Raw genomic sequence first — 55,719 nt, 5'->3', positions numbered from 1 at the left:
GGTACCGGCACCGGTCGCAGGCCATCGGCGACATGCGACCAACAGCCCATCCTGCACAAATGCGGCCTTCATGCCAACTGGCATAAGATGACTGGGTGATCTCGCGCCTGCTCATCGCCCTGCTGCGCTTCTACAAGCGCTTCATCAGCCCCCTGCTGGGGCCGCGCTGCCGTTTCGTGCCCAGTTGTTCTGAATACGCAATGGAGGCCATCGGCCGCCACGGCGCGCTGCGCGGCAGCTGGCTGGCCGCACGCCGCCTGGGCCGCTGCCACCCGTTCCATCCCGGCGGCTTCGATCCAGTGCCCGAGTCTTCCCACGCCCCCTCTTGCCGCTGCACAGGAAAACACTGACATGTCCTCCACCCTCATCACCAATGCCCGCATGGTCAACGAAGGCCGCACCTTCGACGGCGACCTGCGCATCGAGAACGGCCGCATCGCGCAGATCGGCAGTGGGCTGGCCCCGCGCGACGGCGAACAGGTGGTGGACGCGGCCGGTCGCTGGCTGCTGCCGGGCATGATCGATGACCAGGTGCATTTCCGCGAGCCGGGCCTGACCCACAAGGGCGACATCGCCAGCGAATCGGCGGCGGCCGTGGCCGGCGGCCTGACCAGCTTCATGGACATGCCCAACACCAATCCGCCCACGCTGGATTCGACCATCCTGGAAGCCAAGTACGAACTGGCCCGCGGCCGCGCCTGGGCCAATTATGGTTTCTACCACGGCGCCAGCAATGACAACCTGGAAGCGATCCGCGCCCTGGACCCGAAGAAGGCGCCGGGCGTGAAGGTGTTCATGGGCGCGTCCACCGGCAACATGCTGGTGGACGACCCGGACACGCTGGATGCGATCTTCCGCGAGTGCCCCACCCCGATCATCACGCACTGCGAAGACACGCCGATGATCGATGCCAACCTGAAGGCCTTCCAGGAAAAGTACGGCGACGCGCTGACCCCGGACATGCACCCGGACATCCGTTCGCGCGAGGCCTGCATCAAGTCCACCCGCCTGGCCATGTCGCTGGCACGCAAGCACGGCACCCGCCTGCACGTGCTGCACATTTCCACCGCCGACGAACTGGCGCTGTTCGAGAAGGGTCCGCTGATCCGCGCCGACGGCAGCCGCAAGCAGATCACCGCCGAAACCTGCGTGCACTTCCTGCACTTCGCGCGCCCGGATTACGCGACCAAGGGCAACCTGATCAAGTGCAACCCGGCCATCAAGGAAGTGTCCGACCGCGAGGCGATCACCGCCGCGCTGGCTGACGATGTGCTGGACGTGCTGGCCACCGACCATGCCCCGCATACCTGGGAAGAGAAGCAGAAGCCCTATGCGCAGGCGCCGTCGGGCCTGCCGCTGGTGCAGTACGCACTGGTGGCCGCACTGGAGCGCGTGCACGAAGGCAAGCTGACCCGCGAGCAGGTGGTGCAGAAGTTCGCCCACGCCCCGGCGCAGCTGTTCGACGTGGAAGAACGCGGCTTCCTGCGCGAAGGCTACTTTGCCGATCTGGTGCTGGTCGAGGACGTGCCGTTCACCGTCAAGCGCGAGGACGTGCTGTCCAAGTGCGGCTGGTCGCCGTTCGAAGGCACCACGTTCCGCTCGCGCGTGGCCTCGACCTGGGTCAACGGGCAGCTGGTGTGGGACGGCAGCAACCTGGTGGGCGAACCGGCCGGCCAGCGCATGACCTACGACCGCTGATGCGTTCGGCACTTCTGTTGGGGGCGCTGCTGCTGGCCGCGCCCCTGTTCCACGCGCCACCGGCACAGGCGCAGGATGGCATCGGCAGCCTGATCGACAGCCGCGTGGTGTTCCCGGCCAGCGCCTCGCAGGGCGCCATGGTGATCGGCAAGGTGCCGGCCGGCAGCCGCGTACGTTATGCCGGACGCGACCTGCGCGTGAGCAACTATGGCAGCGTGGTGTTCGGCATCGGGCGCGATGAAAAGGGGCCGCTGCAGGTGCAGGTGCAGCGCCCGGATGGCGGCAGCGAGACCGCCACGATCACCGTCACCCCGCGCGACTGGCCCACCGAACGGGTGAACGGCGTACCGCCGAAGACGGTCAATCCACCGCCGGCGATTGCCGAGCGCATCAAGCGCGAACAGGCACAGGTAACGGCAGCGCGCGCCCGCGATGACAACCGCACCGACTTCACCCAGACCTTCATCTGGCCGGTGCAGGGCCGCATCAGCGGCCGCTTCGGCAATGCCCGCGTGTACAACGGCCAACCGGGTGCGGGCCATTCCGGCATGGATATCGCGGTGCCCACCGGCACCCCGGTCAAAGCGCCGGCGGCCGGCGTGGTCACCTTCGCCGGCCCGGACCTGTACCTGACCGGCGGCACGCTGCTGATCGACCATGGCTACGGCATCAGTTCGAACTTCCTGCACCTGTCACGCATCGACGTAAAGGTGGGCGATCGTGTCGAGCAGGGCCAGGTGATTGCCGCTGTGGGTGCTACCGGCCGCGCTACCGGCCCGCACCTGCACTGGGGCATGAACTGGTTCGACACCCGCATCGACCCGTTGCTGGTGCTGGAACGGAAGTAACGCGCGCAATGCGCGTGAGCGGCGCCGACCTTGGTAGGTGCCGACCTTGGTCGGCACCATTCCGCAGCGCGTGCGGACCCGACATTCATCCACGCATGGCGTGGATCTACTGCAATGCGATTTGGTAGGTGCCGACCTTGGTCGGCACAATCCCGCAGCGCGTGCGGACCTGGCATTCATCCACGCATGGCGTGGATCTACTGCAATGCGATTGGGTAGGTGCCGACCTTGGTCGGCACAATCCCGCAGAGCGTGCGGACCAAGGTCCGCACCTACCAGAAGCGATCAGCCGCGCGCGGCCCACCACACGCGCAGCAGCGTGCGTACCGGGGTCGCTTCGATCGGCTTGCCTGCCGCCTGTGCGGCGACTCGGGCGCGGGCCAGGCTGGACCAGATCCGGCGCGGGCGCGGGCCGGGTACGCGGGTTCCCCACCCCTTCAGCAGATGCTGCGCCCAGCGCTGGCTGGCGTTGCTGGCGTCCTCGTCCAGCAGGCTGCGGGGCACACCGGCCACGCCGGCGTCCTGCAGGCGCTGGGCCAGGGTCTGCAGCTGCACGGCACGGCCCGCCCCCTTGCGCAGGGTGTCGTTGAACAGCACTGCTTCCACCGCAGCCACGGCGTCAGCGTAGTTGGCCAGCGCGCGCTCGGCGCCGGCAGCATCCAGGGCGACCGTGCGCGCCTCGACCAGATCCGGCAGCGCCTCGGCCAGCTGGGCCCACGGCGCGCGCACCGGCTCCAGCAGGCGCCCCAGCGGGTGGCGCGAGCGTTGCCCGGCCCAACTGCGCAGCTCCTCGCCCCACCACGCCAGCTTGGCGTCGGCCGGCAGCGGGTCGCCGCTGGTGTTGAGCATGTCGTCGAATTCCTGCAGCAGCGCAAACCACGCCACCGCAAGATCGCGGTGCGGTTCGGCCACGAACGGCGCGGCCACCGACCATTCCGGCCAGCGGCTGCGCCACTTGTCGAGGAAGCTTTCCAACGCGGTACTGCTCACTACATCGTTCCTTACGGCTGGGCCGGGTCTGCCGGCCGGGTCGGCCACAGGCTGGCCAGTTGCAGAAGTTCGGCGTTCTCCACCAGCACGTCGGCCTGCCAGGCCAGCGGATCGTCGCTGTGCAGGCGGTAGCCCCACAGCGCCGCCACCGATGGCATGCCGGCCGCACGCGCCGCGATGATGTCACGCTCGTCGTCGCCCACGTACACGCAGTCTGCGGCGGCCACCCCGATCGCCTGCGCGGCGTGCAGCAGCGGCAACGGGTGCGGTTTCCGTTCGGCCAGCGTATCGCCGCCCACCAGCACCGCGCAGCGCTGTTGCCAGCCGTGCTGCGGCAGGACCAGGCGGGCCAGGTATTCGGGCTTGTTGGTAACGATGCCCCACACGGCGCCAGCTGTATCCAGCGCCGCCAGCATGCCGGCCACGCCGTCGAACAGCACCGCGTGCTGGCCGATCAAGGCCTCGTAGCGCTGCAGGAACTCGGGAATCAGCGCATCACGCGCCGCATCATCCAGATCCGGGAAGGCGGCGCCCACCATCGCCCGCGACCCCTTGGATACCACCGGGCGCAGCTGCGCCGGATCGACCGGCGCGCGGCCACGTTCGGCCAGCATCGCATCGCAGGTGGCGACGAAGTCCGGCGCACTGTCCAGCAGGGTGCCGTCCAGGTCGAACAGCACCGCGCGCGGGAACGAGGCGCCGCTCATTCCGGCTTGACCGCGTAGGCCAGGTAGTTGATGTCGGTGCGGCTGCTCAGGCGGGCATGATTGCGCCACGGCTCGTAGGCCATGCCGCTGACATCGACCAGCTGCACGTCGGCCTCGCGCAGCCAGCGTGCCAGCTCGGCCGGCTTGATGAATTCCTGGTAGTGATGGGTGCCCTTGGGCAGCAGCCGCGCCACGTACTCGGCGCCGACAATGGCCACCGCGAAGGCAGCAGCGGTGCGATTGATGGTGGACAGGAACAGGTGGCCGCCCGGCTTCAGCAGGCGCTTGCAGGCCTCGATGATCGCGCCCGGGTCGGGCACGTGCTCGAGCATTTCCATGCAGGTGACCACATCGAAGCTGCCCGGCTGTTCGGCGGCCAGATCTTCGGCGGCCTGCACCCGGTAGTCCACCTTGGCACCGCTTTCCAGCGCGTGCAGGCGGGCCACCTTCACCAGCTCGGGGGCCAGGTCGATCGCGGTCACGTCAGCGCCGGCCTGGGCCAGCGCCTCGCTCAGCAGGCCGCCACCGCAGCCGATATCCAGCACGCGCGCGCCGCGCAGCGGCACGCGGTCGGCCACGTACTGCAGGCGCACCGGGTTCAGTGCATGCAGCGGCTTCTGCGGACCATCGGCGTCCCACCAGCGGTTGGCGAGCGCGGCGAACTTGTCCAGCTCGGCCTGATCGAAATTGGAGGATGCGTGGGGGGCGGTCATGGGGAAGTCCTTGCGGCGCCGTCGGTCAGGCGCGGATATGGCGGATGCGCTCGCGCCACTGGCGCGCATTGGCGATGATGCCCGGCAGGTCCATGCCGACCAGCTCGCGCTGCACCAGCTTCGGCTTGCCGGCGATCCAGACGTCGCTGACCTGCTGGCGGCCGGTGGCGTACACCAGCTGCGACAGCACGTTGTGCAGCGGCTGGGTTTCCAGCGCGGACAGGTCGACGCAGACCAGGTCGGCCTGCTTGCCTACTTCGATCGAACCGATGCGCTCGCCGAAGCCCAGCGCGCGCGCGCCACCCAGGGTGGAGGCGCGCAGCGTGGTGGCCGCGTCCAGCGCGGTGGCATCGTCGGCCACGGCCTTGGCCAGGATCGCCGCGGTGCGGTTCTCGCTGAACATGTCCAGGTCGTTATTGCTGGCGCAGCCGTCGGTGCCGATCGCCAGGTTCACCCCGGCGCGCTGCAGGGCGCAGGCCGGGCAGAAGCCCGACGCCAGCTTCAGGTTCGATTCCGGGCAGTGCACCACGCTGACGCCACGCTCGGCGCACAGGTGGATTTCGGCATCGGTCAGCTGGGTCATGTGCACCGCGATCAGGCGGTCGTTGACCAGGCCCAACCGATCCAGCCGCGCCAGCGGGCGCTGGCCGTACAGCTTGATCGAATCGGTGATTTCCTGCGCGGTTTCATGGGTGTGCAGGTGCACCTGCATGTCCAACTGATCGGACAGCATGCGCACGCGCTCGAAATTGGCGTCGTTCACGGTGTACGGCGCATGCGGCGCGAACGCCGTGCCGATCAGCGGATCGCTGCGCCACTGGTCATGCAGTTCGCCGGCCTTGGCGAAGTACTCGTCATCGGTCTTGGCCCAGGCGGTGGGGAAATCGATGATGACCGCGCCCACCAGCGCGCGGAAACCGTGTTTCTTGTAGACCGCAGCCTGCACGTCACCGAAGAAGTAGTTTTCGTTGGCACAGGTGGTGCCACCGCGCAGCATTTCGGCAATGGCCAGGGTGGTGCCGTCGGCCACGAACTCGGGGCCGATCACCGCCGCTTCCACCGGCCAGATGTGCTGCTGCAGCCAGGTCATCAACGGCAGATCGTCGGCCACGCCGCGCAGCAGGGTCATCGGGTTATGCGTGTGCGCGTTCACCAGCCCCGGCATCAGCGCCGCGTCGGGACGGCTGACCACCTGCGCGGCACGGAAGCGCGCGCGCGCCTCGGCACGCGGCAGGATGGCGACGATTTCGCTGCCACGCACGGCCACAGCGTGGTCTTCCAGCACCACCGCATGCGGCTCGATCGGAACGACATAACCGGCTTCGATGAGCAGGTCGCAGGCTTCGGGGAGATGCGGGCTATCGCTCATGCGGGCTCACTGGCTATTGGAGAAGGGCCTGGCGGGAGGCGGTAGCGCCGGGCCATGCCCGGCGGCTGTCCGTTGCGGCGCCATGGGCGCCGGCAACGGGTTCCGGGCGGTGCCCGGAAAGCCGAGCATGGCTCGGCTCTACAGGTAATCCGGCTACGCCGGATTACTTAACGCGCGAGGAGTATTCACCCGAGCGGGTATCAACCTTGATGATTTCATCTTGGTTGACGAACAGCGGCACGCGCACCACGGCACCGGTTTCCAGGGTGGCCGGCTTGCCGCCGCCGCCCGAGGTGTCACCACGCACGCCCGGATCGGTTTCGGTGATCTTCAGTTCAACGAAGTTCGGCGGCTGCACGAAGATCGGCGCGCCGTTGAACAGGGTCACGATGCAGGCTTCTTCGCCCTTCAGCCACTTTTCGGCGCCGCCCATGCCGGCCTTGTCGGCCTGCACCTGCTCGAAGGTTTCCGGGTCCATGAAGTGCCAGTACTCGCCATCGCTGTACATGTAGTTCATGTCGGTGTCGACAACGTCGGCCACTTCCAGATCGTCGGTCGCCTTCATGGTCAGTTCCACCACGCGGCCCGAACGGATGAAGCGGTACTTCACGCGGGTGAAGGCCTGGCCCTTGCCCGGCTTCACATATTCGGTATCCGTGATGACCGCCGGTTCGTTGTTGACCAGGATCTTCATCCCGTTCTTGACGTCATTCATGCCCACAGTGGCCATGCTCAAGCTCCTCAAATGGCAAAACCGCCGCGGGTGCGGCGAGCCGGATAGAATGGAAAGCCCACCGGAACCCCGGTGGGCAACTGATTTATGCCCCCATGATAACCGCAGGCCCCCTCTCCATGCAGCTTTCCGCCTTCCCCCGCACCCAGTCAGCGGGCGCGCCCGCGCGCTGGCAGCAGCTCTGGCGGCAGGCACTGCGTGACCCGCAGCAACTGCTGGCCCAGCTGGGTCTGGACCCGGCCGCACTGGGGGTGTCCGAGGCCGCCATGGCGCAGTTCGCGCTGCGCGTGCCGCAGGGGTTCGTCGCCCGCATGCGCCACGGCGATGCCCATGACCCCCTGTTGCGCCAGGTCCTGCCGATCGACGCGGAAATGCAGGTGGTCCCTGGGTTCAGCTTTGATGCGGTGGGCGATGGAGCAGCCAAAAAGGCCACCGGGGTCATCCAGAAGTACCGTGGCCGTGCCCTGCTGGTGGCCACCGGCAGCTGCGCGATCAACTGCCGCTACTGCTTCCGCCGGCACTTCGACTACGGCGCGGAAAACGCGGCCAAGGGCGGCTGGCAGGAGGCGGTGCAGGCCATCGCCGACGATGCGGACATCGACGAGGTGATCCTGTCCGGCGGCGACCCGCTGTCACTGGCCACCCACAAGCTGGTGGAACTGACCGATGCGCTGCGGCAGATTCCGCACGTGCGCCGCCTGCGCATCCATACCCGCCTGCCCATCGTGCTGCCCGAACGGGTGGACGATGAACTGCTGGCCTGGCTGGGCAGCCTGCCCTGGCCGCTGGCCATCGTGGTCCACGCCAACCATGCCAACGAATTCGACGCCAACGTCGATGCCGCCATGGCGCGCCTGCGCGGCACCGGTGCGCAACTGCTGAACCAGGCCGTGCTGCTGCGCGGGGTGAACGACAGCGTGCAGGCCCTGCAGGACCTGAGCGAGCGCAGCTTCGCCGCCGGCGTGCTGCCGTATTACCTGCACCAGTTGGACCGGGTGGAAGGCGTGGCCCACTTCGAGGTGGACGATGTCCAGGCCAAGGCCCTGGTGGGCGGCCTGACCGCGCGGCTGTCCGGTTACCTGGTCCCCAAGCTGGTGCGCGAACTGCCCGGCGACCCCAGCAAGCGCCCGGTGTAAGGCCTGGGCTGGGGTCAGAGCCCTTTTCGTGCGAGAGGGATCTGACCCCAGGACATCGGGTTGTCAAAGCCCCGATTCGATCATCCGCACCACTTCGGTGGCGGTTACCGGGTGGCTCAACCGGTAGCCCTGGCCCAGGTCGCAACCGCGCTGGGCCAGCAGCTCGAACTGCGCTTCCTGCTCGATGCCCTCGGCCACCACGGTGATGCCCAGCGCATGGGCCATGGCGATGATGGCCGTGGTCAGGGCCAGATCATCCGGGTCGCGCTGCATGTCGGCCACGAAGCTCTTGTCGATCTTGACCCCGTCCACCGGCACCTGGCGCAGGTGGCTAAGGCCGGAGAAGCCGGTACCGAAGTCATCCAGCCACACCTTCACACCGGTCCGGTGCAGCTTGTCCAGCAGCTGGGCCGCAACCATTTCATCGCCGATCACCGCCGTTTCGGTCAGTTCCAGGTGCAGGCGTGACGCGGGCAGACCAGACTCGTGCAGGCACTGCGCCACCAGCGCGGGCAGCTCACCGCCGCGCAACTGCCGCGGCGACACGTTCACCGACACGAACAGTTCATCGCCAGCCATGCCGCGCGGCCATTGCGAGGCCTCCATGCAGGCGGCGCGCAGCACCTTCGGCCCGATGACCTCGATCAGCCCACTCTGCTCGGCCACTTCAATGAACACCGACGGCGGAATGGTGCCCAGCGTGGGGTGCTGCCAGCGCAGCAGCACTTCCACGCCCACCAGGCGGCGGTCACGCATGCGGAAGATCGGCTGGTAAGCCAGGCGCAGTTCGCCGCGCTCCCAGGCCCCGCGCAGCTCCTGTTCCATGTGCACGCGGCGCTCGACCGCGTGGTCCATGGCCCGGCTGTAATAGCGGAAGCAGTTCTTGCCGGCCATCTTCGCCTGGTACATGGCGATGTCGCCGTTCTTCAGCAGCGTGGTCGCATCGGCCGCATCGTCGGGGAACAGGGTCACGCCGATCGAGGTGCCCAGGAACAGCTCACGGCCCTGCACCACCAGCGGCTTGCCCAGCTCGCGCACCAGCACTTCGGCCAGCAGGCGCGCGTTGGCCGCCACGTCACCATCGCCGACCAGGATCACGAATTCATCGCCGCCGAACCGCGCCAGCAGCGCCTCATCGCCACCGGCTTCGGCCACCGCGCGGGTGATGCGCTGGGCGAACTGCAGCAGTGCTTCGTCACCGGCCTCGTGGCCCAGCGTGTCGTTGACCCGCTTGAAATCATCGATGTCGGCGAACAGCAGCCCCAGCCGGTGCCCGGAGGCGCGCGCGGCCATCAGGCGATGGTCCAGCGCCTCGCGGAACGCCAACCGGTTGGTCAGCCCGGTGAGCGCATCGGTGTAGGCCATGTGCCGCACTTCGCGGTCATGGCGCGCAATGGCATCGCGCATGCGGGCGAAGCCGCGCACCAGCTCACCCACTTCATCGTCGCGGGTGTTTTCGGCCAGCGGCGCCTGGTAATCACCTGCCTCGATGCGGCGTGCCGCGGCGGCCAGTTCACGGATGGGCGTCACCAGCGTGCGCTGCACGTACATGATGACCACCACGCCGATCACCACCAGCAGGCCCAGCATCAGCAGCAGCCAGCCCAGGTGGCGGCTGCCGACCTGCTGCAGGCGCTGCCCCAGCGTCGCGTTGGCCGCCACTTCGCGCTCATGCACCTCGTCCAGGGCCATGCCCACGCGCACACCGCCGATACGCTGCTTGCCCACGGTGATCGGCATGGCGTTGTCCAGCACCGTCGGCGACTGCTGCACGACCAGGCCCTGCGCCGCCACGGCGCCACGCGCCAGGGGATCGTCCATCGCCCGGCCGAAGCCGGCAACGTCGACCGAGCCGTCGTGGACCAGGCGCCCATGCTCATCGAACACCAGCACGTAGCGCACTACCGGCTGCCGCGCCGTGCCGCGCACCAGCGCGCCGACCTGGTCCAGGTCGTTGTAGTACAGCGGGTTGGCCAGCGAATCGGACAGCTCACGCGCCAACGCCTCGCCGCGGCTGCGCACGCTGCGGTCGAACAGTTCATGGATCACGCCGCCGCTGAGGGTCTTCACCTCGCTCTGCATCGACGCCTGGCGCCCCAGCAGCACGGCCAGGATCGCAATCACCACCAGCATCGCCCCGCCCATGGCGAGCAGGAATCGGGCCTGCATCCCGGAGCCGAGCCACTTCATTCAACGTCCATCCGCACGCGCATCAACCCTTGTTTCAGTTCGTCCAACCGCTGCTGCGCATGCGCATCGACGCGGTGGAACCCGGAAGTCCCAAAAAACCGTTGCAACGCCACCTGCGCGCGTGGGTCGGCCGCCGCCTGCAGCAGCACCTGCTGCAGCCGTTCGCGCACCCGCGGGTCGAGGTCGGCCCGTACCACCTCCAACGCGCGCGGATACGGCTCGGTGCGCAGCAGGACGCGGAAGTCGCGGCGGAACGCCGCCGGCACCCGCCGTTCATCGTCCCAGTCCACACTGCTGACCGCACCGCCATCGGCCAGCCCCTTGTGCACGAAGGTGGCCACGTTCAGCTCGCTGCGGGCGAACACGTAGCCCACCGCATCGGGCCCCGGCAGGTCCCAGCTGCCGGCCAGGATCTGCGGGCTCAAGCCATGGTCCAGCAGGGTCATCACCGGCACCAGATAGGCGCTGGTGGAGGCCGTGTTCTGCAGGGCCAGGCGATGCCCGCGCAGGTCTTCCACACGCTGCAGTGCACTGTCGCGGCGCACGAAGAACACCGTGTGGTATTCGCGTACGCCGCTGCGCTCGGTCAGCAGCAACGGACGGGCGCCACTGCGCAGGCCCAGCGCAACGGCCGTGCCGGCCGTTTCCGTGACCCAGTCGACCCGCCCGCGGCGCAGGTAGCTGGCCATCTGCTGCGGGTCGCGGGCCATCAGGATCCGGCCTTCGCGGATGCCGACGTCGTGCATGCGCGCGACCACATAATCCAACAGCGGCTGTAGTTGTTCGTAGTGCACCTTGGGATCATCACTGATCCGCCCCAGCACCAGGACCGGGTCGGGCGCCGGCGCAGCATGCGCCATCCCGGCCAGCAGGCCCCAGGCCAGGCTCAGCAGTCCCCCCTGCATTGCCTTTCGCAGACCCGACAACACGTTTCATCCCCCAGGTAATCGCGACAGACTACCTGAAAAAATGAGAACTTCGTCAGCCCTGGCCGTCCTTGGGCTGCGCCAGCCGCGCCATGCGCTGGGCATCGGCCAGGATGCCGCGCAACAGACGCACTTCCTGTTCGCTGGGCTCGGCCCGCAGGAACAGGCGGCGCAGCTTGCGCATGGCCGATTCGGGCGCGCGCCCCTTGTGGAAATCGATCTCGTCCAGGGTCTGGCCGAGCTGGCCAAAGAAGCTCTCCAGCTGTTCGTGGCTGGCGGCCTGCTCACGCACGCCGTCTTCGGCCGGGGCCACCGGCTGCTGGCCCAGCAGGCGCATGCGGGTTTCATAGGCCAGGACCTGCACCGCTGCCGCCAGGTTGAGCGAACTGAACGCCGGATCGGACGGAATATGCACGGCGGCGTGGCACAGCTGCAGCTCTTCATTGGTCAGGCCGGTACGCTCGCGACCGAACACCAGCGCCACCTCGGCGCCCTGCCCGGCCTTGTCCACCGCACGGGCGGCCGCGTCGGCCGGCAGGAATTCCTCCAACTGCACGCGGCGCGCACGCGCGGTGCAGCCCAGCACCAGGGTGCAGTCGGCCACGGCCTCGGCCAGGGTCGCCACCACCGGCGCGTCGCCCAGTACGTCTTCGGCGCCGGCCGAGCGGCGGAAGGCCTCCTCGTCCAGCGGTTTTTCCGGGGCGACCAGCACCAGCCGGGCCAGGCCCATGGTCTTCAGGGCACGCGCGGCGGCCCCCATGTTGCCGGGGTGCTGGGTACCAACAAGGACGAAACGGATACGGGTGGCGGCAGGAAACTGGGACATGAACAGGGAAAAGGTCGAGCTGGACGAAGACCAATGGTAAACTGTGCGGCCGGCCACTGCGCCGGACCCGCTCTTTTCCCCCGCCAGCCCTTCTCTTCTGCCTTTCCGGGAGCCCACGCCATGCAGAAACCCGCCGTCACCGTCATGGTCAAGGCCGCCCGCCTCGCCGGCAACGTCCTGTTGCGCAACATCAACAAGCTCGAGGCGCTGAATGTGGTGCAGAAGGGCCGCATGGACTACGCCAGCGAAGTCGATGCCGATGCGGAAAAGGTGATCGTCAAGGAACTCAAGCGCGCCTACCCCGACTACGGCATCTTCGGTGAAGAAGGCGGCGTGCAGGGCGAGCGTCGCCAGATGTGGGTCATCGATCCGCTCGATGGCACCAGCAACTACCTGCGTGGCGTGCCGCACTACTGCGTGTCCATCGCCCTGGTGGAAAACGGCGAACCGACTGACGCGGTGATCTTCGACCCGCTGCGCAACGAACTGTTCACCGCCAGCCGCGGTGCCGGCGCGGTGCTCAACGACCGTCGCATCCGCGTGGCCGACCGCAAGGACCTGGAAGGCACGATGATCCACACCGGTTTCGCGCCGCGTGAGCGCAGCCGCGCCAGCGCACAGCTGAAGGCCCTGGACGCCCTGCTGGTACACGCCGAAGACGTGCGTCGCACCGGCTCGGCCGCGCTGGACCTGGCCTACGTGGCCTGCGGCCGCGCCGATGCCTACTTCGAAGCCGGCGTGAAGGCCTGGGACGTCGCCGCTGGCCTGCTGCTGGTGCGCGAAGCCGGCGGCAAGGTCTGCGACTTCAAGGGCGCCACCCTGGGCCGCATGGACAACCGCGGCCCGGACACCCACCAGATCGTGGCCGGCAACCTGAAGGTGGCCGAGTCGCTGCAGAAGGTGCTGGTGAACACCGCCTACGCCGCCGAGTTCGACGCCAAGTTCTGAGCGTCCACGTAACGCGATTCACTGAAACGGCACCTGCGAAGGTGCCGTTTTCGTTTGTGCGCCCGGAGATTGGTTTCCGCGACCGCGGAGGGGTGTCACTTTCTTTGCGCGCAAAGAAAGTAACCAAAGAAACGCTCCGCCGACCGCGAGCCGACGTGCTGCGCACGCCGGTGCCCTGCGCTTCTCGGCGAATCAGGGGACGGCGCCGAACTCGCTGCGCTCAAACACCGGCGCCTCTTCGCCCCTGCTTCACCTGCGATGCTCGGCTCGCTCAAGGCGGACTGGAAGGTCAAGATCAACAGCAACAGCAACAGCAACAGCATCCACGCGTGGCGTGGATCTACCGAGTGCAGCTGTGGGATCACCGACGCATATATCACCGCAAACAAAAACGCCCGGCGCGAGGCCAGGCGTTTCCGCACTACCTTGAAAGCGGAGGCTTACGCCACCGTCGAAGCCCGCAGGGCGGCAATGCGCTCTTCCAGCGGCGGGTGGCTCATGAACAGCTTCTTGGCGGTCGAACCGGCAATACCGAAAGCGGCAATCTGGCTGGGCAGCGTGCTCTGGCCATGGTTCAGCTGCAGGCGTTCCAGCGCGGCAATCATCTTCTGGCGGCCGGCCAGCGAGGCACCGCCGGCATCGGCGCGGAATTCGCGGTGGCGCGAGAACCACATCGAGATCATGGTGGCGAACAGGCCGAACACCATCTCCAGCACGAACACGATGATGTAGTACGCGAAACCACGGCCGCCGCCTTCGCGGTTGCCCGACAGCGCGCTGTCGATCACGCCGCCGACCACGCGCGCCAGCACGATCACGAAGGTGTTCAGCACACCCTGCAGCAGCGCCATGGTGATCATGTCACCGTTGGCCACGTGGGCGATCTCGTGGCCCAGCACTGCCTCGGCCTCGTCTTCGCTCATGTTGTGCAGCAGGCCGGTGGACACCGCCACCAGCGCATTGTTGCGGTTGGCGCCGGTGGCGAACGCATTGATTTCCGGGCCGTCATACACGGCCACCTCCGGCATGCCGATACCGGCCGCCTTGGCCTGGCGTTCCACCGTAGCCAGCAGCCAGCGCTCGGTGGGGTTGCGCGGCTCGGTGATGACCACCGCGCCGGTGGAGCGCTTGGCCATCCACTTGGACAGCAGCAACGAAATGAAGGAACCGCCGAAACCGAAGATCGCGGCCATCACCAGCAGGCCGCTCATCTGGCTGGGATTGACCCCCAGCAGCGACATCACGATGCTGGCCAGGATAAGCACGGCAAAGTTCGTGGCTAGAAAGAGTGCGATGCGGGTAAACATGGGAAATTCCGGCTCGGAAGGGGTCGATATCTGCCAATTTGCGGTGCAGTCAGCTTGAATTCAAGCGCCAACCTGACCGACGATTCAGCCAGCATGACCTCCCCCATCCCCTGCGGCCGCTTTGCGCCCTCGCCCACCGGCCTGCTCCACCCCGGTTCCCTGCTTGCCGCCTTCGGCAGCTGGCTGCTTGCGCGCCATCACGGCGGCCTGTGGCGGCTGCGTATCGAAGACGTGGATCCGCCGCGCACGGTGCCCGGTGCCGCGCACGAACAGCTGCGCACGCTGGCCGGTTTCGGCCTGGCCCACGATGGCCCGGTACTGTGGCAGAGCGAGCGCAACGCGGCCTACCAGGCCGCGCTGGACGTACTCCTGGCCAGCGACCAGGCCTTCGTCTGCCACTGCAGCCGCAGCGACCTGGCGGCCAGCGGCGGCATCCATCACCGCTGCGTGGACCGGCCACCGCGACCGGACCCAGCCGTCCGCTTCCGCGTGCCGCCGGGCAGCGTGGTCCAGTTCGTCGATGGCCTGCGCGGCCCGCAGCAACAGGACGTGCACGCCGAGGTCGGCGATTTCGTGCTGCGCCGCGCCGATGGCTGCTGGGCCTACCAGTTGGCGGTGGTGGTGGACGATGCCGCGCAGGGCGTGACCGAGGTGGTGCGCGGCGCCGACCTTCTGGATTCCACCGCCCGCCAGATCCTGCTGCAGCAGGCTCTGGGGCTGGCCCTACCGCACTATTGGCACCTGCCGCTGCTGCTGGATGCCCCGGGTCACAAACTGTCCAAATCGCTGGCCGCGCGGCCGGTGGACAGTGCCCGGCCGCTGCCGGTGCTGCGCTGGCTGTGGGCGCTGCTGGGCCAGGACCCGTCGGCCCTGGACGGTGGCGACGACCTGCACGCCCTGCTGCAGGCCGCGCAGCACGCCTTCGATCCGGCCCGCCTGCCGCGCCAGGACATCCTGCTGGCCGACGGCGCACTTTCCGCGCCGATGTTGCAGAATCCCCCTTCCCCCACCTGAAACCCGGACAGCATTCCATGACATCTCGCGTCGCACTGGTCACCGGCGGAACCGGCGGCATCGGTACCGCCATCTGCCAACGCCTGGCCGACCAGGGCCACCGGGTCGCCACCAACTACCGCGACGAGACCAAGGCCCGCGCCTGGCAGCAGGCGATGACCGCGCGCGGTTACAGCGTGTCGATCTTCCCCGGCGACGTCTCCGACCCGGCCAGCGCCGAGGCCATGGTGCGCGCGGTGGAGGCCGAACTGGGCCCGGTCGAGATCCTGGTCAACAATGCCGGCATCACCCGTGACACCACCTTCCATCGCATGCGCGCCGAGCAGTGGCACGATGTGATCAACACCAACCTCAATTCGGTGTTCAACGTCACCCGCCCGGTGATCGAAGGCATGCGCCGCCGTGGCTGGGGCCGGGTCATCCAGATCAGCTCCATCAACGGCCTGAAGGGCCAGTACGGCCAGGCCAACTACGCCGCGGCCAAGGCCGGCATGCACGGCTTCACCATCTCGCTTGCGCGCGAGAACGCCGGCTTCGGCATCACCGTGAACACCATTTCGCCGGGCTATGTCGCCACCGACATGGTGATGGCCGTGCCGGAAGAAGTCCGCGCCAAGATCATTGCCGACATCCCCACCGGGCGCCTGGGCAAGCCGGAGGAAATCGCCTATGGCGTGTCCTTCCTGGTGGCCGATGAGGCCGCGTGGATCACCGGCAGCAACCTGGACATCAACGGCGGCCACCACATGGGCTGGTAAGCCGCGCAGCGGCGGTGGCGGCAACGCATCTTCGCCGCCACCCAGTGGCCATGCTGCGCAGCACGCAAACCCTTGCTGCGCAACATGATCGGCGTGCAAACCCAAGCCCGGCGCGGGCTGGGGCGGTTGCCAAGGCTTGTGCACTGCGCCATGCTGCGCATCTACTGTGACGAGTACCGCTTCATGGCTGCGACCCGCATCATCAAGAAGTATCCGAATCGTCGTCTGTACGACACCGAGATTTCCAGCTACATCACCATCGAGGACGTGCGCCAGCTGATCCTGGACGGCGAGGACTTCGAGGTCCGCGACGCCAAGAGCGGCGACGACCTGACCCGCTCGGTGCTGCTGCAGATCATTGCCGACCAGGAACAGGACGGCGAGCCGATGCTGTCCACCCAGCTGCTCAGCCAGCTGATCCGCTTCTATGGCGATTCCCTGCAGGGCTTCATGGGCAACTACCTGGAGCGCAGCATGCAGGTCTTCCTGGACCAGCAGCAGCAGTTCCGCCAGCAGATGGGCAACCTGCTGGGGCAGACCCCGTGGGCGATGATGAACCAGCTGACCGAACGCAACCTGGAGTTGTGGCAGGAGTTCCAGCGCAACATGGGCGCCGGCTTCGGCGGCCCGCGCCCGGGCGGCACCGGAACCGGCAACAAGCCCAGCGACAGCAACGTGGGGACCGGTACCGGCGGCAAGACCCGGCGCTGAGCGCCTGCGCTTCGCCGCACGACACGAAAACGGCGCGCCCCTGGCGCGCCGTTTTCTGTTGCAGCCGTCGTTGCCGCGTCATCCACGCGTGGGGTGGATCTACCGCTTGCACCCCGTGCAGACGCGCTCGACCTTGTAGCCCTTGGCCTTGAGCTTTTCCACCAGCCCATCGCTGCCCAGCACGTGCAGCCCGCCCACCACCACCAGGGTGCCACCCTGCCCGGCCTGCAGGTACGGCACCAGCTTCGGCACCCAGGCCTTGTTGCGCCCGGTGTTGATGCGCTGGTAGAGCTGCGGGTACTGCTGGCGCATCTCCACGGCCATCTTGTTCCACAGCAGGCGATCATCGCCGCGGCGCCAGGCGTCGTGCAGCTGGCGGGCCTGCGCATCGCCCTTGTCCACCTCGTCCAGCGCTTCGGCCAGCATCTGCCGCTGTTCGGTGGCACTCATGCCATCGAGCATGCTGATCTGCGTATCAATATCTTCCAGTCCGGCGGTCCTGCGCCCGGTCTTCTGCGCGCGTTCCATGAAATGCCGGTCCAGCCCCAGTGCCGGGTCCAGGCCCATTTTCTGCATCTGCCCGACCGAAATGGTCAGGCCCACGAACCAGGCCTTCATGCCCTGCAACTGCGCCAGCGGCAGGTTGTTGCTGGCAGCGAAGGCCTGCAGCTTCTGCCAGGTCGCTTCGTCCAGATCGCGCTTGAGTTCGCTGCCATCGGTGCGGGTGGCTGCCTGCACCATGCGGCTGGACAGCTCGGGCGACTGCATGTCTTCCGGCGACAGTTCGAACACCACGCGCTGCGAGGCGTCGAAGGCCTTTTCAACATCGGCCGACAGCGGGTAGTCCTGTGCGGTCAGCAGGTGGAAGGAACCCAGCAGGTAAACGCGCGCGTCCCCGGCCCCGGTCACTTTCCACAGCAGCGGCACCGGCGGCTTGCTGGCAGCGGTATCGGCCGGGGCGCCGCGTGCAGCGGCCAGCGGTGCGAGCGCGACGGCCAGCAGCAACGCGGCACTGCGCAACAGGGTTCTGATCGGCATGGTCAGCCTTCTCCAGGGGGCAGGTGGTAGGCCTTTTCGCCCGCGTCCACGCGCAGGTCGATCCGGTTCTCCGGCGGCGACAGCGGGCAGGTCGCATAGGCGGTGAATGCGCAGGGCGGGTTGTAGGCGTGGTTGAAGTCCAGGGTCAGCGTGCCGTCTGCGGCGGGCGCGGCGGTATCCAGGTAGCGACCGGCCGGATAACTGCCATGGCCGCTGGTGCGGTCGGCGAAGATCAGGAACAACGGCTGGCCAGGCTCACCGATGGCCTCCAACCGCCACGGGCGCCCGTCGCGCTCGAACTCCACCGCACCCGCATTGGGCATGTCGGTGGTCAGGCCGGTGATGTCGACGATCGGCAGGGTCTTGCCTGCCGGGTGAGGAATGAAGCGCGCCGGCACCTGCCACTGTGCACCGCCGGGCCAGTACTGCAGGCCGGCGAAATCGCGCCGGGCGGGCGCATCGGCGTGCTTTACCCGCAGCGCATCGCGCGGTCCCCGGCGGATCAGGCTCAGCTGGCCCTTGCCACCATCGAACGCCAGCAAGGTCGGCTGCGCATCCTTGTCGGTGTCCATCCGGATCCGGCCCCGCACGGGTTGCCCGTCATGGGTCACATCGGTGCCCGCTTCGGGGGTGAACCACCATTGCGTGCCTTCACGGCGCAGCAGGCCCAGCTTGGCCGGGCCCACGGCAAGACGGATGCCACTGGTGGCGCCACTGCCGATGAAGTGCGATTTGTTCTGCAGCCAATGCAGGCCCACCAGCGCCGTCCAGCCATCGGGCCGCACCAGATCCTGGTAGCGCTGCACGCGCCATTGCTGTTGCTGCGCCGCATAGGCTGGATCCTCGACCTGCGCCGGCACCGGCGCAGGGGCCGGACTGCAGGCTGCCAGCGCCAGGGCGACCAGCAGGCCGCCCGCTCCCCGGTAACGCATCGATGCTCCCCTCAACGTGGCGCTGCTCAACGGCCGCGCAGGAACCAGCGGTCGATCTCCGCCAGCGAGAAACGGGCCCAGGTCGGTCGACCGTGGTTGCACTGGCCGGACCGCTCGGTGATTTCCATGTCGCGCAGCAGCGCGTTCATTTCCGGCACGGTCAGGCGACGGTTGGCGCGCACGGCGCCGTGGCAGGCCATGGTCGACAGCAGTTCGTCCCGGGCCGTAGCAATGCGCCGGCTCTGGCCGTGTTCGCGCAGGTCGGTCAGCACGTCGCGCAGCAGGCCTTCCGGCTCGGCATTGGCCAGCAGCGCCGGAATGCTGCGCACATGGAGTGCGCCCGGGCCGGCACGGGTCACTTCAAAGCCCAGTGCGGCCAGCGTGTCCGCTTCGGTCTCGGCGGTATCGGCTTCGCGCTCGCCGACAGCCAGGGTGATCGGCACCAGCAACGGCTGCGACTGCAGGCCGATGCCATCGTGGGCGTTCTTCAGGCGTTCGTAACCAATGCGCTCGTGGGCGGCATGCATGTCCACCACGATCAGGCCTTCGGCGTTCTCGGCCAGGATGTAGATGCCGTGCAACTGGGCGATGGCGTAGCCCAGCGGCGGCACGCCGGCATCGGCACTGGTTACCGGCAGGCCGTTCTCGCTCGGCATGGGCGGCAGCGCGCCGCTGCGCTCGCCCGCAGCGGGTGCGGCATACAGCGCGGCGTAGGCGGCCGGCGCATCGGCCACCTGCAGGCCCAGCGGCTGCTGCGGGCGCCAGCCGGAAAAACCACCCCCGCCGCCGCTTCCCGAACCGGGCGCGGGGCCGCGCACCAGGCCGAAGCCCGACGCCCCGGCACTGGACACCATCGGCGCGCCACCTGCGTCCACGGGGTGGGCCGGGCCGGCACCAATCTCCTGCGCGGACACACCGGCGCGGGTATCGGCCAGCGCGTCCTTCAGCGTGCGGTAGACGAAGTCATGCACCAGCCGCGAATCACGGAAACGCACCTCATGCTTGGCCGGGTGCACGTTCACGTCCACCCGCGTCGGGTCCAGTTCCAGGAACAGCACATACGCCGGTTGCCGCCCGTGGTACAGCACATCGCCGTAGGCCATCTTCACTGCATGGGCCACGCTGCGGTCACGCACCGACCGGCCGTTCACGTACAGGTACTGCTGGTCGGCACTGGCCCGCGAGTAGTGCGGCTGCGCGATCCAGCCATGCAGGCGCAGGCCCGCACCCGTGTGGTCCACGCGCACGGCCTGGGTGGCGAAATCCTCGCCCAGCGTTTCCGCCAACCGCGTATCGGAGTACAGATCACCGGGCTTGTAGCGCCGCGATGCCTTGCCGTTGTGCGAAACGCGCAGCTCGACGTCGGGCCGCGCCAGCGCCAGCGAACGCAGCCACTCTTCGATGTGGCCCAGTTCGGTGCGTTCGGCGCGCAGGAACTTGCGTCGTGCCGGCACGTTGTAGAACAGTTCGCGCACTTCCACCGTGGTGCCCGGCGCATGCGCGCGCGGGGTCACCTCACCGATCTTGCCGCCCTCGATCTGCAGCGCCGAGCCGTGCTCGTCGTGGGCGCGGCGCGAGGCCAGGGTGAAACGACTGACCGAGGCGATCGACGGCAGCGCTTCGCCGCGGAAGCCCAGCGTGGCCACCGATTCCAGATCGTCCAGATCGGCGATCTTGCTGGTGGCATGGCGGGACACTGCCAACGGTAACTGCTCCGGCGCGATGCCGCTGCCGTTGTCGCGGATCCGGATCAGGCGCACACCGCCTTCCTCCAGCTCGATATCGACGCGGCTGGCGCCGGCATCGATGGCGTTCTCGACCAGCTCCTTGACCACCGACGCGGGGCGCTCGACCACCTCGCCGGCGGCGATCTGGTTGATCAGGATTTCCGGCAACGGCCGGATCGGGCGCGGATGGGCATCAGACTTCATCCAGCGATGATAACGGAGCGACCCGCGGTAGAGTCGACTGTCAGTCGACTGCTTGTGGACTGTCAGTCGACTGCCCCTGGTCGGGCGCGAAAACCCCGCGCTGCGCTCGGTAGAGTCGACTGTCAGTCGACTGCCCCTGGCCGGGCGCGAAACCCCCGCGCTGCGCGCGCAGTCGACCAACGGTCGACTCTACACTTGCTGCCGCCGGCCATGCCCGCGCTGCGCGCGGTAGAGTCGACTGTCAGTCGACTGCCCCTGGCCTGGCGCGAAAACCCCGCGCTGCGCGCGTAGTCGACCAACGGTCGACTCTACCGGCAGGGGGTTACTTGCTGCCGCCGGCCATGGTGGCCGCCGCGTCGATCTCCGCCTGGGCGCGGGCGGCATACAACGTGCCCGGGGGCGGCTGGCGGCTGAAGAAGGTGTGCACGCCATCCAGCACGGCACCCGCCACCTTGCGCTGGTAGGCCGGGTCGGTCAGGCGACGCTCTTCGTCCGGGTTGGAGATGAACGCCGTTTCCACCAGCATGGCCGGCATATCCGAGGTGCGCAGCACCGCGAAGTTTGCCCGCTCGATGTTCGGCTTGTGGTTGTTGCCGATCCGCTTCAAGCCGCCCAGCACGTGCCCGGCCGCATCTTCGGACGCCTTCATGTAGCCGCTCTGGGCCAGGTCCAGCAGCACGCTGGCCAGAGTGCCTTCGGTCTGCTGCAGGCGCACGCCACCGACGAGGTCGGCCGCGTTTTCCTTGTCCGCCAGCCAGCGCGCGCGCTGCGACGAAGCGCCCTTGGTGGACAGCACGTACACCGAAGAACCGGTGGCCGAGCGGTTTTCCGCGGCGTCGGCATGGATCGAAATGAAGATGTCGGCCTTGTTCGCACGCGCCTTCTGCGCACGCATCGGCAGCGGGATGAAGACGTCGCTGTCGCGGGTCAGGAAGGCCTTCAGGCCCGGCGTGGCGTTGACCTGACGCGCCAGCTCACGCGCAACCGCCAGGGTCACGTCCTTCTCGCGCTTGCCGGTCGGGCCGATCGCACCCGGATCCTGTCCGCCATGCCCGGGATCGATCGCCACCACCAGGTGGCGCATGCCGGGCTGCATGCGGATGCGCGAGGCATCGCTGGGCATGGCCGGGCGCGGCGCCGGGGTCGGGGCGGCCGGCGTCGGGGCCGGCGCGGCAGGCGTGCTGACCACGGCCTTGGTCGGCTGACCGGCCAGAATGGCGGCCGGGGAACCGGCAGCCGGAGCACTGGCCGCCACGGTGCCGGCAGCGGCCACCTGCGCGGGCGTCGTGGTCGGGGCCGGTGCCGGCGCCACCGGCGCAGCCGCACTGGCACTGGCCTGCTGCTGCACCTGTGCGGTCAACAATGCCGTGGCACGCGCCGCATCGCCGCGGGTCTGCGCGCTCTGCGCCGCAGCCGTGGGCGCCGCCGCGGGGCCAGCGACAGGCGCCTGCGCGGCGGGGGCACTGGCCACCGGCGCCGGACCATCGCCCGGCCATTCGATCACCAGGGTGGATGCATTGCCGTCGCGCTGCATCTGCGGGCGGAACGGCGCAAACGATTCGGCCAGGTCGAACACCACGCGGAAGGTGCCGGGCACCGGCTGACCGGTACGCACGGCCGTCACTACGCCCTGCGCCGCCGGCATCTTCAGGTTGCGCACCGCGCTGGAGTCGGGGAAATCGACCACCAGCCGGTTCGGCGACGACAGTGACAGGGTCTTGTAGCCGCCACTGCCGACCAGCGCGATTTCCGCGCGGGTGCCGGTCGAGCCGGTATTCAGCACCACCTGGCGTACTTCACCCGCCCACGCAGCCGCGCTCGTCAGACCCAGTCCGACGGCGGCACAGATGGCGATGAGACGGTTCCCCAGGCGCATGGCTCAGGATTCAATCACCGCGCTGAACGGAATGCAACACCTTTTTCCTTAATAATCCGTAACCTGCCGGTGTTTGTTCTCGTCAGGCGACAGAAATGGCCTGCAAGTCGCCCCCGTCGGGTAGACGAGTCAGCCATTCACGTCCAGCGTCGCTGGCCCCGGTGAGACGCACGCGTCGACCCTGGCCCTCGATCTCCAGCGCCACCACCAGGTCCGTGGGCGGCAGCGCACCGGCGCCGCGCTCGGGCCATTCCACCAGCCACAGCACCGCACTGCCCTCGTCCAACCCCAGGAAATCCAGCTCACCGGCCTGGCCGATGCGGTACAGGTCCAGGTGCCAGGCCTCGCCGCCGCTGGCCAGCGGATAGCGCTCGACCAGGGTGTAGGTCGGGCTGCGGATGGCCCCCTGCACGCCCAGCGCGCGCAGCAGCGCACGGGCGGTGGTGGATTTGCCAGCGCCCAGGTCGCCACGCAGTTCAACCACCGCCTGCGGCGGACGGGTGGCCGCCAGCCACTGGCCGAGCAGTTCAGTGGCCTCGGGGTCGGCAAGGAAAAATTCGGTCATCGGGGTCATTCCGGGTTGGCCAGCCGCCGCAGGGGCGCCAGCAGATCAGTAGGAAGCAGGCCGCGTGCGCCATCGGCCGCGGCGGCGTCTCCAGCCAGGGCGTGCAGCAACGCACCCGCGGCGGCCGCATCGAAGGCCGACAGGCCCTGCGCGCGCAGGCTGGCAATGATGCCGGTCAACAGGTCGCCCATGCCGCCCACGGCCATGCCGGGGTTGCCTGCGGCGATCAGGCGCGGCGTCTGCCCCGGCGCAGCGACGATGCTGCCGGCGCCTTTCAGCACCACCACGGCGTGATAGCGCTGCGCCAGCGCCTGCGCACTGCCGGCACGATCGGCCTGGATGGCGGCGGTGGTGGTGTCCAGCAGACGCGCCGCTTCGCCCGGGTGCGGGGTCAGGATGGCATCGGCGATGGTGTGCGGGTCCTGGGCCAGCAGGTTCAGCGCGTCGGCGTCGATCACCAGCGGTTTGCCGCAGGTGGTGACCCGCGCAAACAGCGCCCGCGCCCAGTCGTCCTGGCCCAGCCCCGGACCGATCGCCACCACGCCGGCCTTGGCCAGCAACGCCGGCAGTGCGTCACCGTCCTCCAGCGCGTGCGCCATGGCTTCGGGCAAGCGGGCCAGCAAGGGGCCGACGTGATCGCGGCGGGTGCCGATGCTCAGCAGGCCAGCACCCGCGCGCAGTGCCGCTTCGGCCGCCAGTGCGATGGCACCGCCACTGCCGTGGTTGCCGCCCACGCACAGCACGTGGCCGGATTCCCCCTTGTGGGTGTTGGCCCGCCGCGGCGGCAGCAGCGCGACCAGGCGATCACCGGCCCAGCATTCGGCGGCCGCCTTCACGCCCTGCCAGGCGGCCTTGGGCAGCTGCAGCGCCGCCAGCGCGTGTTGGCCTGCATGCTCCAGCGCGTCGCCGGTATACAGGCCGCGATGCGGCACGATGAACTGCAGCGTCAGCGCCGCACGCACCGCCACCCCGGGCGCACTGCCGCGGTCGGCATCGACGCCGCTGGGCACGTCCAGGGCCAACAGCGGGGCGCCCTGCGCGTTCAGCGCTTCGATCACCGCCCTCGCCTCGCCTTCCGGCGCGCGGTCAAAGCCGAGGCCGAACAGGGCGTCCACCCAGACATCGGCGTCGGGCAGCGTTCCATCGAACGCGGCCAGCGCCCCGCCAACGGACTTGAAATCCGCCGCGGCGCGCCGTGCCAGCGCGGTGGCCGGCGGCTTTCCGGGCAGGGTCAGCACGCTCACCCGGCGCCCGGCCAGCTGCGCATGGCGGGCCAGTACCAGGCCATCGCCACCGTTGTTGCCGCTGCCCACCACCACGCCCACGTGCAGCGCCTGCGGCCAGTGCCGCAACAGGCGTTGCCAGGCCGCCAGCCCAGCCTGGGCCATCAGTTCCCAGCCGCCATCGCCGGCGAGCGCCGACGCCTGCGCATCGAGCGCACGCGCAGCAGCGGAATCGAACAGATCGGCAAGGTTGGCCATGCGGAGATTTTATACTGGTGCGCATGTCCCCTGTTCCTGCCCCCCTCGATCCGGCCCTGGCCGTGCAGCGCATCCGCGATCTGGCGCGCGCGCACGGCTTCCAGCGCTGCGGCATTGCCGGCATCGAGCTGGGCGAGGACGAAGCGCACCTGGCCGACTGGCTGGGCCAGGGCCTGTACGGCACCATGGACTGGATGGCGCGCCACGGCACCCTGCGTGCACGCCCTGCTGAACTGCTGCCCGGCACGGTGCGGGTGATCTCGGTCGGCATGGACTACAGCCACAAGGATGACACCGAGGCCTGGGCCACCCTGGCTGACCCCGGCCGCGCCTACGTGGCGCGCTACGCGCTGGGCCGCGACTACCACAAGCTGATGCGCAACCGCCTGCAGAAGCTGGCCACGCAGATCAACGACGAAGTGGCACCGCTGGGCTACCGCGTGTTCGTCGATTCGGCGCCCGTGCTGGAACGCGCGCTGGCGCGCAACGCCGGGCTGGGCTGGATCGGCAAGCACACCTGCCTGATCGACCGCCATGGCGGTTCCTGGTTCTTCATCGGCGAGATCTACATCGACATTCCGCTGCCGATCGACGCCCCGGCCACCGCGCACTGCGGCACCTGTACCCGCTGCATCGATGTCTGCCCGACCCAGGCGATCACCGCGCCGCAGCGGCTGGATGCACGGCGCTGCATTTCCTACCTGACCATCGAGCACGACGGCGCCATTCCCGAAGACATGCGCCCGCTGATCGGCAACCGCATCTATGGCTGCGATGACTGCCAGCTGGTCTGCCCGTGGAACAAGTTCGCCAAGCGCACCGACGAAGCCGATTTCCGTGCGCGCAACAACCTCGATACCGCGCGCCTGGACCAGCTGTTCGCCTGGGATGAAGCCGAGTTCCTGCGCCGTACCGAAGGCAGCCCGATCCGTCGCAGCGGCCACGAGCGCTGGCTGCGCAATATCGCCGTGGCGCTGGGCAATGCGCCGGCATCGGCCGAAGCACTGGCCGCCCTGCAGACGCGACGGGATGATCCCTCGCCACTGGTGCGCGAACACGTGCAATGGGCCCTGGCCCAGCACGGTGCGGCCTGACGTGCGATCCTGAGCGCCCGCTCCACCTGCCGCACGCCGTACCCATGCAGCCACGCAACAACGACATTCTCACCCCCAGCCAGCTGAACACCCTGGCCCGCGACCTGCTGGAAGGCAGTTTCCCCGCCATCTGGCTGGAAGCGGAACTGGGCAGCGTGGCCCGGCCCGCCTCCGGGCACCTGTACTTCACCCTGAAGGATGCGCGCGCCCAGCTGCGTGCGGCGATGTTCCGGATGAAGGCGCAGTACCTGAAGTTCGTGCCGCGCGAAGGCATGCGCGTGCTGGTGCGCGGCAAGGTGACGCTGTATGACGCCCGCGGCGAGTACCAGATGGTGCTCGACCACATGGAAGAAGCCGGCGAAGGCGCCCTGCGCCGCGCCTTCGAGGAACTGAAGGCACGCCTGCAGGCCGAGGGGCTGTTCGATCCCGCGCGCAAGCGCGCCCTGCCGGCACACGTGCAGCGCCTGGCGGTGATCACCTCACCCACCGGTGCCGCGGTGCGCGACGTCCTGAGCGTCCTGGCGCGGCGTTTCCCGCTGCTGGAAGTGGACCTGCTGCCGACCCTGGTACAGGGCAGCACCGCCGCCGCGCAGATCACCCGCCTGCTGCAGGCCGCCGACGCCAGCGGGCGCTACGACGTGATCCTGCTCACCCGTGGTGGTGGTTCACTGGAAGACCTCTGGGCCTTCAATGACGAAGCCCTGGCCCGTGCGATCGCCGCCAGCGCCACGCCGGTGGTGTCGGCCGTCGGCCACGAAACCGACTTCAGCCTCAGCGATTTCGCCGCCGACCTGCGCGCGCCCACGCCGTCGGTCGCGGCCGAACTGCTGGTGCCGGACCAGCGCGAACTGACCGTTCGCCTGCGCCGCAGCGCGGCGCGCATGGTGCAGCTGCAGCGGCATACGATGCAGCAGGCCATGCAACGCGCCGACCGTGCGTTGCTGCGGCTGAACGCGCAGAGCCCGCAGGCCCGCCTGGATCTGCTGCGTCGGCGCCAGCTGGACCTGGGCCGGCGTCTGCAGGCCGCCTTCCAGCAACAGCAGGAACGGCGCGCTGCCCGCGTGCGCCATGCGGCGGCCGTGCTGCGTGCGCACCACCCACAGCGCCAGCTGGACGAAATGCAACGGCGCCTGCTCACCCTGCGTGGGCGCCCACAGGCGGCGATGCAGCGGCTGCTGGAACGCGACGCCCTGCGCCTGCGCGGGCTGGCACGCTCGCTGGAAGCGGTCAGTCCCCTCGCCACGGTGGCGCGTGGCTACAGCATCCTGACCCGTGCCGAAGATGGCGCGCTGGTGCGCCACACCGGCCAGGTGCAGCCAGGCGATGCGCTGCAGGCCCGCGTCGGCGACGGCGTGATCGACGTGCAGGTCAAGTAGGGGTTGTTCGGCAGGGCTGCGCCCTGCACCTGCCGAATCAATGTCAACGTCAACGTCAACGTCAACGTCAAAAGCAACAGCGGGCTGTCCCTGGTTGGCGGGGCGGTGTGGGTGGGCAGGACACGCCGTAAACCCATCCATGGGGGCTCGTAGGCGCCATCCATGGCGCCTGCGGTCCTGCCCACCCACACCGCCCCACCTTCGACAGATTCACGCGGCTGCGGGAACGGCCCGGGGTCGGATCCCGTTGCTGCGCAACGGGCTCTGACCCCGGAATTCTTTTCGATGTCTGACAGATTCATCCACGCATGGCGTGGATCTACAGTGTCGACCAAGGTCGACACCCACCAGAGCAGAACGCCGTTCCGACAGATCGCGGGAAACTGTCAGAGGCGGGGCGGTGTCGGAGTGCGGGGTGTCAGCCGCATGGATGCGGCTGCCAAGCCTACAAGGACGTACTTGCGGCGTCCCCGCACTCCGACACCGCCCCGCCATCCTCATGAAATCCGCTTTTGACGTTGCCGTTGCCCCAAGCAGGTGCAGGGCTGCAAGCCCTGCCACCCCCCCCTACTGCGCCTGCTCGCAGAATTTCTGCCGGTACTCCAGTGCCTTCGGCATCAACGCCTGCAGGTTCTGGATGCGCGTACCCGGATTGGGGTGGGTTGAAGAGAACTCCGGCGGCGACTGACCGCCGCTGGCCTGACCCATGCGCTGCCACAGCGGAATCGCCTCGCGCGGATCGAAGCACGCGGCCGCGGCCAGCATCAGACCCACTTCGTCGGCCTGCGTCTCGTGGCTGCGCGCATACGGCAGCAGATAGCCATAGCCCATCGCCGACATCATCATCTGTTGCTGCTGCGCATCCATGCCGCTGGCCGCGCCAGCCATCTGCCCGATCTGGGTCAGCTTCTGCTGCGCCATGCGCTGCGCACCATGACGCAGCAGCGCATGCGCGATCTCGTGGCCCATCACCACCGCCATCGCGTCGGTGGTGCGCGCCACCGGCACCAGCCCGGTATACACGGCCATCTTGCCACCGGGCAGACAGAACGCATTGGCCTGGTCACTGGGAATGACGTTCACCTCCCACTCGAAATCGCGGGAGAAATGCGCTGGCTGCAGGCCATGCTCCTGCGCCAATGCGGTTTCCACCACATCCACCTTGGCAATCAGGCGCTGGGCAATGTCGCGGATATCACGCGAGATCTGCGCGTTGGGGTCCAGTGGCCGCTCCTGCGCCAGGATCTGCTGGTAGGCCTGCAGGCCCAGTGCGCGCTCCTCGCTGGCGTCCAGGCTGCTGTCGATCAGCACCTTCTCGCCCGTGTACGGGTCCACCGTGCGGTTGGAGAACCAGTAGAACGCCGCATACCCGGCAGCCAGCAGCAGCACCCACCAACGGATGTTGCCGAACAGTCCGCGCCGGGGCGAGCCCTGTTGCGGCGAGCGGGAGAAGGGATCGTTGCGCATCGGCAGGGCTTCCGGCGGACCCCGCCGGCCGGCGGGCACGCTGCAATCTTAGTGCGCCGCTGCCTGCGCGGGGTGAAGCGGCCGCATCAGATGCCGCGGACCAGGCGGAAGCCGATGCGGGCGTTGGTCGTATCCGAATCCTGCGACTGCCGCCACGCCGCACGGGTCTGCTCGGGGGCGTTGGCCCAGTTGCCGCCACGGATCACCCGCGCACGGCAGCCCGGGTTGTACCAGGCCACGCCGTCGGCCGGGGCGCGGCGGTAGCTGGCGTGCCAGCAGTCGGCGACCCATTCGCTCAGGTTGCCGCCCATGTCATGCAGGCCGAAGGCATTGGCCTGGAAGCTGCCCACCAGCGCCGGCCCCCACCAGCCATCGCCATATCCCACGAAGGCGTTGTGCCAGTGCCGGCCCGAGGGGGAAACGTCCTGGCTGCCGGTGTAGTTGCCGCTGCCCGGCGGCGGCAGGCCGGCATCGCCCCAGGCGTAGCGTCCACTGCCGCCCGCGCGCAGCGCGTACTCGAACTCGGCTTCGCTGGGCAGGCGGTACGACCGGCCGGTCTGCTCGGACAGCCAGGTGGCGTAGTTTTCCGCGTCGCGCACGCTCACGTGCATCACCGGCGAATTGCCCATGGCGCGGCTGCCGTCGTAGTCCGAACGCCAGTCCACGCCGCTGCGGCGGATGAAATTGCCGCTGCGCTCGTCGTACACCACCGAATGGCCGCGCCGCGTCGCACGCGGGCGCGCGTTGGTGGCCTTCACGAAACGCTCGAAATCAGCGACGGTCACCTCGGTGATCGCCATGGCGAAGCCACGCTCGAAGCGCACGTAGTGCGACGGGCGCTCGGCGTCCGTGGCGCCGGGCTCGGTGTCACCGGCCCCCATCTGGAAGCCGCCGTGCGGCACCACGATCATCTGCGGGCCACGCCCGCCGTCGCGCAGTGCATCACTGAACACCTGCCCCGGACGGAAGCTGCCGTAGTGGGTCGCCAGATCGATGCGCTCGCGCAACTGTGCCACCACCGCATCACCGGGCAGCGCAATGCGCAGCGCCTCAGCCAGTTTCTCCCGCGCCGGCTTCAGGCCCTGCGGCGTGGCCAAATCCTGCAGGCCGCTGTCGCGCAGCTGGACCAGTGCCGCCGCGCGGATCTGCTCGATGCGCTCGAACGCGTCGGCAATGGTGGGCGAGGAATCACGCACCTTGCTGGCTTCGGCCAGCCAGGCGCCGGCCGAAGCAAAATCGCGGATGCGCGCGGCATCCTCGGCACGCCGGATCAACGCACTCTCTGCGGCCGCCAGGCCCTGCCGGGCACGGCGGTTGTCCGCATCCAGCGCCAGCGCTTCACGGAAGGCCGGAATGGCGCCATCGCCGTCCTCGCCGATACGGCCCGCGCGCAGATCGTCCTCACCCGACCGGTTGTAGGCCACCACGCGTTGCGCGGTCTCGACCCGCCCCTGCAGCGCGCGCACCTTCGGGTCATTGGGGGCCAGGGTCAGCAGCACCAGTGCTTGTCGCCCGGCCTCGGCCAGCGCCTCGCGCTGCTGCAGCGGCCGCGCCAGCAGCGCGTCGACCTGCTGCTGCAGGCGCTGCCGGGCCCGCACCAGGCCGGCACGGGCAGCACGGTCGTCCGGCGCTTCCTCCTGCACCGCCAACCACAGCGGAATGGCCGCATCACTGTCTTCGTACAGGTGGCCGGCGGCATGGGCCTGTTCGGCGGCACGCCGCAACTGCGCCAGCGTCCGCCCTTGCCGATCCACCCGCGGCGGCGTCCAGCGCTGCACATCCTCACTTGCGTCTTCACCGGCAATGGTTACCGTGCCCGTGGCCGCTGCGGCGGCGGCCTCATTTGCCTTGGGCCGCGGCCGTTCCGGTTCCTGCGCCGACGAGGGCGCAGGCGGCGATGGCGTACACGCGGCCAGCCCCAGTGCCAGGGCAGTACACAGCGCGATCGGCAGCGGAAAACGCAAACGGAGGCTCCTTCGGTACGGACGCGCACCGACGTTAGGCTATTCTCCCCTGCCTGAGCAAACCCGAGTAGCAGGCCCCGACCCGTGGCAATCTGGATCACCACCCCCGCCGAGCTGGACGCGTACCGCCAGCAGCGCCCGGCCCGTATCGGCCTGGACACCGAATTCATCCGCGAGCGCACCTTCTGGCCGCAGCTGGCCCTGGTGCAGATGGCCGTGGGCAGCGACATCCTGTTGATCGACCCGCTGATTCCGGGCATGCCCGAAGCGCTGGCGCCGTGGCTGACCGACGAATCGATCGTCAAGGTCATGCACAGCGCCAGCGAAGACCTGGTCGCCTTCAAGTGGACCTGTGGCGTGCTGCCCCGTCCCCTGTTCGACACCCAGATCGGCGCGGCGCTGGCCGGTATCGGCGGCGGCATGGGCTACCAGAAGCTGGTGCAGGAGATCACCGGGGTGGCGTTGGCCAAGGGCGAAACGCGCTCGGACTGGATGCGCCGCCCGCTTTCCGAATCGCAGCTGCAGTACGCCGCCGACGACGTCGAACACCTGTTCGCCCTGCATGATGCGATCGAGGCCAAGCTGCAGGCGCTGGGCCGGCGCCAGTGGCTGCAGGACGATGCCGAGCGCCTGCTGGCCAACGCTGCCAACGACGAAGACCGCTGGCCGCACCTGGGCATGCGCGCGGCGCAGTTCCTCGACGCCGCCGCACAGCATCGCCTGCTGCGCCTGCTGCGCTGGCGCGATACCCAGGCCCGCAGCAGCGACCGCCCGCGCAGCTGGATCCTGGACAATGAACTGGCCGCCACCCTGGCGCGCACCCCGCCGGCCGATGCTGCCGCGCTGGGCAAGCTGTTCGAGCAGTTCCCGAAGGCCCCGCGCAAGTTGGCCGGCGCTGTCTGGCAGGCGCTGCAGACCCCACTGGCCGACGAGGCTGAGGCGCCGCTGGCGGTACAGGCCAGCGATGCCGACAAGAAGACCATCAAGAAGCTGCAGGACGCGGTCGCCGAACGCAGCCGCGAGCTGGGCCTGGCCGATGGTGTGCTGGCCTCGCGCAAACATCTGGAAAGCTACCTGGAGCGCCGCCAGTGGCCGGCGGCGCTGGCCGGCTGGCGCCAGCAGGAACTGGAAGCCCGGCTGCAGGCCTTGCTGCCGGCGTAGCACGGCATCGCGCCGGGCCGACCGGGCCCGGCGCCCAGGATCAGACGTAGCCGCGCGCCTTCAGCTGCGCCCAGCGCTGCCGGCCGATCGCCTTGCGCATCGCCGGCAGTGGGTCCACCGAACCGGTGTTGTCGGCCACCGCGACCACGAAATCGTCGGTGGTGTGCAGCAATGCACGCTGTTCCGGCGCGTCCAGCCAGGCCGCCACCCGCGCGAGCAGGCGCATGGCGGAGGTCGTGCTGCCGCGCAGTTCCATCAGCCGGCCATGCCGCTTGCATGCGTCCAGCAGTGCCGGCTCCTCGAACCAGCATTCATCCTCGTCGCGCTGCCCGGCACGCATTTCGTCCGGTGCCCACAGGTAGTACGCAATGTCCTCCCCGCGCTCGAGCACCGCCTCGCGGTAGGACTGGCGGCCCCAGGTGATGAACGGAGGCCAGGCCGAACTGAAGTCGCCATCGGTGAAGCACAGCAGCAGGCAATACAGCGGCTCCCCGCGGGGAATCTGCGGCAGCTGGGCGGAAATGGCCTGCATCAGCAAGCGTTCGACATCGGCCGCGGCGGCGGCCACGGATTCGCCGCGGCGCGGGCGCTGGTACTCCAGGCGCTGGTTGCCGGTCGGGGTGCCGTCCTCGTGCAGATACTGCAGTTCGATGCGGTCCAGCGCGCCTGCGTCATCGTAGCTGTACACGTCCTGGCACCACCACGTCGGGTTGCCTTCCTGCCAGTTTCGCTTCACCACGCGCTGCAGCACCTCGCCCGCCCAATGGAACGTGCTGTCGTAGCCGCGCTGGCCCACCGTCAATTCACTGTACTGCAGGCGCCCCTGCGGTTCATGCAGGGTGCGGGCCGAGGCAATGCTTCCGCCACGATAAAAGCTCACGCAGTGCCGCTGCTCGACGCCGTGCAGCCACACCGTCGTCCTGGCGCCGTTGTCAGCTACGGCCATCACGATGCGCCCCTGCGCGTCGAACCCGTGATGCACATGCGCGTCCGGGTCCGCCTTGGCATCCTCCAGCCAGCGGCTGCGGCGGAAGCTATACTTTTCAGCCGTGAACGGCGCGTCGTGCGCCATATCGCCGCTGGCCCAGCGCCAGCTCACCACCAGGGCCCGGCATTGTTCGATCAGCGCCGTGGCGGCGCGGCTGTCGGCGTACTGCTGGTACAGCGTCTGGATCATGGTCGAGGTCCGTTCAACACAGCGCGCCAGCCTAGCATGCAGCGGCGCCCTGCACCGCCGCTGCGCGAGGGCCGTGCTAGGGTGGCGCCGTGCAGACAAGGAGACGTCGATGAACCCCCTGAAAACCGCGGCAGCGTGTGCCCTGCTGCTGGCATCGCCCGCCATGGCCAGCCCCGCGACGCGGCCCACCTACGAGCAGGAAAAGGAAAACAGGGCCAAGCTGGTGGACATCATTGACGGTGCGACCCGCGACGGCCTGGTCGCCGTGCTGGTGCCGGCCCCGTATGTCGTGCACAGCGGTGGACCGGGCGTCGGCTCGCCCATCACCGGCTTCCATCTGGGCCGCCGCTCGACCGACCTGCCCGGCTTCTCGGCGCGGGTGTCGTGGCAGCACAAGGACATTCCCTCGCAGGGCTACGTACAGCTGTTCAACACCAACGAACTGGAGACCGGCCCACAGCGCACGGTGCTGATGGACGTGTTCGAAGTCCATCTCATTCCGCCGGGCACGTACCTGCTCAATGGCGCGGAAAACTATCGCCTGAACACCCGGGTGGCCAAGCTGAAGCCGCTGGGCGCCAAGGACGAGGTCTCCAAGGACATCGGCGCCACCCGCCTGGCCGACGTCGACTACCGCTTCTATTCGTGGAAGAAGGTCTGGGTGCCGCCCTACACCGCAACCGACCAGCACTCCCGGCAGGTGTGTACCTCGGTGCACGTTGCGTCCGGCAACTGCATGTCCTGGGGCACGCAGAACTACCAGACCTCCGAAGCCAGGGAAGGGTTCTGGGAAGACCGGATCGTCCCCGATACCATCCCTGCCGTGCGCATCCAGGCGGTCATCGCCAAGGCCCATGCGCCGCTGGCCTTCACCGCGCGCGAAGGGCAGATCCTGCTCAGCCCCTTCATCGTTGCCGCCGATGGCGATGTCGATTTCAATGCAGGCGACTGCGCGCTCGTGCAGAACGTGACCGGGTGTGCGCTGCGGCGCTTCACCGTGCATTACCAGCCGGCCCCGCTGGACGCCGCGCGCAAGCACATCGCGATCACCTCGCAGGGGCTCAGCGCGAAGCAACGCAAGGTGCTCGAGCGCATGGAAGCGATGCAGCTGCAGGTGCTGGGCCCCAGCGCAGCGCCCGACCCGGCACTGGGACTGGGCGTCAGCGCCACGCCCTGAGCCCCCGCTCCCGCAGCCGTCATGACCAGGGCGGCCCGCTGGTCCGGGCCACCCTCGTCGCGCTTCAGACCGCGGTAAGGTCGCTGTCCTGGTCGCGCTGACCAAAGGTCAGGGCCCAGGTCGCGCTGTCCACCTGCTGGCGATCCTGCTCCTGCTGCCGGCGCGCACGGCTGGCACCGAACCAGCGGCCTTCGCCATTGATCAGCGGCGCCATGCGCACCACGTCCACGTACTCCGGATCGATCTCACGGGCACGCTGCAGCCAGGTGAGTGCCAGGAATGCGTTGGCCGGCACACCGTTGCCGAAATGGTAGATATCGGCCAGGTAGCCGGCGCCCCACAGCCTGTCCTGCGCGTCGCCGCGCCACCACAGCGGGATCAGCGCGCGTTCCACCGCTTCGCGCTTGTGGGCATCGTTCTGGCCATCCAGGACCAGGCAGGCCAGGTTGCGGCAGGTCGGGCCCCACACGCGTTCGCCAGGCTCGGCCTCAGCCAGGCAGCGCAGGTACACCTCGCGCGCACGCGCCTGGTTCGCGGCGCCACCGGCTGCAACCAGGCGCACGCCCAGGTTGTAGAGCGCGATCAGATCGCCGCCTTCCACCGCGCGCTCCTGCCAGTGCAACGCTTTTTCCGCATCGACGAATTCCGGCTGCTCGCGGCCGCCCAGGCGCCCCTTGTACAGGTCGCACAGCGCGGCCATCGCACCGGCGTCACCGTCCTCGGCCATGCGCTGCAGCAGCGAAAGTCCGGCGCGCTGGGAAACATCACAGAACAGATTGGACGCAAAGGTGACCGTCGACGTGTCCTGCTGTGCTGCCAGCAGCAAGCCGCGCTGCAGCAGCGGCTGTGCACGCAGCGGATCGGCGGTCAGCCCCAGCAGGCCGTGCTCGATCGCACTGGCGGCCCAGAGCAGGCCAAGCGCCGAATCACCTTCGCGCGCGGCGTATTCCACGACCTGCGCGAACAGGGCCTGCGCACCTTCCACGTGGGCGAACCACGCGCAGGCTTCCAGGTTGCTGAAGCCTTCGTGCAGGACCACGTCACGGTCCAGCGTCCACGCCTGCTGCAGGTCGTCCAGCACCGCCTGCATGTGCGTGGCGTCCCAATGCACATCGCCGCTGTCGTCCTCGCTGCGGCCCCGCCGGTAGCGCAATGATGCACGCTGTGCCAGCACCTGTGCCCGCACCGAGCGCTCCAGGTGCCAGTCGAGGATCTGTTCATAGGCCCGCTCATGCGCAGCGATCGCCTCGGCATCATCGCGGCGCGGCAACTCGCCCATCCAGTCCTGTTCCTTGCACCAGCGCAACGCGTTGCGCTGCGCCAGCTCCAGGCCGTGGCACCAGCCGCCCTCGATGAAATCCTCCATCGCTTCGTGGCTGCCGCCCCAGCGCGGGTACAGGTAGTAGAGCGTGTCTTCCAGCGTGCTCAGGTCATCGGGCCGCTGTTCCAGCACCAGGCGCATCCAGTACGCCAGCGGGGCAGCGAAATCGTCTTCGCTGCGCCCGCGCAGCACGGCGGGCAGTTCGCTCGGCAGCGACGACAGCGGCGTGCCGAAGCGCGACAGCAGCTGCAGCGCCTGTGGCCAGGCCTGCGGATAGTGTTCGGCCAGTGCTTGCGCATCGGACTCGGCGGGTCGGCCCGCCTGCAGCGCCAGCAACCAGTTCGGCTCACGCAGGTAGCTGGTGATCCGCTTGATGCCATCCAGCGCCAGTGCCGGGCGCGGTGACAACGGGATCGCCTGCAGGTAGGCGTGCACGGCGTGGTCGCGGGCCAGCTGCGCGGCCAGCCACTGGCTGTCCTCCACCAGCGCGGCTACGTCGGCACTGCGCAGCGCACCGGCGGCAGACTCCCAGCACGCGCCGAGGCGAAGGTGCGCGTAGTAGCTGCCGGGCGCGGCGGCCACCCACTGCTGCGCCTGCTGCAGGCGCTGATCCAGGCTGAGCGTTGCATCATGCACGTTGCGCAGGCGCCAGCGGATGCCGGGCAGGCGCTTGGCGCCATCCAGCCATGCCAGCTCGTGCGGCGCCAGCAAGGCGTCCAGCGCGGCATGGTCCTGCGCCTGCAGTGCGCTGCGCGCCTGCGCGCGCCATGCCAGATCTTCCGCCGACAGGCCATCCTTCGCCATTCCATTCGTCATCTACAGCCATCCAACAAGAGCGGGGCCGCTATTGGACAGGTCCGCGTGCACATCGGCAAGCGTATCGATGGCGCCTGCAAAGAAAAACGGCGCTCGATGAGCGCCGTTCTCGTTACCGGATCAGACAGGCCTTACCAGTTCATGTTCAGCGACACACCCACGGTACGCGGTTCGTTGTACACCGCCGCCATGTAGTTTTCGATCACACCCTTCAGGTTCTTCTCGTTGGTGATGTTGCGTGCAAACAGCGCCACTTCGTACGCGCCGTAATTGCCCGAATAGCCCAGCTTCAGGCCACCTTCGAAGTCGCCCTTCGAATTGAACTCCTGGCTGTCATACAGCACGAAGCTGGTGTAGCCCTGCTTGTTCCAGTCGGTGGACACGAACATCGTGCCTGCATCGCTGACCGGCATGTCGTAGCGCGCGGCGAAGTTGATGTTGTACTTCGGCGCATTCGGCAGCGGGTTGCCATCGATCTGCGCGAAGGTGTTGGCGCCGACCTTGATGGTCGGGTCGTTCACCGTGCACACCACCTGGCCGTTCAGGCCACAGACCTGCGCGTATACGCGCTTGTCCTGGATCTCGCTGTGCAGCAGGCTGACGCCAGCGCTCAGGGTCAGGTTCGGGATCGGACGCAGTTCCATGTCCGCCTCGAAGCCGTAGGCCTTGGCCTTGTCAGCGTTGAACAGCACGCCGTTGCCATCCGAATCGTTGCCGTTGAGCTGGATGTCGTTGACCGTGTAGGTGAACGCGGTGGCATTCAGGCGCAGGCGGTTGTCCCACAGGCTGCTCTTCACGCCCGCTTCCCAGGACAGGATGGTCTCCGAATCGGCGGTGGTGAAATCAGCGTTGAACACCGCCGAACGGCCCTGGATGGTCGGGCCACGGAAACCGCGTGCCACCTTCGCGTAGACGCTCACGTTCGGGTTGAACTGGTACATCGCGCTGATGTCCCAGCTCGGGGTGGTATCGGACATCTTCACGTCCGTACGGCCCTTGTAGGTCACCACACCGGCGGCGGTGTCGGCGGTCTTCAGCAGGCGCGTGTGCTTCTCGTCGCGGGTCTGGCGCAGGCCCGCGGTCACGCTGAACTTGTCGGTGAAGGCGTAGCTGATCTGGCCAAAACCGGCCCACGAGGTGTTCTTGTTGCGCAGGCGCACCCAGTTGTTCGGGTTGCGCGCGGCGCCCTGCAGGAACCAGCCGCGCTGGTAGAAATCGGTGGTATCGCTGCCGTTGAAATAGAACGCGCCGGCCTGCCACTGCAGGGCGCTGTCATCGTGGCTGGCCAGGCGGAACTCCTGGGTCCACTGGTCCAGGTCACGGATCTGACCCATCGACTGGCCGTAGCCGTTGGCCACGCCATTGAACGGGAAGTCCGCCGCTGCACCGCCGTCGGTGTCGCCACGGCTGTAGCCGGAGGTGGTTTCGTAGGCGGTGATGGAGGTGAAATCGACCGCGCCGAAATCGTAGATCGCCTTCACCGAACCGCCGTAGGTCTTGTAGGCCTGCGGGTTGTTGTCGGCTTCGTCATAGGCGACCTTGTCGCGCGGCACGTCGGTCTGGTTCGAACCCTTGGTCAGCGCACCGCGCAGGAACAGGGTCGAGGTGCCGTCGTAATCGCGGGCGTGGGCCGAGGCCAGGATCGAGAACTGGTCGCTGGGCTTGAGCAGCAGCTGCGCACGCACGTTGCGGTCATCGAAGCCGCCCATGGCGTTCTTCTTCGGGCTGACCGTGCCGTCGGCGCTGGGGCCACGGTAGGTGTTGTCCACGTAGTCATCGCGGTGCTGGTACAGCGCCGACACGCGGAACGAAGCGATGTCATTGATCGGGCCACCGAAGCCGCCATCGACCGACACGCTGTTGTAGGTGGCATAGCTGGCACTGACCCGGCCGGTGTACTCGTCCGTCGGCTTCAGGGTGTCGAACTTGACGATGCCGGCGGTGGTGTTGCGGCCGAACAGCGAGCCCTGCGGGCCGCGCAGCACTTCCACCTGGTCCACGTCGTAGACCGGGTTGGACTTCAGCACCACGTGTTCCAGCACCACGTCGTCCTGGATGATCGACACCGGCTGCGAGGCACCCAGGTAGAAGTCGATGTTGCCCAGGCCGCGGATGTAGAAGCGCGGGAAGATGCGGCCGGTGGTGGTTTCCGCATACAGGCTGGGCACGCGGCCGGACAGTGCCAGCAGCGTGTCATCGCCGCCGGCGGTGAAATCGCGCATGCGATCGCCCTGCACCACGCCCACCGACACCGGCACTTCCTGCAGGTTCTGCTCACGGTGCTCGGCGGTCACGGTGATCGTGTCCAGGCCGGTCGGGGTCGGTGCGCTGTCCTGCGCGGCAGCGCCGAAGCTGACGGCCAGGGCCAGGCCGGCACAGGCCAGGGCCAGCGGGTGGCGGCGGAAGGAAAGCGAGGAAGACGACATGCCCGTCGAACGACGGGAAGCGATATGGGAAGGCATCGAAAGCTCTTGGGAGACGTCCGGGCGGCCTGCGCAAGCCGGGCGGTAGAGGGGGAACCACTGCGCAAGCGCCCATTATCGCCCGAATTGTTACGATTTCGTTGCGCACGCCGTCGCAGTCCGCGTCCCGCCCGCTGCGGCAAAGTGCGCAGGTGGCAGGCGGCAGCCTGCGCTACCGCCTCCCGGGCCCTGCTGCCCTTACGCCGTGGCCAGTTCCGGACGCCGCTGCAGCACGAAACGGCCGGCCGCGTCCTGCAATGCGTGCGCCTGTTCGCTCATCGAACGGGCCGAAGCGGAGGCTTCTTCCACCAGCGCGGCATTCTGCTGGGTCACGCCATCCATCTGCACGATGCTCTGGTTGACCAGTTCAATGCCGGCCGCCTGTTCCTGGCAGGCATGGGCGATCTCGCCCACCAGCCCGCCCAGTTCGGTCACCGAGGCGACCACGTCCTGGATGGTGCGCCCGGCATCGCCGGCCAGCACGTTGCCTTCGGCCACGCGGGCCACCGATTCCTCGATCAGCCCCTTGATCTCCGCTGCCGCCAGCGTCGAGCGCTGCGCCAGCGCGCGCACCTCGCTGGCGACCACCGCGAAGCCGCGGCCTTCCTCGCCGGCACGTGCCGCTTCCACGGCGGCATTCAGCGCCAGGATATTGGTCTGGAAAGCGATGCCATCGATCACCGAGATGATCTCGGCGATGCGCCGCGAGGCGGCATCGATCTGGCCCATCGTCGCTTCCATCTCGGCCATGGCCACGCCTCCGCGCCCGGCCACCTGCGCCGCCTCGGTCGCCAGGCGGTCTGCGCGGCGTGCGTGATCGGCGTTCTGCCGCACGGCCGAGGTCATCTCCTCGATCGAGGCGGCGGACTCTTCCAGGTTGGCAGCCTGCTGTTCGGTACGTCGGGACAGATCATCGTTGCCGGCAGCGATTTCCGCAGCGGCCGTGCTGACCGCAGCGGCGGCCTGCTGGATGCGGCCGACGATGCCGGCCAGCGACCCCACCGTTGCATTGGCGTCCTCGCGCATGCGCGCGAACACCCCCTGCGACTGTCCTTCAATGCGGTCCCGCAGATCGCCTGCAGCCAGCTTGCGCAGCAGACCCGACAGCGCCAGCAGGTTGTCATCGGCAGTGGCCATCACGCTGTTCAGGCCGTGCACCATCTGCTGGAAGTCATTGGCGAAGGCCTGCGCATCGCCGCGCACGCTGAAATCACCGGCGGCCGCCGCAGCAACCAGCCGCTTGATCTCGCCATTGATGCCCTGCAGCTTGCCGCGCACGCCGTTCAGCGCCTGCGTGATCGCCACCTGTTCGCCCGGCAGCACGTCCATGGTCTGCTGCAGATCGCCTTCGGCGTAGCGCTGGACCAGGGCCACCATGCGCTGCTGGGTCTGCAGGTGCGCCGACACCAGCGCGTTGGTGCCGGCCACCATGGTGCGGAACTCACCCTCGAACGCCTGCTCGTCGATCCGGTGGCTGACCGCGCCCGCTGCATGGCGTTCGCTCATCGTGGACTGCGCCTGCAGGATCTCGCGCAGTTTGGCGCGCATCTGCTGCAGCGAGCCGAGCAGACGGCCGACTTCATCATCGCGGCCGGCATCGATGTCGCGGTCAAGGCGCCCGCTGGCCACATCGCGGGCGACCTGCGCCGCCGTGGCCAGCGGACGCCCCAGCAGGCGCCGCACCACCAGCACGATCAGCACAACCACCGTGGCCAGGGCCAGCGCGGAAATCAGTGCGATGCGCAGCATCAGGCCGTTCAGTACCTCTGCCAGCACCGACTCCGGCTCCAGGCCGATCACCAGCCACTGCCAGGCGCCATAGCGCTGCGCCGTCGCGAACCAGGCCTGCTCGGGGCCACCCGCGGCCGGGCGCAGACGCAGACGCGCCTGCGTGCTGCGGCCATCCAACAGGGCCTGCACGTTCGGCAGATCCGCTACGGCCACGCGTTCCTGCAGCAGGCCCCCTTCGCCATCGGCGGCGGCCAGCACGCGGCCGCGCTCCTTGCCCTGGCGGGTATCGACGACGATGAAGCGTCCCTCGCGGCCCAGCGTCGCCTCACGCAGGCGCGTCTTCAGCGCGGCCAGGCCCTGCGAGTAATCCTGCCCCACGAACGCGATGCCCGCCACGCTGCCATCGGCCGCCGGGATCGGCATGTAGTGGGTCATGTAATCGGTGCCGAACAGGTGTGCCGGCCCCGTGTAGCCCTGCCCCGCGCGCACCCGCGCGTAGGCCGGGTTGGCGTGGTCCAGCACGGTCCCCAGCACGCGTTCGCCCTGCGCATTGCGCAACGAAGTCGCTACGCGGACGAAGTCGTCGCCGTCACGCACGAACACGGTGGCAACGCCGCCGGTCGCCTCGGCGAAGCGATCAACCTCGGTCGATGCCGGGCCGATCGCCTGCGTGCCCAGGCGCAGGGTCGGCACACTGCGGCCCACCACGTCGATGGGCGTGGTGGCATCGGCCAGCGCCTCGCCCTGCGGCAGCATCGCGCGGAAGGTACCCGCAATGCGCTGGGTGCTTTCGCCCAGGCTGCGGTCGTACAGCTGCACCGAATCGCGCATGAGCACCGTGCTGGTATCCAGCCCCGCAGCGACGCGTTGCTGGTAGCTGTCGGCGGTATCGCGGTAGATCAGGATCGCCAGCGCGGCAAAGGCCACCGTGGTGATCGCCACCATCAGCAGCGCCAGGCGGGTTGCAATGGTCAGGGTCCGCTTCGGCGGCGAGGCGGAAAATCGGGAGGCAGCCGGGGTCATCATCAGAGGGAATATCCGTGGAAGGGAGCGCGCGAAGCGCCCCCTCTTAACGGCACCGTTCTGGTCCTCTTTACGCCACCCGGCCTAGCCGCTTCAGGCTATTGACAGCGCCAAGCCCTTGATTCACAAACCCTGTTCAGGTTCATCGGGGCGCGGAACGGCCAACACGGTACGCGGCCCGGGCAGGCCATCGGCGCCCAGCGTGGCCACCGCCCGCAGATGGTCCAGGCGGATGCGGTGCTCGCCGTCCTCCGCGTCCAGCACCAGGAATTCCTCCTTGCCCGGCGTGCTCAACGTGGTCCGCGCGCGGGCCACGAAGGTGCGGCCATCCGTCAGTTCCACCTGCAGGCGTGCGCGGTGCAGGCAGGCGATTTCCAACACATCGTGCAGATCGCATTCGATGGGGCGGTAGTCGGTCATAGGGCGTCTTTCGGCAGTCAAGGCGTCCAGCCTGCCACGACTGCCGCCCACTCGGCTTGGCAAGCCCCCGGCGGCGGCGCTACACTGGGCGCGCCGTGGGGCCATAGCTCAGCTGGGAGAGCGCGTCGTTCGCAATGACGAGGTCAGGAGTTCGATCCTCCTTGGCTCCACCATTTTCAGAGAAGCCCGTAGATCCCCGTGATCTGCGGGCTTTTTCTTTGGGCACGGGCGTCCGCGACCGATAGGATGAGGGTACCCGCGGCGCGGAGCGCCACATGCAGGAAGGGCTCCCATGGACCATGCCGCGATACCCGATCCACCTCTGATCCCGCTTTCAACCCTCATTCCCGGCTGGAAGGGTCAGTACATTCCCCGCTACGTCGCTGACGTCGCCCATGGGCTTGGTCTTGAACAGGCGCGATTGCGGGGAAGTCAGTGGCTCGTCGTCCTGCGCCTTCGCGAACTATCCTACGACGGCATGTGGGAGAAGATCAGGATCGTGTCCGGGCACCAGGAACTGAAAGACGCAGCGGGCGTGGCCAAGGACGCTGCAATCCAATGGCTTGCACAGCGCAGGAGCGAGGTGCGCCCCTACGGTCGTTGGCGCCCGATGCAACACCAGCAGCCATGGCCATCAACCGCTCCGCTGTGGCAGGGCGCCCCTCTTCCCTCCTATCTGGCAGGCCTGTGGGACGGCACGGGGTACTGCGCGATCGAGGTCGCGGCCGCCATCCTGCCGACCGCCCCCACCGATCCCATCAATCCTGCGCTGATCCAGCAGATCGACATGCACGAACTCGCCGGCTGGTTCGCCGAGGTGGCCCGCGCCGCGCAGACGCCGCCGTCGGCATGACCTCGGCCGACGGGACCTCGACCTGCCCATCACCGGCTCAACCCGGCTCCTGGCTTCCATCCTTGCGTTGCGGTCGCCGCGTATTGTCGTCATGCACCTTCTGATCGTGCTGGCCAGGGCGGCGCTTGGCCACGTCGTCCTGGTGCTGGTCCTGGCGGCTTTCCTGGGTACCGGCATCCTTTTCGGCAGGCGAAGGCGTGCGGGGAGTAGTCATGGCGGGCTCCGCACCGGCACCGTGCCGGGCTTGCACGACCACGCTAGCGGCGCGGCCGTGAGTCCGTGGTCGCGCTGCTGCGAGTGGCGCGTGCATACCCTGGTATGAGCGGCGGAAACCAAGGCGCAATGGGCAACCTGGCGGCGCCGGTCGACGATGGCCCTGCCGATGCAGATTCCACCGCGCGCCATCCCACCCCGCCAGGAGCCCGCCATGTCCACCCTGCCCCGCCCCGACCCTGCGCACGCCCCCTTGCCACCAGGAACACCGGCCCCCGCCTTCCGCCTGCCCGCCACGCCCGACCAGACCGTCACCCTGGATGAGCTGCGCGGCCGCCCGGTCATCCTGGCCTTCTATCCCGCCGACTGGAGCCCGGTCTGCGGCGACCAGATGGCCCTGTACAACCAGCTGCTGCCCGAGTTCCAGCGACAGGGTGCACAGTTGATCGGCATCTCCGTCGATGGCGTCTGGTGCCACGCCGCATTCGCCGAACAACGCCACCTGCACTTCCCGCTGCTGGCTGATTTCGAACCCAAGGGCGCCGTCGCCCGGCAGTTCGGTGCCTATCGCGAACACGACGGCGTCTGCGAACGTGCGCTGTTCGTGATCGACGCACAGGGCATCGTGCGCTGGAGCTACCTGTCACCGCTGGGCATCAATCCCGGTGCCGATGGCATTCTCGATGCGCTGTCACGCCTGCCGCACTCGGCGCCGGCGGAGGTGACCCCATGAGCCGCCTTTCCGTGCCCGTCAGCGCCAGCGACCACGCCAGCGGCCCGGCCGATGCGGCCGTCACCCTGGTCGAATACGGCGACTACCAGTGCCCCTACTGCGGCCAGGCCTACCCCATCGTGAAGGCCCTGCAGCAGGCCTTGGGCGACTCGCTGCGCCTGGTATTCCGCAACTTCCCCCTCAGCGAAATGCACCCGGACGCCTTGAACGCCGCACGCCTGGCCGAAGCCGCTGCCGACAGCGGGCATTTCTGGACCGCGCACGATCTGCTGTACGAACGCCAGGGCGCGCTGGCGCCGCATGACCTGCAGCGCTACGGCGAACTGCTGCGCCTGCCGGCCGAGCGGGTGCGCGCGGCACTGGCCGGCGCCGACGATGCGCGCATTGAGGCCGATTTCATGGGCGGCGTGCGCAGTGGCGTGAACGGCACGCCGTGCTTCTTCATCAACGGCGTGCGCCACGATGACAACTGGGACTACGACACCCTGCTGCAGGCGCTGCAGCGCGCGATGTAATCCACCGGTCGGGAAGGCGCGCTTGTGACGTTCATCGTTCCGTGCCCACAATCGCGCCAACTGCGAGCGCGACTACCGGCACCCGCTGAACGTCACCGTGGTCGTGGACGCCAGGCTGTGCGCGGCGCTGGAGCAGGCCCTGGGCCTGCGTCTGGAACAACTGCCCAACCGCCGCCTGCAGGTGCGGGGCACCGCCCGCCGCGTGCAGGGCGCCTACGGCTCAGGCCTGCACGCACTCGCGCACCGCGAACGGATGTCCGCAGGCACTGCATTCGGAATGACCGAAGGCCAGTTCCAGCAGCTGCTCGGCGCGGATATCGCCATCGCCGCGCACCTGCTGCATCAGCCACTCCTCGGCCACGCCGACCGGTTCACCGCGCAGCAGCGCAGACGTCGCCGACGGGGCACCGAACACCGGATCCTCATGGCAGACATACGGGGCTTCAACATCCAGCGTGCAGTACAGGTCGGCCGAACAGGCCACGCACTCCCCCACGAGCTCGCCCTCGACAAGCCGGTCCAGGTGCTGCGACCAGGCTTTTTCACCACTCAACCCCAGCCACGCCTGGCGCAGCCAGCCACGCTGGCCATGCCCATCCTCGGACAGCGGCACCGCCTCCCGGCCACTGCCCTGCAGACGCTTCTGCACCTTGCTGCGCAGCGCCTGGATGACATCGCCGTGCGGCGCCAGCCCCGGGTCGCCCACGTCCGAGCCGGCGACGATCGCACCAGCCAGCAGCAGCGCATCATCACCGTCGCTGCGCCCGGTCTGCCGCGCGATTGACAACAGTACCGGCAGCGCGGCGTGGCTGGCAGGGTAGACCGTGCCCTGGTGGCATAGATGCGACCAGATGTCGTTCCAGTCCTGCTGGTGCTGCGGGTCCATCAGCGCGGCCAGCAGTGCACCCGCTTCAGAGGCGTCGCCATAGGCACACTGCAGCGTGCCCCAATCGATGGCATGAACGTCGGCGGTCCTCGGCATGTCCTTCCTTGGTCGATGTGCTACGCGGCCCAGCATGCCCCATCATCGGGCCGATTGGACAGCGCGCTTGTGGCTGCAATGCACGCGCGGCCACAATCGGCACATCCACCGACGCACAAGGAAGCGCCATGAATCGCCCCACCCTGTTGGCCTCACTGCTGGTCCCGCTGGTGCTGACGACCGGCTGCGCCCATCGCCTGGCTGCCGCGCCGCAGCCGGTGCCCGGCTACATCGGCAACTACGAAGCCGTACGTGCCGCGCAGGATGATCCAGCGCGCGGCATTTCCGGCACCTTCGCCATCAGCGTGCAGGCCGTCGGCAGCGACGATGGCCGCATCTACCTCAACAGCGAACGCGACTACCGGCACCCGCTGAACATCACCCTCAGCATGGATGCCGCGCTGCGCCCCGCGCTGGAAGAAGCGCTGGGCCTCAAGCTGGACTACCTGCAGAACCGCCGCCTGCTGGTGGGCGGCACCGCGCGCCGGGTCCGCATCGACTTCATCAATGCCAGCGGCCAGCCCAGCGGCAAGTACTACTACCAGACGCAGATCAGCGTCAGCGATCCACGACAGGTGCGTTTCGCACCGTGAGCACGCCTGGCAGCGCACCGCGGGCGCTTGATTTGGACCTCTGCTTGCGGAAGTTGCGCCCCTGCAGCAGGCCGAAGCCGGCATCCCCCGCCCACCGGTGGCCTGCGTTCCGCCGCGCACGCAGGATCAAGCACTTGCGCGCGCGCAGACGGCAATGTGAAGGTTTTTTGCCAAAACGCTTGCCGAATGCGGTCTACCTCCGTAACATGCGCGTCCTCGGCAGCGACCTCGCTGCAACGAAACAAGTGGCCGAGTAGCTCAGTTGGTAGAGCAGGGGATTGAAAATCCCCGTGTCGGCGGTTCGATTCCGTCCTCGGCCACCACTTTCGAAGGCCTGCAGAAATGCAGGTCTTTTTTTTCCAGATACAGGGCCGAGTAGCTCAGTTGGTAGAGCAGGGGATTGAAAATCCCCGTGTCGGCGGTTCGATTCCGTCCTCGGCCACCATGTATGAAGACCTGCAGAAATGCAGGTCTTTTTTTTGCCCGCGCGCGGTTGACGAAACATTTACACCGCCGTGCATCGCGCCGCCTACGCTCGGGGTTCACGCCCGGAGTCTTCCATGCCGATGTACCTGCGCCCTGCCCTGCTTGCCTGCCTGCTGCTGACCGCCACCGTTTCCACGCATGCGGCCGAACCGGTGCGCGCGGTCGCTGCCCTGGATATCGACCGTTATGCCGGCCAATGGCACGAAATCGCCCACCTGCCGGTGTCGTTCCAGAAGAAGTGCGTGGCCGACATCACCGCCACCTACGGCCTGCGCCAGGACGGCCGCATCAGCGTGCGCAACCGCTGCCGCACCGGCGAAGGCGACTATCTGCAGGCAGACGGTGTGGCCCGGCCCGTCGCCGGCCAGCCGGGGCAACTGGAAGTGCGCTTCGCCCCCGACTGGCTGAGCTGGGTGCCGCTGGTCTGGGCCGATTACTGGGTGATCGCCCTGGACCCGGACTATCAATGGGCCGTGGTCGGCGAACCGGACCGCAAGTACCTGTGGATCCTGTCGCGCGAGCCGAGCATGGACCGCGCCCTGTTCGAGCAGTTGAAGGCGCGCGCCGAGCAGATGGGCTACGACCTGGCACCGCTGCGGACGATGGCGCCGCTGGTCGAGACCGCCTCGCCCTGAGCCGCGCGGTGACCGCTGCGCGCCATCTTCACACGCTACCCTTGTGAAGGTCGCCCATGGCGATCCATTCGACCATACGCCGTAGTATGCTTACTCCACGCACTGCCCCCAGAGGACCTGCGCCCATGTTCCGTCGCTTCCGTATCGCCTTGATCATCCTGTGCACCCTGGCCCTGGCCGCCTGCGGCGATGGCATCGTCAAGCGTGTTTCGGAACCGGCCGCCAGCCTGCAGCAGCTGACCGTGCGCGCCGATGGGGGCTGGACCGTGGCCCTGCGCCTGCAGAACTTCAGCTCCATGCCCATGACCTTCGATGACGTCGCCCTGGCGCTGACCGTCGGCGACGCCGAAGCCGGCACGCTGCAGGCCCGCCCGGCCATGTCCATCGGCGGGGTGTCGGCCGACGTGGTCACCCTTGAATTCACCCCCAGCCCCGCCGCACGCCTGGTGGTGGCCGACGCGCTGGCTGGCAACCGCACCCTGGCCTACGCCCTGAAGGGCACGGTCGCGGCCACGCCCGAGGACAAGAAGCAGCGCAGCTTCGACATTTCCGGCCGCAGCACCCTGAACCAGGCCCCCGGCCTGCCTGGCGTGCTGCGCTGAGGACTTCCCTGCCGCGGCGCCCGTCGCCGCTCCCCGTTCCCTGATCGAGACGTACCCGATGAGCAGCTATACCGCACCGCTTTCCGACCTCCGTTTCGCCCTGCACGACGTGCTCAAGGTGGAACCGCTGTTCGCCCGCCTGGGCTTCACCGACGCCACCGCCGACGTGGTCGATGCCGTGCTGGAAGAAGCCGGCCGCTTCAGTGCCAGCGTGCTGGCGCCGCTGAACAGCGTGGGCGATGAGATCGGCTGCGTGCTCGACCAGGCCAGCGGCGAAGTGACCACCCCGCCCGGTTTCAAGCAGGCTTACGACCAGTTCGTGGAAGGCGGCTGGACCGGCCTGACCGCCGCCCCGGAACTGGGTGGCCAGGGCCTGCCGCACACCCTGGGCGTGCCGCTGAACGAAATGATCAATGCCGCCAACCTGGCCTGGGGCAACTTCCCGCTGCTCTCGCACGGCGCCATCGAAGCGCTGAAGCAGCACGGCGAGGCCTGGCAGCACGACGCCTTCCTCAAGCCCCTGATCGAAGGCCGCTGGACCGGCACCATGTGCCTGACCGAACCGCATTGCGGCACCGATCTGGGCCTGCTGAAGACCAAGGCCGAGCCGAACGCCGACGGCAGCTACGCGATCACCGGCACCAAGATCTTCATCACCGCCGGCGAACACGACCTGACCGAAAACATCGTGCACCTGGTGCTGGCCAAGCTGCCCGGCGCACCGGCCGGTGCCAAGGGCATCTCGCTGTTCGTCACCCCCAAGTTCAAGGTCGACCGCGACGGCAACGTCGGCGAGCGCAATACACTGCGCTGTGGCTCGATCGAGCACAAGATGGGCATCAAGGGGTCGGTCACCTGCGTGATGAACTTCGACGGCGCGCAGGGCTACCTGGTCGGCCAGCCGCACAAGGGCCTGCAGGCCATGTTCACCATGATGAACACCGCACGCCTGGGCGTCGGCCTGCAGGGCATCGGCCTGTCCGAGCGCGCCTACCAGAACGCGCTGAAGTACAGCCGCGAGCGCCTGCAGTCGCGCGCCCTGAGCGGGGCGAAGTTCCCGGACAAGGCCGCCGATCCGATCCTGGTGCACCCCGACGTGCGTCGCATGCTGCTGACCATCAAGTCGCTGGTCGAAGGCAGCCGCCTGCTGGCCCTGCACGCAGCCACCCTGATCGACGTAGCGCACAGCGCCGACGATGCGGCCGAGCGCGAGCGCGCCGACACCCTGGTCAGCTTCCTCACCCCGATCTCGAAGGCCTGCCAGACCGAATGGGGCATCGAGAACACCTACAACGCCCTGCAGTGCTTCGGTGGCCACGGCTACATCCGCGAACACGGCATGGAACAGCTGGCGCGCGACGCCCGCATCACCACGTTGTACGAAGGCACCACCGGCATCCAGGCGCTGGACCTGATCGGCCGCAAGACCGCCTCCAGCCAGGGCGCCGGCCTGAAGCTGATGCTGGCCGAGATCGAAGCCTTCGCCAAGGAACACGAGGGCAACGAAGCGCTGGCCGAGTTCATCGGCCCGCTGCGCGCCAAGGCCGCCGAATGGGGCAAGCTGACCGTGGACGTGCTGCAGCGCGCGGCCGGCAACCCGGACGAACTCGGCGCGGCCAGCTACGACTACCTGTTCTATTCCGGCTACGTGGTGCTGGCCTACTGGTGGGCGCGCAGCGTGGCAGCCGCCGATGCCAGCGCACACGGCGCCGCCTTCGCCCAGGGCAAGCGCGAAACCGCGCGCTTCTACTTCGCCCGCGTGCTGCCGCGCACCCTCAGCCACGCCGCCGCCATCCAGGCCGGCGCCGCCCCGCTGATGGCCATGGACGACGAACGCTTCGGCGCCTGAGCGTGAGCCCCGGGGTCGGATCCCTTTCCCTACGGGAATGGGCTCTGACCCCGACCGCGCCCCGCGGCGGTTGGATCTGGGGTCAGAGCCCTTTCCTGCGGAAAGGGATCCGACCCCGCCAGTAGATCCACGCCACGCGTGGATGAGGGGTCAGAGCCCTTTCCTGTGAAAAGGGATCCGACCCCGCCAGTAGATCCACGCCACGCGTGGATGAGGGGTCAGAGCCCTTTCCTGCGGAAAGGGATCCGACCCCAGCCCGGCAGCCCCCGACCTTCTGTCTGGAGGAGAGCCCCCCTTTGTTAAGGGGGGCGCGCCAACGGCGCGGGGGATAGGAGGAATGCGCGGACCCGAATCCTGCGATTTGGATATCGCCCACAGGGCGATATCCAAATCGCAATGATTCGGGTATAAGCTGTTTTCCCGATGGAGACAGACACTACACGCTTGGGTCTGATCGAAGCCGGAGCCTCGTTTTCTGCTCCGGGCGCCGAAGCATCGCCCAATGCCGGCACCCTGCATCGCCCCGGAACGGTCCGCCTGCTGTCCCTCGACGCGCACGGCCGTGTACTGGACTGGATCACCTGGCAGGACGCAGCCTGTCTCTACGCCCGCGATGCCGTCGCCTGGACCCTGGGCGATCCCTGCCTGCACATCCACGGTGGCACCAACCGGCTCAGCGGCATGCAGAGCGGCATGGACCTGCACCCGATCATCGCCGCCCGCGGCCATGCGCGCTCGCGCGCCATCGATCCCACCCCGAACCTGACCAATCCGGCGCTGTTCGCCCGCGATGCACATCTGTGCCTGTACTGCGGCCAGCAGTTCAACCGCCCCACCCTTACCCGCGACCACGTCATCCCGCTGTCCAAGGGCGGCCTGGACTGTTGGGAAAACGTGGTCACTGCGTGCTTCCAGTGCAATTCGCGCAAGAGCGACCGCACCCCGCAACAGGCCAGCATGCCGTTGCTGGCCGTGCCCTACCGGCCCAGCTGGATCGAACACCTGATCCTGTCCAACCGCAACATCCTCGCCGACCAGATGGCCTTCCTGAAGGCGCAGTTGCCCAAGCGTTCCAAGCTCAGCACCTGAACACCGCCATCGGCAACCGTCACCGTTCTGTCACGGGCGGCAGCGTTTGCTTGCCCCACCCCCGTTTGAGGGCGAAAATGGGCGTTCAGAACAAGTGCGAACACGATGATCGACTCTGCCCGCTATCCCCGCCTCGCGCGCATCCGCACCCCGGATGACCTGCGCACGTTCGAAGAATCCGAACTGAGGGCGGTTGCCGACGAACTGCGCGCCTACCTGATCGAATCGGTGGGCAAGAGCGGTGGCCACTTTGCCGCTGGCCTGGGCGTGATCGAACTCACCGTGGCGCTGCATTACCTGTACCAGACCCCGCACGACCAGCTGGTCTGGGACGTGGGCCACCAGACCTACCCGCACAAGATCCTGACCGGCCGTCGCGACGACATCCACACCGTCAAGCAGAAGGATGGCGTAGCGCCGTTCCCCAAGCGCGAGGAAAGCGAGTACGACACCTTCGGGGTCGGCCACTCGTCCACCTCCATCTCGGCTGCGCTGGGCATGGCCATCGCCCGCCAGGCCGCCGGCGATGAACGCCAGGTGGTGGCGGTGATCGGCGATGGTGCAATGACCGCCGGCATGGCGTTCGAAGCGCTGATGCATGCCGGCGGCATGGATCCCGAACCGAACCTGCTGGTGATCCTCAACGACAACAACATGTCGATCTCCGAGGCCGTCGGCGGGCTGACCAAGATGCTCGGCCGGGCCACCGGCAGCCGCACGCTGAACGCACTGCGCGAAGGCGGCAAGAAGATCCTGGGTGACAAGAAGAACAACCCCGCGCGCTTCGTGAAGCGCTGGGAAGAACATTGGAAGGGCATGTTCGTGCCCTCCACGATGTTCGAGGAAATGGGCTTCCACTACACCGGCCCGATCGATGGCCATGACATGCCGGCCCTGCTGTCCACGCTGAAGACGCTGCGTGCCTCCAAGGGGCCGAAGCTGCTGCACGTGATGACCACCAAGGGCAAGGGCTACGAGCCGGCCGAGGGCGACCAGATCGGCTACCACGCCGTGGGTCCGTTCGATCCGGACAAGGGCCTGGTGGCCAAGACCGGCGCCAAGAAGCCGACCTACACCGACGTGTTCAGCGACTGGCTGTGCGATGCCGCCGCCGCCGAGCCGCGCCTGTACGGCATTACCCCGGCCATGCGAGAGGGCTCGGGCCTGGTGCGCTTCAGCAAGGAATATCCGCAGCGCTACTTCGACGTGGCCATTGCCGAACAGCACGCGGTCACCCTGGCCGCGGGCATGGCTACCCAGGGCGGCAAGCCGGTCGTGGCGATCTATTCCACGTTCCTGCAGCGCGCCTACGACCAGCTGGTGCACGACGTCGCCATCCAGGATCTGGACGTGCTGTTCGCCATCGACCGCGCCGGCGTGGTCGGTCCGGACGGCGCCACCCATGCCGGCAACCTGGACCTGAGCTTCCTGCGCTGCGTGCCGAACATGGTGGTGATGGCGCCCTCGGACGAAGCCGAATGCCGGAAGATGCTCAGCACCGGCCTGCAGCACCCGGGCCCGGCCGCCGTGCGCTACCCGCGCGGCAGCGGCACCGGCATTGCCGCCGGCACCGATCTGGCCACGCTGCCGATCGGCAAGGGCGAACTGCGCGTGCAGGGCAGCCGCATCGCCCTGCTCGCCTTCGGCAGCACGGTCACCGCCGCCGAACAGATCGGCCGCGAACTGGGCCTGAGCGTGGTCAACATGCGCTTCATCAAGCCGCTGGACCGCGAGCTGGTGCTGGCCATGGCCGCCCAGCACGAAGGCCTGGTGACCGTGGAAGACAATGTCGTAGCTGGCGGTGCCGGTTCGGCCGTGGGCGAACTGCTCAATGCCGAAGGCGTGTTGCGCCCGATCCTGCACCTGGGCCTGCCCGACGCGTTCCAGCACCATGCCAGCCGCGAAGACCTGCTGGCCGAAGCCGGCATCGATGCGGCCGGCATCCGCGCCGCCGTGCTCAAGCGCTGGCCGCAGTTGGCCAATGGTTCGGCGCCGCTGAGCGCGGCCAGCTGAGTAGATCCACGCCATGCGTGGATAAGGGGTCGGATCCCTTTCCGCAGGAAAGGGCTCTGACCCCAACCTCGACGCCCCGGTAGATCCACGCCATGCGTGGATGGCCGCCTTCAGCCGTAGCTGATCGCCTCGACAAATGCGCCGCTGGCTTCAACGCGCACCGCGGCGCGCTGGCCGGTGTCGGCGAAATGCAGACGTGCCAGGGTTTCGGCGAAATCAAAGGCGCGAACGCCGTCGCGGAAGCCGATCGGTTCGGGCCGATCGGGGTGCAGCACGCGCCACTGGCGCTGCTCGCATTGCAGACGGATCAACATGCGTTGCTCACTCCTTGGAACAGCGTATGGAGCCGCATCGAAGGCGAGCCCTTCCTGGGCCGGGCAGCGGTGCGGGCCGGGACGTCCATGACGCCCCGGTTGCCGACAATACGATGAAAAAACTGTGATCGCTATCAGATTTTTCTGATTCGCGATGCAGCGACGGCCCCGCTCAGTTCACCTGGAACTGTGCCCGGCAGCCGTCGCTGACCCACACCCCGCGGCGGTCCCAGCCCCAGCTGCGGCCTTCGATGCACGCGCTGCGCGATTCCTGCCGCACCAGGCGCACGCCACGGCGCACCCGCGCGTCGCAGTACTGCTGGCGGTGATCGTTGGAATGGCAGGCAATCACCTGGCCACCGCCGTTGCCGCCGCCCCAGCCATGGCCACCGCCCCAACCGCCACGGGACTCACCGATGAACTCGGCACGGCAGCCGCGGGTCACCCAGACACCGGAACGGGACTGGCCCCAGGTGTCACCTTCCACGCAGGGCGAACCGGACAACTGGCGGATCAACCGCGCCCGCCCGTCCAGCCGGCATTCGTGGCTGCGCCCCTTCACCGACTCGCAGCGCACGATGCCACTGCTGCCGCGATCGTCGTAACGCTCGTCATAGCCATAGCGCTGGGCCTGCGCCGTGCCGGCCAGCGCCAGCAGCGGCAGCAGCACGCCCAAGGTCACACCACGCAGTTCCATGCCCATCCACCGCTCTCCACCTGAATACGATGGAGGCAAGCATCCGGGATTCAGAACGGTACGCACAGAGGGCCCGCTGCGGCGGTTCCCATTTCGTTCAAGCAACCGAACGTGGCCTGAGCGCCCGCGCGCGGTCAATGACCGAAGCGCAGCGCGTCTACGGTACTGCCCAGTGCCGCCACCCGGACCGTGCTGCGCTGGCCGGTACGGTGATGATGCTCGCTGGCCTGGGCAGCGGCCGTGTCGAAGGCCACCGCGCCGCTGTCGAACGCTTGCACGTGCTGCGAACGGGGATCGATGACCGACCAGCGCTGGGCGTCGCATTGGACAGTAATGACCATGTCGTGCTCCTGCAGTTGAGAATTCCGGGTCGGGAAACCCCGACCGACGTTATGGGAGACACGGTAGCCACGGCTTCCGGGGGCGCCTATCAGATTTGTCCGAAAAATCCGTCCGCCAAGCGCGGACCGTGGTCGTCATCACATCCCTGAGGACGTTTAGTGAAGAATTTCCGTGACCCTTGTCACGAAGTCGCTGTGGTTTCACACTATCGTCACCAACAGGGGCCCCTTCCACATGCGCACCTTGCTTTCCACCCAGCGCTCGACGCTGCTGAAGTTCTATTTCGTAGCCTGCTACGTCGTGCTGATCGAAGAAGTGCTGCGCGCTTCGTTGACGTAAGTGCTTGCCGACCGGCTTGAAAGCGCCTGAAAATGTCGCTTTCAAGCCAAGGGTCGTTGCCATGCGTACCGCCTTGCTGATGCCCATCCTGTGCGCGCTGCTGGCAGCATGCACGCCTGCGTCCACCACCCCGGCCGACACCGCGGCCGCGCCACCGGCACCGGCGCGCGTCGGCGGCGATCGTGACGCGCACGGCTGCATCGGCTCGGCCGGTTACCAGTGGTGCGCGCGCACCGATCGCTGCGAACGGCCGTGGGAGCTGGCCCAGGCGCAGGGGCTGGCCAACACGCCTGAAGCGATCGACGCCTGGTGCGCGCAACCGGCGCGCCCTGCCCGCCCCTAGCACGAGATTCCGCATGACCGAACTGTCTCCCCTGCCCGCGCTGCTTCCGGGCCGCTACCGCCATTTCAAGGGCGGCCTGTACCAGGTGGTCGATATCGTCCGCAGCAGCGAGACGCTGCAGCCGATGGTGCTGTACCGCGCCCTGTACGGTGAAGGCGGGCTGTGGGTGCGCCCGTACCCGATGTTCGTCGAACAGGTGCCCGGCCCGGACGGGCTGCAGCCGCGCTTCGCCCGCATCGGCGACTGATCGCCCCGCGCTCACGCAATGCGCACATCCGGGCGTCGCATGCTGCGCGCGACGCCCTGACGGATCGCCTCCATGCGCAGTCGCCTGCCCTTCTGCCTCTGCCTGTCGCTGCTGGCCGCGCCGGCCTGTGCCGAAGATCTGCCCGCCTTTGATCGACCGGGGCTGGGCTTTGGCACCGACACCGTGCCGCGCGGAGCGCTGGCCGTGGAGCTGGGCCTGCCCACCTGGGAACGCGACCGCGATCGCGAGGGAGTGCGCACCCGCGCGCTGGCCGGCGATGTGCTGCTGCGTACAGGCCTCAGCGAACATCTGGAACTGCAGCTTGCCACGACCCCGTGGCAACGCCAGAGCGTTCGCAGTGCTGACCGGCCGACCGAGCGCCAGCATGGCAGTGGCGACACCCAGCTTGCGCTGAAATGGGCCGGTCCCGGCAGCACGGACCGGACCGCGTGGGCCCTGCTGGCGAGCGCGGTCGTCGCCCGCGGCAACGCCGACTTCAGTGAGGGCCGGCAGTACGCGCTCGCCCTCAGTGTGGAACAGGCGCTGGGCGAACGCTGGAGCGCGGCGCTGTATGCCAGCCACCAGCGCGGCGACGGCCAGCGCAGCACAACGTGGTCACCCAGTCTGTCCGTGGCCGCCAGCGACCGGCTGAGCCTGTTCGTCGAAGCCGGGCTGACCCATGCGCGCGGCGAACCGTATCAGCGCGTGGCCGGCGCCGGCGTGACCTGGATGCTGCGCCCGCGCGTGCAGCTGGACGCCTCGTTCGACGCCGGCCTGGACAAAGACAGCCCCGATCTGCAGGTGGGCACCGGTCTGGCGGTCTACTTCGACTGAGCCGCTGCCGAGCGCGGTATCATACAAACCGCCCAGTCGGTTTCTTCTGCATGTCTGCCCCTTCTCCCCGTGTCCGCCGCAAGGCCCCGGACAGCGTGCGCCAGGCGCTGCTGTTGTGCACCGCGCGCCTGATCGCCCAGCAGGGCCTGGCCGC

52 protein-coding genes and 3 tRNA genes (1 of these 55 only partly in view) are annotated in these 55,719 nt (G+C 68.2%); 28 read left to right on the top strand and 27 right to left on the bottom strand.

Translation table 11 applies throughout. The annotated features are described in order from the left end of the window. The first annotated feature begins 95 nt into the window (after positions 1–95). From yidD to AC06FA_RS13860, 3 genes are read left to right on the top strand one after another with little or no spacing between them, the layout of a single operon-like run. A complete protein-coding gene (gene yidD / locus AC06FA_RS13870) occupies positions 96–350 on the top strand; it encodes a membrane protein insertion efficiency factor YidD (RefSeq protein WP_478068802.1) in 255 nt (84 codons plus the stop codon). A gap of 1 nt (position 351) precedes the next feature. Beyond that, on the top strand, positions 352–1,698 hold the full coding sequence (locus tag AC06FA_RS13865) for a dihydroorotase (protein ID WP_478068801.1): 1,347 nt from the start codon (positions 352–354) through the stop codon (positions 1,696–1,698). Next, positions 1,698–2,546 carry a M23 family metallopeptidase gene (locus tag AC06FA_RS13860; RefSeq protein ID WP_478068800.1) on the top strand — a complete coding sequence of 283 codons (849 nt, stop codon included), beginning with the start codon at positions 1,698–1,700 and terminating at the stop codon, positions 2,544–2,546. Before AC06FA_RS13865 ends, AC06FA_RS13860 begins: the two co-directional genes overlap by 1 nt. A gap of 285 nt (positions 2,547–2,831) precedes the next feature. Here the strand turns inward: AC06FA_RS13860 and AC06FA_RS13855 are convergent, their stop codons facing one another. The 5 genes from AC06FA_RS13855 to efp form a co-directional block, all read right to left on the bottom strand. Continuing rightward, positions 2,832–3,536 (bottom strand): squalene/phytoene synthase family protein, encoded by a 705-nt coding sequence (locus tag AC06FA_RS13855; RefSeq protein WP_478068799.1) that lies wholly within the window; start codon positions 3,534–3,536, stop codon positions 2,832–2,834. Positions 3,537–3,547: 11 nt separating this feature from the next. Continuing rightward, a complete protein-coding gene (locus AC06FA_RS13850) occupies positions 3,548–4,243 on the bottom strand; it encodes a phosphoglycolate phosphatase (protein ID WP_478068798.1) in 696 nt (231 codons plus the stop codon). Further along, the gene (ubiG, locus tag AC06FA_RS13845) at positions 4,240–4,956 is read right to left on the bottom strand and encodes a bifunctional 2-polyprenyl-6-hydroxyphenol methylase/3-demethylubiquinol 3-O-methyltransferase UbiG (protein WP_478068797.1); all 717 of its coding nucleotides are present in this window, start codon (positions 4,954–4,956) and stop codon (positions 4,240–4,242) included. The genes AC06FA_RS13850 and ubiG overlap by 4 nt, the downstream gene beginning before the upstream one ends. Positions 4,957–4,981: 25 nt before the next feature. After that, the gene (locus tag AC06FA_RS13840; protein WP_478068796.1) at positions 4,982–6,325 is read right to left on the bottom strand and encodes a TRZ/ATZ family hydrolase; all 1,344 of its coding nucleotides are present in this window, start codon (positions 6,323–6,325) and stop codon (positions 4,982–4,984) included. A gap of 163 nt (positions 6,326–6,488) precedes the next feature. Next, complete coding sequence (gene efp, locus AC06FA_RS13835) at positions 6,489–7,055, bottom strand: elongation factor P (protein ID WP_108750146.1); 567 nt, start codon at positions 7,053–7,055, stop codon at positions 6,489–6,491. A gap of 98 nt (positions 7,056–7,153) precedes the next feature. Between efp and epmB the strand changes: the two genes are divergently transcribed. After that, on the top strand, positions 7,154–8,194 hold the full coding sequence (gene epmB, locus AC06FA_RS13830; protein ID WP_478068795.1) for an EF-P beta-lysylation protein EpmB: 1,041 nt from the start codon (positions 7,154–7,156) through the stop codon (positions 8,192–8,194). Positions 8,195–8,257: 63 nt separating this feature from the next. Here epmB and AC06FA_RS13825 read toward each other — a convergent pair whose 3' ends face one another. From AC06FA_RS13825 to AC06FA_RS13815, 3 genes are all read right to left on the bottom strand, one after another. Continuing rightward, positions 8,258–10,384: a putative bifunctional diguanylate cyclase/phosphodiesterase gene (locus tag AC06FA_RS13825; protein ID WP_478068794.1), complete on the bottom strand. Its 2,127-nt coding sequence runs from the start codon at positions 10,382–10,384 to the stop codon at positions 8,258–8,260. Continuing rightward, positions 10,381–11,289 carry a phosphate/phosphite/phosphonate ABC transporter substrate-binding protein gene (locus AC06FA_RS13820; protein WP_478068793.1) on the bottom strand — a complete coding sequence of 303 codons (909 nt, stop codon included), beginning with the start codon at positions 11,287–11,289 and terminating at the stop codon, positions 10,381–10,383. Before AC06FA_RS13820 ends, AC06FA_RS13825 begins: the two co-directional genes overlap by 4 nt. Before the next feature lie 76 nt (positions 11,290–11,365). Further along, positions 11,366–12,136, bottom strand: coding sequence for an RNA methyltransferase (locus AC06FA_RS13815; protein ID WP_478068792.1), 771 nt, complete (start codon positions 12,134–12,136; stop codon positions 11,366–11,368). 120 nt (positions 12,137–12,256) lie between these two features. Between AC06FA_RS13815 and AC06FA_RS13810 the strand changes: the two genes are divergently transcribed. After that, the gene (locus AC06FA_RS13810) at positions 12,257–13,084 is read left to right on the top strand and encodes an inositol monophosphatase family protein (RefSeq protein WP_312708085.1); all 828 of its coding nucleotides are present in this window, start codon (positions 12,257–12,259) and stop codon (positions 13,082–13,084) included. Positions 13,085–13,524: 440 nt separating this feature from the next. On the opposite strand, the gene htpX is transcribed toward AC06FA_RS13810, so the two are convergent. After that, on the bottom strand, positions 13,525–14,391 hold the full coding sequence (gene htpX / locus AC06FA_RS13805; protein WP_108750152.1) for a protease HtpX: 867 nt from the start codon (positions 14,389–14,391) through the stop codon (positions 13,525–13,527). Between the two features lie 93 nt (positions 14,392–14,484). Between htpX and gluQRS the strand changes: the two genes are divergently transcribed. The 3 genes from gluQRS to phaR all read left to right on the top strand — a co-directional run bounded on the left by gluQRS (position 14,485) and on the right by phaR (position 16,874). Further along, positions 14,485–15,405 (top strand): tRNA glutamyl-Q(34) synthetase GluQRS, encoded by a 921-nt coding sequence (gluQRS, locus tag AC06FA_RS13800; RefSeq protein ID WP_478068791.1) that lies wholly within the window; start codon positions 14,485–14,487, stop codon positions 15,403–15,405. Positions 15,406–15,422: 17 nt separating this feature from the next. Beyond that, complete coding sequence (gene phbB, locus AC06FA_RS13795; RefSeq protein WP_478068790.1) at positions 15,423–16,163, top strand: acetoacetyl-CoA reductase; 741 nt, start codon at positions 15,423–15,425, stop codon at positions 16,161–16,163. Between the two features lie 183 nt (positions 16,164–16,346). After that, positions 16,347–16,874: a polyhydroxyalkanoate synthesis repressor PhaR gene (gene phaR, locus AC06FA_RS13790; RefSeq protein ID WP_478068817.1), complete on the top strand. Its 528-nt coding sequence runs from the start codon at positions 16,347–16,349 to the stop codon at positions 16,872–16,874. Positions 16,875–16,973: 99 nt separating this feature from the next. Here phaR and AC06FA_RS13785 read toward each other — a convergent pair whose 3' ends face one another. The 6 genes from AC06FA_RS13785 to AC06FA_RS13760 all read right to left on the bottom strand — a co-directional run bounded on the left by AC06FA_RS13785 (position 16,974) and on the right by AC06FA_RS13760 (position 24,697). After that, the gene (locus AC06FA_RS13785) at positions 16,974–17,912 is read right to left on the bottom strand and encodes a TraB/GumN family protein (RefSeq protein WP_478068789.1); all 939 of its coding nucleotides are present in this window, start codon (positions 17,910–17,912) and stop codon (positions 16,974–16,976) included. Between the two features lie 2 nt (positions 17,913–17,914). Next, a complete protein-coding gene (locus tag AC06FA_RS13780; protein ID WP_478068788.1) occupies positions 17,915–18,844 on the bottom strand; it encodes a DUF1684 domain-containing protein in 930 nt (309 codons plus the stop codon). Between the two features lie 26 nt (positions 18,845–18,870). Further along, positions 18,871–20,775, bottom strand: coding sequence for a DNA mismatch repair endonuclease MutL (gene mutL, locus AC06FA_RS13775; protein WP_478068787.1), 1,905 nt, complete (start codon positions 20,773–20,775; stop codon positions 18,871–18,873). 322 nt (positions 20,776–21,097) lie between these two features. Further along, positions 21,098–22,651, bottom strand: a complete 1,554-nt coding sequence (locus AC06FA_RS13770) for an N-acetylmuramoyl-L-alanine amidase (RefSeq protein ID WP_478068786.1) — start codon at positions 22,649–22,651, stop codon at positions 21,098–21,100. Positions 22,652–22,733: 82 nt separating this feature from the next. Next, complete coding sequence (gene tsaE / locus AC06FA_RS13765) at positions 22,734–23,216, bottom strand: tRNA (adenosine(37)-N6)-threonylcarbamoyltransferase complex ATPase subunit type 1 TsaE (protein WP_478068785.1); 483 nt, start codon at positions 23,214–23,216, stop codon at positions 22,734–22,736. 5 nt (positions 23,217–23,221) lie between these two features. Continuing rightward, positions 23,222–24,697 (bottom strand): NAD(P)H-hydrate dehydratase, encoded by a 1,476-nt coding sequence (locus AC06FA_RS13760; protein WP_478068784.1) that lies wholly within the window; start codon positions 24,695–24,697, stop codon positions 23,222–23,224. 23 nt (positions 24,698–24,720) lie between these two features. Here AC06FA_RS13760 and queG point away from each other — a divergent pair, with 23 nt between their 5' ends. After that, complete coding sequence (gene queG / locus AC06FA_RS13755) at positions 24,721–25,791, top strand: tRNA epoxyqueuosine(34) reductase QueG (protein ID WP_478068783.1); 1,071 nt, start codon at positions 24,721–24,723, stop codon at positions 25,789–25,791. Positions 25,792–25,835: 44 nt separating this feature from the next. Further along, a complete protein-coding gene (gene xseA, locus AC06FA_RS13750) occupies positions 25,836–27,167 on the top strand; it encodes an exodeoxyribonuclease VII large subunit (protein WP_478068782.1) in 1,332 nt (443 codons plus the stop codon). A 567-nt stretch (positions 27,168–27,734) separates the two neighbouring features. Here xseA and AC06FA_RS13745 read toward each other — a convergent pair. Continuing rightward, entirely contained in the window at positions 27,735–28,634 is a 900-nt protein-coding gene (locus AC06FA_RS13745; RefSeq protein ID WP_478068781.1) for a M48 family metallopeptidase, read from the bottom strand. Between the two features lie 86 nt (positions 28,635–28,720). Then, the gene (locus AC06FA_RS13740; RefSeq protein WP_478068780.1) at positions 28,721–30,598 is read right to left on the bottom strand and encodes an SUMF1/EgtB/PvdO family nonheme iron enzyme; all 1,878 of its coding nucleotides are present in this window, start codon (positions 30,596–30,598) and stop codon (positions 28,721–28,723) included. 84 nt (positions 30,599–30,682) lie between these two features. Between AC06FA_RS13740 and rnd the strand changes: the two genes are divergently transcribed. Then, a complete protein-coding gene (rnd, locus tag AC06FA_RS13735; RefSeq protein WP_478068779.1) occupies positions 30,683–31,759 on the top strand; it encodes a ribonuclease D in 1,077 nt (358 codons plus the stop codon). Between the two features lie 40 nt (positions 31,760–31,799). Here rnd and AC06FA_RS13730 read toward each other — a convergent pair whose 3' ends face one another. Continuing rightward, on the bottom strand, positions 31,800–32,936 hold the full coding sequence (locus tag AC06FA_RS13730; protein WP_478068778.1) for a hypothetical protein: 1,137 nt from the start codon (positions 32,934–32,936) through the stop codon (positions 31,800–31,802). Positions 32,937–33,045: 109 nt separating this feature from the next. On the opposite strand from AC06FA_RS13730, the gene AC06FA_RS13725 reads away from it, so the two are divergent. Next, positions 33,046–34,113: a hypothetical protein gene (locus AC06FA_RS13725; RefSeq protein WP_478068777.1), complete on the top strand. Its 1,068-nt coding sequence runs from the start codon at positions 33,046–33,048 to the stop codon at positions 34,111–34,113. 64 nt (positions 34,114–34,177) lie between these two features. On the opposite strand, the gene AC06FA_RS13720 is transcribed toward AC06FA_RS13725, so the two are convergent. The 4 genes from AC06FA_RS13720 to AC06FA_RS13705 form a co-directional block, all read right to left on the bottom strand. Continuing rightward, complete coding sequence (locus tag AC06FA_RS13720) at positions 34,178–36,250, bottom strand: DUF4034 domain-containing protein (RefSeq protein WP_478068776.1); 2,073 nt, start codon at positions 36,248–36,250, stop codon at positions 34,178–34,180. Between the two features lie 131 nt (positions 36,251–36,381). Further along, positions 36,382–38,676, bottom strand: a complete 2,295-nt coding sequence (locus AC06FA_RS13715; protein ID WP_478068816.1) for a TonB-dependent receptor — start codon at positions 38,674–38,676, stop codon at positions 36,382–36,384. A gap of 234 nt (positions 38,677–38,910) precedes the next feature. Beyond that, positions 38,911–41,469 (bottom strand): Cache 3/Cache 2 fusion domain-containing protein, encoded by a 2,559-nt coding sequence (locus AC06FA_RS13710; RefSeq protein WP_478068775.1) that lies wholly within the window; start codon positions 41,467–41,469, stop codon positions 38,911–38,913. Between the two features lie 120 nt (positions 41,470–41,589). After that, entirely contained in the window at positions 41,590–41,886 is a 297-nt protein-coding gene (locus AC06FA_RS13705) for a Rho-binding antiterminator (protein ID WP_478068774.1), read from the bottom strand. 97 nt (positions 41,887–41,983) lie between these two features. Between AC06FA_RS13705 and AC06FA_RS13700 the strand changes: the two genes are divergently transcribed. Both AC06FA_RS13700 and AC06FA_RS13695 read left to right on the top strand, forming a co-directional pair. Continuing rightward, positions 41,984–42,059 (top strand) — tRNA-Ala (locus AC06FA_RS13700). A gap of 119 nt (positions 42,060–42,178) precedes the next feature. Further along, positions 42,179–42,739, top strand: a complete 561-nt coding sequence (locus tag AC06FA_RS13695) for a hypothetical protein (protein WP_478068773.1) — start codon at positions 42,179–42,181, stop codon at positions 42,737–42,739. 37 nt (positions 42,740–42,776) lie between these two features. On the opposite strand, the gene AC06FA_RS13690 is transcribed toward AC06FA_RS13695, so the two are convergent. Then, on the bottom strand, positions 42,777–42,953 hold the full coding sequence (locus tag AC06FA_RS13690) for a hypothetical protein (RefSeq protein WP_478068772.1): 177 nt from the start codon (positions 42,951–42,953) through the stop codon (positions 42,777–42,779). A gap of 213 nt (positions 42,954–43,166) precedes the next feature. On the opposite strand from AC06FA_RS13690, the gene AC06FA_RS13685 reads away from it, so the two are divergent. Continuing rightward, on the top strand, positions 43,167–43,685 hold the full coding sequence (locus tag AC06FA_RS13685) for a redoxin domain-containing protein (RefSeq protein ID WP_478068771.1): 519 nt from the start codon (positions 43,167–43,169) through the stop codon (positions 43,683–43,685). Then, positions 43,682–44,200, top strand: coding sequence for a DsbA family protein (locus AC06FA_RS13680; RefSeq protein ID WP_478068770.1), 519 nt, complete (start codon positions 43,682–43,684; stop codon positions 44,198–44,200). The genes AC06FA_RS13685 and AC06FA_RS13680 overlap by 4 nt, the downstream gene beginning before the upstream one ends. A 220-nt stretch (positions 44,201–44,420) precedes the next feature. Here the strand turns inward: AC06FA_RS13680 and AC06FA_RS13675 are convergent, their stop codons facing one another. Next, a complete protein-coding gene (locus tag AC06FA_RS13675; RefSeq protein ID WP_478068769.1) occupies positions 44,421–45,182 on the bottom strand; it encodes a hypothetical protein in 762 nt (253 codons plus the stop codon). A gap of 128 nt (positions 45,183–45,310) precedes the next feature. Here AC06FA_RS13675 and AC06FA_RS13670 point away from each other — a divergent pair, with 128 nt between their 5' ends. The 8 genes from AC06FA_RS13670 to dxs all read left to right on the top strand — a co-directional run bounded on the left by AC06FA_RS13670 (position 45,311) and on the right by dxs (position 52,449). Next, positions 45,311–45,775, top strand: a complete 465-nt coding sequence (locus tag AC06FA_RS13670) for a hypothetical protein (RefSeq protein WP_478068768.1) — start codon at positions 45,311–45,313, stop codon at positions 45,773–45,775. Between the two features lie 247 nt (positions 45,776–46,022). Continuing rightward, positions 46,023–46,098, top strand: a tRNA-Phe gene (locus AC06FA_RS13665). A 46-nt stretch (positions 46,099–46,144) separates the two neighbouring features. Continuing rightward, a tRNA-Phe gene (locus AC06FA_RS13660) sits at positions 46,145–46,220 on the top strand. Between the two features lie 121 nt (positions 46,221–46,341). Continuing rightward, a complete protein-coding gene (locus AC06FA_RS13655) occupies positions 46,342–46,896 on the top strand; it encodes a lipocalin family protein (RefSeq protein ID WP_478068815.1) in 555 nt (184 codons plus the stop codon). Between the two features lie 125 nt (positions 46,897–47,021). Next, positions 47,022–47,498, top strand: a complete 477-nt coding sequence (locus AC06FA_RS13650; protein ID WP_478068767.1) for an LEA/WHy family protein — start codon at positions 47,022–47,024, stop codon at positions 47,496–47,498. Between the two features lie 58 nt (positions 47,499–47,556). Further along, positions 47,557–49,347, top strand: a complete 1,791-nt coding sequence (locus AC06FA_RS13645) for an acyl-CoA dehydrogenase C-terminal domain-containing protein (protein WP_478068766.1) — start codon at positions 47,557–47,559, stop codon at positions 49,345–49,347. Positions 49,348–49,770: 423 nt separating this feature from the next. After that, positions 49,771–50,436 (top strand): HNH endonuclease, encoded by a 666-nt coding sequence (locus tag AC06FA_RS13640; RefSeq protein WP_478068765.1) that lies wholly within the window; start codon positions 49,771–49,773, stop codon positions 50,434–50,436. A gap of 105 nt (positions 50,437–50,541) precedes the next feature. Next, positions 50,542–52,449 carry a 1-deoxy-D-xylulose-5-phosphate synthase gene (gene dxs / locus AC06FA_RS13635; protein WP_478068764.1) on the top strand — a complete coding sequence of 636 codons (1,908 nt, stop codon included), beginning with the start codon at positions 50,542–50,544 and terminating at the stop codon, positions 52,447–52,449. Between the two features lie 110 nt (positions 52,450–52,559). Here the strand turns inward: dxs and AC06FA_RS13630 are convergent, their stop codons facing one another. From AC06FA_RS13630 to AC06FA_RS13620, 3 genes are all read right to left on the bottom strand, one after another. Continuing rightward, on the bottom strand, positions 52,560–52,763 hold the full coding sequence (locus AC06FA_RS13630) for a hypothetical protein (protein ID WP_478068763.1): 204 nt from the start codon (positions 52,761–52,763) through the stop codon (positions 52,560–52,562). A gap of 172 nt (positions 52,764–52,935) precedes the next feature. Beyond that, positions 52,936–53,460 carry a DUF3011 domain-containing protein gene (locus AC06FA_RS13625; protein ID WP_478068762.1) on the bottom strand — a complete coding sequence of 175 codons (525 nt, stop codon included), beginning with the start codon at positions 53,458–53,460 and terminating at the stop codon, positions 52,936–52,938. A gap of 134 nt (positions 53,461–53,594) precedes the next feature. After that, complete coding sequence (locus AC06FA_RS13620) at positions 53,595–53,801, bottom strand: hypothetical protein (RefSeq protein ID WP_478068761.1); 207 nt, start codon at positions 53,799–53,801, stop codon at positions 53,595–53,597. 401 nt (positions 53,802–54,202) lie between these two features. Between AC06FA_RS13620 and AC06FA_RS13615 the strand changes: the two genes are divergently transcribed. The 4 genes from AC06FA_RS13615 to AC06FA_RS13600 form a co-directional block, all read left to right on the top strand. Then, positions 54,203–54,484, top strand: coding sequence for a hypothetical protein (locus tag AC06FA_RS13615; RefSeq protein ID WP_478068760.1), 282 nt, complete (start codon positions 54,203–54,205; stop codon positions 54,482–54,484). Positions 54,485–54,497: 13 nt separating this feature from the next. Beyond that, the gene (locus AC06FA_RS13610) at positions 54,498–54,731 is read left to right on the top strand and encodes a DUF1653 domain-containing protein (protein ID WP_478068759.1); all 234 of its coding nucleotides are present in this window, start codon (positions 54,498–54,500) and stop codon (positions 54,729–54,731) included. A gap of 72 nt (positions 54,732–54,803) precedes the next feature. Continuing rightward, the gene (locus tag AC06FA_RS13605) at positions 54,804–55,565 is read left to right on the top strand and encodes a transporter (protein ID WP_478068758.1); all 762 of its coding nucleotides are present in this window, start codon (positions 54,804–54,806) and stop codon (positions 55,563–55,565) included. Between the two features lie 50 nt (positions 55,566–55,615). Continuing rightward, a protein-coding gene (locus AC06FA_RS13600) for a TetR/AcrR family transcriptional regulator (protein WP_478068757.1) crosses the window boundary here: on the top strand, positions 55,616–55,719 show its 5' portion. Its footprint extends 493 nt past the window's final position; only the first 104 of its 597 coding nucleotides appear in the window; it begins with the start codon at positions 55,616–55,618; its stop codon lies beyond the right edge, outside the window.

Source organism: Stenotrophomonas sp. Steno-C17 (assembly GCF_056393165.1).
This window is presented reverse-complemented; position numbering and strand designations above follow the sequence as displayed.

Coding starts and splice junctions, on each gene's coding strand:
- AC06FA_RS13865 (WP_478068801.1), top strand. CDS start 352: ATGTCCTCCACCCTCATCACCAATGCCCGCATGGTCAACGAAGGCCGC.
- AC06FA_RS13860 (WP_478068800.1), top strand. CDS start 1,698: ATGCGTTCGGCACTTCTGTTGGGGGCGCTGCTGCTGGCCGCGCCCCTG.
- AC06FA_RS13850 (WP_478068798.1), bottom strand. CDS start 4,243: ATGAGCGGCGCCTCGTTCCCGCGCGCGGTGCTGTTCGACCTGGACGGC.
- ubiG (WP_478068797.1), bottom strand. CDS start 4,956: ATGACCGCCCCCCACGCATCCTCCAATTTCGATCAGGCCGAGCTGGAC.
- AC06FA_RS13840 (WP_478068796.1), bottom strand. CDS start 6,325: ATGAGCGATAGCCCGCATCTCCCCGAAGCCTGCGACCTGCTCATCGAA.
- efp (WP_108750146.1), bottom strand. CDS start 7,055: ATGGCCACTGTGGGCATGAATGACGTCAAGAACGGGATGAAGATCCTG.
- epmB (WP_478068795.1), top strand. CDS start 7,154: ATGATAACCGCAGGCCCCCTCTCCATGCAGCTTTCCGCCTTCCCCCGC.
- AC06FA_RS13825 (WP_478068794.1), bottom strand. CDS start 10,384: ATGAAGTGGCTCGGCTCCGGGATGCAGGCCCGATTCCTGCTCGCCATG.
- AC06FA_RS13820 (WP_478068793.1), bottom strand. CDS start 11,289: ATGCAGGGGGGACTGCTGAGCCTGGCCTGGGGCCTGCTGGCCGGGATG.
- AC06FA_RS13815 (WP_478068792.1), bottom strand. CDS start 12,136: ATGTCCCAGTTTCCTGCCGCCACCCGTATCCGTTTCGTCCTTGTTGGT.
- AC06FA_RS13810 (WP_312708085.1), top strand. CDS start 12,257: ATGCAGAAACCCGCCGTCACCGTCATGGTCAAGGCCGCCCGCCTCGCC.
- htpX (WP_108750152.1), bottom strand. CDS start 14,391: ATGTTTACCCGCATCGCACTCTTTCTAGCCACGAACTTTGCCGTGCTT.
- gluQRS (WP_478068791.1), top strand. CDS start 14,485: ATGACCTCCCCCATCCCCTGCGGCCGCTTTGCGCCCTCGCCCACCGGC.
- phbB (WP_478068790.1), top strand. CDS start 15,423: ATGACATCTCGCGTCGCACTGGTCACCGGCGGAACCGGCGGCATCGGT.
- phaR (WP_478068817.1), top strand. CDS start 16,347: ATGGCTGCGACCCGCATCATCAAGAAGTATCCGAATCGTCGTCTGTAC.
- AC06FA_RS13785 (WP_478068789.1), bottom strand. CDS start 17,912: ATGCCGATCAGAACCCTGTTGCGCAGTGCCGCGTTGCTGCTGGCCGTC.
- AC06FA_RS13780 (WP_478068788.1), bottom strand. CDS start 18,844: ATGCGTTACCGGGGAGCGGGCGGCCTGCTGGTCGCCCTGGCGCTGGCA.
- mutL (WP_478068787.1), bottom strand. CDS start 20,775: ATGAAGTCTGATGCCCATCCGCGCCCGATCCGGCCGTTGCCGGAAATC.
- AC06FA_RS13770 (WP_478068786.1), bottom strand. CDS start 22,651: ATGCGCCTGGGGAACCGTCTCATCGCCATCTGTGCCGCCGTCGGACTG.
- tsaE (WP_478068785.1), bottom strand. CDS start 23,216: ATGACCGAATTTTTCCTTGCCGACCCCGAGGCCACTGAACTGCTCGGC.
- AC06FA_RS13760 (WP_478068784.1), bottom strand. CDS start 24,697: ATGGCCAACCTTGCCGATCTGTTCGATTCCGCTGCTGCGCGTGCGCTC.
- queG (WP_478068783.1), top strand. CDS start 24,721: ATGTCCCCTGTTCCTGCCCCCCTCGATCCGGCCCTGGCCGTGCAGCGC.
- xseA (WP_478068782.1), top strand. CDS start 25,836: ATGCAGCCACGCAACAACGACATTCTCACCCCCAGCCAGCTGAACACC.
- AC06FA_RS13745 (WP_478068781.1), bottom strand. CDS start 28,634: ATGCGCAACGATCCCTTCTCCCGCTCGCCGCAACAGGGCTCGCCCCGG.
- AC06FA_RS13730 (WP_478068778.1), bottom strand. CDS start 32,936: ATGATCCAGACGCTGTACCAGCAGTACGCCGACAGCCGCGCCGCCACG.
- AC06FA_RS13725 (WP_478068777.1), top strand. CDS start 33,046: ATGAACCCCCTGAAAACCGCGGCAGCGTGTGCCCTGCTGCTGGCATCG.
- AC06FA_RS13720 (WP_478068776.1), bottom strand. CDS start 36,250: ATGACGAATGGAATGGCGAAGGATGGCCTGTCGGCGGAAGATCTGGCA.
- AC06FA_RS13715 (WP_478068816.1), bottom strand. CDS start 38,676: ATGTCGTCTTCCTCGCTTTCCTTCCGCCGCCACCCGCTGGCCCTGGCC.
- AC06FA_RS13710 (WP_478068775.1), bottom strand. CDS start 41,469: ATGATGACCCCGGCTGCCTCCCGATTTTCCGCCTCGCCGCCGAAGCGG.
- AC06FA_RS13705 (WP_478068774.1), bottom strand. CDS start 41,886: ATGACCGACTACCGCCCCATCGAATGCGATCTGCACGATGTGTTGGAA.
- AC06FA_RS13695 (WP_478068773.1), top strand. CDS start 42,179: ATGGACCATGCCGCGATACCCGATCCACCTCTGATCCCGCTTTCAACC.
- AC06FA_RS13690 (WP_478068772.1), bottom strand. CDS start 42,953: ATGACTACTCCCCGCACGCCTTCGCCTGCCGAAAAGGATGCCGGTACC.
- AC06FA_RS13685 (WP_478068771.1), top strand. CDS start 43,167: ATGTCCACCCTGCCCCGCCCCGACCCTGCGCACGCCCCCTTGCCACCA.
- AC06FA_RS13680 (WP_478068770.1), top strand. CDS start 43,682: ATGAGCCGCCTTTCCGTGCCCGTCAGCGCCAGCGACCACGCCAGCGGC.
- AC06FA_RS13675 (WP_478068769.1), bottom strand. CDS start 45,182: ATGCCGAGGACCGCCGACGTTCATGCCATCGATTGGGGCACGCTGCAG.
- AC06FA_RS13670 (WP_478068768.1), top strand. CDS start 45,311: ATGAATCGCCCCACCCTGTTGGCCTCACTGCTGGTCCCGCTGGTGCTG.
- AC06FA_RS13655 (WP_478068815.1), top strand. CDS start 46,342: ATGTACCTGCGCCCTGCCCTGCTTGCCTGCCTGCTGCTGACCGCCACC.
- AC06FA_RS13650 (WP_478068767.1), top strand. CDS start 47,022: ATGTTCCGTCGCTTCCGTATCGCCTTGATCATCCTGTGCACCCTGGCC.
- AC06FA_RS13645 (WP_478068766.1), top strand. CDS start 47,557: ATGAGCAGCTATACCGCACCGCTTTCCGACCTCCGTTTCGCCCTGCAC.
- AC06FA_RS13640 (WP_478068765.1), top strand. CDS start 49,771: ATGGAGACAGACACTACACGCTTGGGTCTGATCGAAGCCGGAGCCTCG.
- dxs (WP_478068764.1), top strand. CDS start 50,542: ATGATCGACTCTGCCCGCTATCCCCGCCTCGCGCGCATCCGCACCCCG.
- AC06FA_RS13630 (WP_478068763.1), bottom strand. CDS start 52,763: ATGTTGATCCGTCTGCAATGCGAGCAGCGCCAGTGGCGCGTGCTGCAC.
- AC06FA_RS13625 (WP_478068762.1), bottom strand. CDS start 53,460: ATGGAACTGCGTGGTGTGACCTTGGGCGTGCTGCTGCCGCTGCTGGCG.
- AC06FA_RS13620 (WP_478068761.1), bottom strand. CDS start 53,801: ATGGTCATTACTGTCCAATGCGACGCCCAGCGCTGGTCGGTCATCGAT.
- AC06FA_RS13615 (WP_478068760.1), top strand. CDS start 54,203: ATGCGTACCGCCTTGCTGATGCCCATCCTGTGCGCGCTGCTGGCAGCA.
- AC06FA_RS13610 (WP_478068759.1), top strand. CDS start 54,498: ATGACCGAACTGTCTCCCCTGCCCGCGCTGCTTCCGGGCCGCTACCGC.
- AC06FA_RS13605 (WP_478068758.1), top strand. CDS start 54,804: ATGCGCAGTCGCCTGCCCTTCTGCCTCTGCCTGTCGCTGCTGGCCGCG.